Annotated in this window: 49 protein-coding genes, 8 tRNA genes and 1 riboswitch (2 of these 58 running past the window's edge); of the genes, 43 read left to right on the top strand and 14 right to left on the bottom strand. The window is 61.2% G+C overall.

Going from position 1 to position 57,671, the window contains the following annotated elements; translation table 11 throughout:
* On the bottom strand, positions 1-519 hold the 5' portion of the coding sequence (locus tag C4J83_RS20495; RefSeq protein ID WP_119742591.1) for a FecCD family ABC transporter permease. Its footprint begins 486 nt before the window's first position; only the first 519 of its 1,005 coding nucleotides appear in the window; the start codon lies at positions 517-519; the stop codon falls past the left edge of the window.
* The gene (locus tag C4J83_RS20490; RefSeq protein ID WP_119742593.1) at positions 516-1,526 is read right to left on the bottom strand and encodes an ABC transporter substrate-binding protein; all 1,011 of its coding nucleotides are present in this window, start codon (positions 1,524-1,526) and stop codon (positions 516-518) included. Before C4J83_RS20490 ends, C4J83_RS20495 begins: the two co-directional genes overlap by 4 nt.
* A 116-nt stretch (positions 1,527-1,642) precedes the next feature.
* Positions 1,643-1,835, bottom strand: a riboswitch (cobalamin riboswitch).
* A gap of 111 nt (positions 1,836-1,946) precedes the next feature.
* Between C4J83_RS20490 and C4J83_RS20485 the strand changes: the two genes are divergently transcribed.
* The 4 genes from C4J83_RS20485 to C4J83_RS20470 all read left to right on the top strand — a co-directional run bounded on the left by C4J83_RS20485 (position 1,947) and on the right by C4J83_RS20470 (position 5,401).
* Entirely contained in the window at positions 1,947-2,381 is a 435-nt protein-coding gene (locus C4J83_RS20485) for a hypothetical protein (protein WP_218911082.1), read from the top strand.
* Entirely contained in the window at positions 2,378-3,844 is a 1,467-nt protein-coding gene (locus C4J83_RS20480; RefSeq protein WP_106576661.1) for an ATPase domain-containing protein, read from the top strand. Before C4J83_RS20485 ends, C4J83_RS20480 begins: the two co-directional genes overlap by 4 nt.
* Positions 3,845-3,853: 9 nt before the next feature.
* A complete protein-coding gene (locus tag C4J83_RS20475; RefSeq protein ID WP_106576662.1) occupies positions 3,854-4,873 on the top strand; it encodes a sensor histidine kinase in 1,020 nt (339 codons plus the stop codon).
* A gap of 87 nt (positions 4,874-4,960) precedes the next feature.
* Positions 4,961-5,401 (top strand): YciI family protein, encoded by a 441-nt coding sequence (locus C4J83_RS20470; RefSeq protein WP_256660612.1) that lies wholly within the window; start codon positions 4,961-4,963, stop codon positions 5,399-5,401.
* Between the two features lie 1,224 nt (positions 5,402-6,625).
* Here the strand turns inward: C4J83_RS20470 and C4J83_RS20465 are convergent.
* Positions 6,626-8,017 (bottom strand): aldehyde dehydrogenase family protein, encoded by a 1,392-nt coding sequence (locus tag C4J83_RS20465; protein ID WP_124418048.1) that lies wholly within the window; start codon positions 8,015-8,017, stop codon positions 6,626-6,628.
* Between the two features lie 102 nt (positions 8,018-8,119).
* Here C4J83_RS20465 and ptrR point away from each other — a divergent pair, with 102 nt between their 5' ends.
* Positions 8,120-8,992, top strand: a complete 873-nt coding sequence (gene ptrR, locus C4J83_RS20460) for a putrescine utilization regulator PtrR (protein ID WP_106576666.1) — start codon at positions 8,120-8,122, stop codon at positions 8,990-8,992.
* A gap of 109 nt (positions 8,993-9,101) precedes the next feature.
* Here the strand turns inward: ptrR and C4J83_RS20455 are convergent, their stop codons facing one another.
* Entirely contained in the window at positions 9,102-9,311 is a 210-nt protein-coding gene (locus C4J83_RS20455) for a hypothetical protein (RefSeq protein ID WP_078738148.1), read from the bottom strand.
* A 295-nt stretch (positions 9,312-9,606) separates the two neighbouring features.
* Complete coding sequence (locus tag C4J83_RS20450; protein WP_106576668.1) at positions 9,607-10,803, bottom strand: amino acid aminotransferase; 1,197 nt, start codon at positions 10,801-10,803, stop codon at positions 9,607-9,609.
* Between the two features lie 343 nt (positions 10,804-11,146).
* Here C4J83_RS20450 and uvrB point away from each other — a divergent pair, with 343 nt between their 5' ends.
* The 6 genes from uvrB (at position 11,147) to C4J83_RS20420 (ending at position 15,436) form a co-directional block, all read left to right on the top strand.
* Positions 11,147-13,162, top strand: a complete 2,016-nt coding sequence (gene uvrB, locus C4J83_RS20445; RefSeq protein WP_124418047.1) for an excinuclease ABC subunit UvrB — start codon at positions 11,147-11,149, stop codon at positions 13,160-13,162.
* Positions 13,163-13,296: 134 nt separating this feature from the next.
* On the top strand, positions 13,297-14,778 hold the full coding sequence (gltX, locus tag C4J83_RS20440; protein ID WP_124418046.1) for a glutamate--tRNA ligase: 1,482 nt from the start codon (positions 13,297-13,299) through the stop codon (positions 14,776-14,778).
* Between the two features lie 147 nt (positions 14,779-14,925).
* Positions 14,926-15,001 (top strand) — tRNA-Ala (locus C4J83_RS20435).
* Between the two features lie 78 nt (positions 15,002-15,079).
* A tRNA-Glu gene (locus C4J83_RS20430) sits at positions 15,080-15,155 on the top strand.
* Between the two features lie 50 nt (positions 15,156-15,205).
* Positions 15,206-15,281 (top strand) — tRNA-Ala (locus C4J83_RS20425).
* 79 nt (positions 15,282-15,360) lie between these two features.
* Positions 15,361-15,436, top strand: a tRNA-Glu gene (locus C4J83_RS20420).
* A gap of 90 nt (positions 15,437-15,526) precedes the next feature.
* On the opposite strand, the gene C4J83_RS20415 is transcribed toward C4J83_RS20420, so the two are convergent.
* Positions 15,527-16,087, bottom strand: coding sequence for a hypothetical protein (locus C4J83_RS20415; RefSeq protein ID WP_124418045.1), 561 nt, complete (start codon positions 16,085-16,087; stop codon positions 15,527-15,529).
* Between the two features lie 160 nt (positions 16,088-16,247).
* On the opposite strand from C4J83_RS20415, the gene C4J83_RS20410 reads away from it, so the two are divergent.
* The 7 genes from C4J83_RS20410 (at position 16,248) to C4J83_RS20380 (ending at position 22,905) form a co-directional block, all read left to right on the top strand.
* Complete coding sequence (locus C4J83_RS20410) at positions 16,248-16,787, top strand: TetR/AcrR family transcriptional regulator (protein WP_083357717.1); 540 nt, start codon at positions 16,248-16,250, stop codon at positions 16,785-16,787.
* Positions 16,788-16,802: 15 nt separating this feature from the next.
* Positions 16,803-17,636: an alpha/beta hydrolase gene (locus C4J83_RS20405; RefSeq protein WP_119742615.1), complete on the top strand. Its 834-nt coding sequence runs from the start codon at positions 16,803-16,805 to the stop codon at positions 17,634-17,636.
* A 38-nt stretch (positions 17,637-17,674) separates the two neighbouring features.
* On the top strand, positions 17,675-18,109 hold the full coding sequence (locus C4J83_RS20400) for an acyl-CoA thioesterase (protein ID WP_106576673.1): 435 nt from the start codon (positions 17,675-17,677) through the stop codon (positions 18,107-18,109).
* A 55-nt stretch (positions 18,110-18,164) separates the two neighbouring features.
* On the top strand, positions 18,165-19,124 hold the full coding sequence (locus tag C4J83_RS20395; RefSeq protein WP_119742617.1) for a tRNA dihydrouridine synthase: 960 nt from the start codon (positions 18,165-18,167) through the stop codon (positions 19,122-19,124).
* Between the two features lie 364 nt (positions 19,125-19,488).
* A complete protein-coding gene (locus C4J83_RS20390; RefSeq protein WP_124418044.1) occupies positions 19,489-20,484 on the top strand; it encodes a hypothetical protein in 996 nt (331 codons plus the stop codon).
* A 315-nt stretch (positions 20,485-20,799) separates the two neighbouring features.
* Positions 20,800-21,522: a CsgG/HfaB family protein gene (locus C4J83_RS20385; protein WP_256660695.1), complete on the top strand. Its 723-nt coding sequence runs from the start codon at positions 20,800-20,802 to the stop codon at positions 21,520-21,522.
* Between the two features lie 99 nt (positions 21,523-21,621).
* Positions 21,622-22,905 (top strand): hypothetical protein, encoded by a 1,284-nt coding sequence (locus C4J83_RS20380; RefSeq protein WP_124418043.1) that lies wholly within the window; start codon positions 21,622-21,624, stop codon positions 22,903-22,905.
* 3 nt (positions 22,906-22,908) lie between these two features.
* Here C4J83_RS20380 and C4J83_RS20375 read toward each other — a convergent pair whose 3' ends face one another.
* Entirely contained in the window at positions 22,909-26,187 is a 3,279-nt protein-coding gene (locus C4J83_RS20375) for an EAL domain-containing protein (RefSeq protein ID WP_106576677.1), read from the bottom strand.
* Between the two features lie 65 nt (positions 26,188-26,252).
* Positions 26,253-27,143: a LysR family transcriptional regulator gene (locus C4J83_RS20370; protein ID WP_106576678.1), complete on the bottom strand. Its 891-nt coding sequence runs from the start codon at positions 27,141-27,143 to the stop codon at positions 26,253-26,255.
* A gap of 148 nt (positions 27,144-27,291) precedes the next feature.
* Between C4J83_RS20370 and leuC the strand changes: the two genes are divergently transcribed.
* The 19 genes from leuC to C4J83_RS20275 all read left to right on the top strand — a co-directional run bounded on the left by leuC (position 27,292) and on the right by C4J83_RS20275 (position 46,390).
* Positions 27,292-28,710 (top strand): 3-isopropylmalate dehydratase large subunit, encoded by a 1,419-nt coding sequence (gene leuC, locus C4J83_RS20365; protein WP_106576679.1) that lies wholly within the window; start codon positions 27,292-27,294, stop codon positions 28,708-28,710.
* Between the two features lie 10 nt (positions 28,711-28,720).
* Entirely contained in the window at positions 28,721-29,365 is a 645-nt protein-coding gene (gene leuD / locus C4J83_RS20360) for a 3-isopropylmalate dehydratase small subunit (protein ID WP_106576680.1), read from the top strand.
* 136 nt (positions 29,366-29,501) lie between these two features.
* Complete coding sequence (locus C4J83_RS20355) at positions 29,502-30,266, top strand: class I SAM-dependent methyltransferase (RefSeq protein ID WP_124418042.1); 765 nt, start codon at positions 29,502-29,504, stop codon at positions 30,264-30,266.
* A gap of 52 nt (positions 30,267-30,318) precedes the next feature.
* The gene (leuB, locus tag C4J83_RS20350) at positions 30,319-31,401 is read left to right on the top strand and encodes a 3-isopropylmalate dehydrogenase (RefSeq protein ID WP_124418041.1); all 1,083 of its coding nucleotides are present in this window, start codon (positions 30,319-30,321) and stop codon (positions 31,399-31,401) included.
* Positions 31,402-31,465: 64 nt separating this feature from the next.
* The gene (gene asd / locus C4J83_RS20345; RefSeq protein WP_058412147.1) at positions 31,466-32,578 is read left to right on the top strand and encodes an aspartate-semialdehyde dehydrogenase; all 1,113 of its coding nucleotides are present in this window, start codon (positions 31,466-31,468) and stop codon (positions 32,576-32,578) included.
* Positions 32,579-32,826: 248 nt separating this feature from the next.
* Positions 32,827-33,837 (top strand): aspartate-semialdehyde dehydrogenase, encoded by a 1,011-nt coding sequence (locus C4J83_RS20340; RefSeq protein ID WP_106576683.1) that lies wholly within the window; start codon positions 32,827-32,829, stop codon positions 33,835-33,837.
* A gap of 161 nt (positions 33,838-33,998) precedes the next feature.
* Entirely contained in the window at positions 33,999-36,602 is a 2,604-nt protein-coding gene (locus C4J83_RS20335; protein ID WP_124418040.1) for a FimV/HubP family polar landmark protein, read from the top strand.
* 234 nt (positions 36,603-36,836) lie between these two features.
* Entirely contained in the window at positions 36,837-37,661 is an 825-nt protein-coding gene (gene truA / locus C4J83_RS20330) for a tRNA pseudouridine(38-40) synthase TruA (RefSeq protein ID WP_106576685.1), read from the top strand.
* Positions 37,662-37,725: 64 nt separating this feature from the next.
* Positions 37,726-38,358, top strand: a complete 633-nt coding sequence (locus C4J83_RS20325; RefSeq protein WP_106576686.1) for a phosphoribosylanthranilate isomerase — start codon at positions 37,726-37,728, stop codon at positions 38,356-38,358.
* 243 nt (positions 38,359-38,601) lie between these two features.
* Positions 38,602-39,522, top strand: a complete 921-nt coding sequence (gene accD / locus C4J83_RS20320; protein WP_106576687.1) for an acetyl-CoA carboxylase, carboxyltransferase subunit beta — start codon at positions 38,602-38,604, stop codon at positions 39,520-39,522.
* Complete coding sequence (folC, locus tag C4J83_RS20315; RefSeq protein ID WP_124418039.1) at positions 39,519-40,826, top strand: bifunctional tetrahydrofolate synthase/dihydrofolate synthase; 1,308 nt, start codon at positions 39,519-39,521, stop codon at positions 40,824-40,826. The genes accD and folC overlap by 4 nt, the downstream gene beginning before the upstream one ends.
* Positions 40,810-41,481: an SPOR domain-containing protein gene (locus tag C4J83_RS20310; RefSeq protein WP_124418038.1), complete on the top strand. Its 672-nt coding sequence runs from the start codon at positions 40,810-40,812 to the stop codon at positions 41,479-41,481. The genes folC and C4J83_RS20310 overlap by 17 nt, the downstream gene beginning before the upstream one ends.
* 254 nt (positions 41,482-41,735) lie before the next feature.
* The gene (locus C4J83_RS20305) at positions 41,736-42,293 is read left to right on the top strand and encodes a CvpA family protein (RefSeq protein ID WP_003192538.1); all 558 of its coding nucleotides are present in this window, start codon (positions 41,736-41,738) and stop codon (positions 42,291-42,293) included.
* 41 nt (positions 42,294-42,334) lie between these two features.
* Positions 42,335-43,840: an amidophosphoribosyltransferase gene (gene purF / locus C4J83_RS20300; protein WP_058426877.1), complete on the top strand. Its 1,506-nt coding sequence runs from the start codon at positions 42,335-42,337 to the stop codon at positions 43,838-43,840.
* A 65-nt stretch (positions 43,841-43,905) separates the two neighbouring features.
* Entirely contained in the window at positions 43,906-45,117 is a 1,212-nt protein-coding gene (locus C4J83_RS20295; protein WP_099583998.1) for an O-succinylhomoserine sulfhydrylase, read from the top strand.
* An 11-nt stretch (positions 45,118-45,128) separates the two neighbouring features.
* Positions 45,129-45,893 carry an SDR family oxidoreductase gene (locus C4J83_RS20290; RefSeq protein WP_106576690.1) on the top strand — a complete coding sequence of 255 codons (765 nt, stop codon included), beginning with the start codon at positions 45,129-45,131 and terminating at the stop codon, positions 45,891-45,893.
* Between the two features lie 107 nt (positions 45,894-46,000).
* Positions 46,001-46,076 (top strand) — tRNA-Val (locus tag C4J83_RS20285).
* A 55-nt stretch (positions 46,077-46,131) separates the two neighbouring features.
* Positions 46,132-46,208: transfer RNA gene (locus tag C4J83_RS20280), tRNA-Asp, on the top strand.
* Positions 46,209-46,313: 105 nt separating this feature from the next.
* Positions 46,314-46,390: transfer RNA gene (locus C4J83_RS20275), tRNA-Asp, on the top strand.
* Between the two features lie 158 nt (positions 46,391-46,548).
* Here C4J83_RS20275 and C4J83_RS20270 read toward each other — a convergent pair.
* Positions 46,549-47,832, bottom strand: coding sequence for an NAD(P)/FAD-dependent oxidoreductase (locus C4J83_RS20270; protein ID WP_106576691.1), 1,284 nt, complete (start codon positions 47,830-47,832; stop codon positions 46,549-46,551).
* 184 nt (positions 47,833-48,016) lie between these two features.
* On the opposite strand from C4J83_RS20270, the gene C4J83_RS20265 reads away from it, so the two are divergent.
* A tRNA-Val gene (locus tag C4J83_RS20265) sits at positions 48,017-48,093 on the top strand.
* Positions 48,094-48,387: 294 nt separating this feature from the next.
* Complete coding sequence (locus C4J83_RS20260) at positions 48,388-49,413, top strand: acyltransferase (RefSeq protein ID WP_164487953.1); 1,026 nt, start codon at positions 48,388-48,390, stop codon at positions 49,411-49,413.
* 68 nt (positions 49,414-49,481) lie between these two features.
* On the opposite strand, the gene C4J83_RS20255 is transcribed toward C4J83_RS20260, so the two are convergent.
* The 5 genes from C4J83_RS20255 to C4J83_RS20235 all read right to left on the bottom strand — a co-directional run bounded on the left by C4J83_RS20255 (position 49,482) and on the right by C4J83_RS20235 (position 54,637).
* Entirely contained in the window at positions 49,482-49,679 is a 198-nt protein-coding gene (locus tag C4J83_RS20255) for a hypothetical protein (protein ID WP_124418036.1), read from the bottom strand.
* Entirely contained in the window at positions 49,676-51,031 is a 1,356-nt protein-coding gene (locus tag C4J83_RS20250) for an MFS transporter (protein WP_124418899.1), read from the bottom strand. Before C4J83_RS20250 ends, C4J83_RS20255 begins: the two co-directional genes overlap by 4 nt.
* 149 nt (positions 51,032-51,180) lie before the next feature.
* Entirely contained in the window at positions 51,181-52,215 is a 1,035-nt protein-coding gene (locus C4J83_RS20245) for an SIS domain-containing protein (protein ID WP_372239335.1), read from the bottom strand.
* Positions 52,215-53,225, bottom strand: coding sequence for an ROK family protein (locus tag C4J83_RS20240; RefSeq protein WP_124418035.1), 1,011 nt, complete (start codon positions 53,223-53,225; stop codon positions 52,215-52,217). Before C4J83_RS20240 ends, C4J83_RS20245 begins: the two co-directional genes overlap by 1 nt.
* Positions 53,226-53,233: 8 nt before the next feature.
* Positions 53,234-54,637: an APC family permease gene (locus C4J83_RS20235; RefSeq protein ID WP_124418034.1), complete on the bottom strand. Its 1,404-nt coding sequence runs from the start codon at positions 54,635-54,637 to the stop codon at positions 53,234-53,236.
* A 209-nt stretch (positions 54,638-54,846) separates the two neighbouring features.
* Between C4J83_RS20235 and C4J83_RS20230 the strand changes: the two genes are divergently transcribed.
* The 4 genes from C4J83_RS20230 to C4J83_RS20215 all read left to right on the top strand — a co-directional run.
* Positions 54,847-56,049, top strand: coding sequence for an ROK family transcriptional regulator (locus C4J83_RS20230; protein WP_124418033.1), 1,203 nt, complete (start codon positions 54,847-54,849; stop codon positions 56,047-56,049).
* Positions 56,050-56,094: 45 nt separating this feature from the next.
* Positions 56,095-56,520, top strand: coding sequence for a GNAT family N-acetyltransferase (locus C4J83_RS20225; protein ID WP_106580512.1), 426 nt, complete (start codon positions 56,095-56,097; stop codon positions 56,518-56,520).
* 241 nt (positions 56,521-56,761) lie between these two features.
* Positions 56,762-57,478, top strand: coding sequence for a DUF969 domain-containing protein (locus C4J83_RS20220; protein WP_106580513.1), 717 nt, complete (start codon positions 56,762-56,764; stop codon positions 57,476-57,478).
* A protein-coding gene (locus C4J83_RS20215) for a DUF979 domain-containing protein (RefSeq protein ID WP_106580514.1) crosses the window boundary here: on the top strand, positions 57,475-57,671 show its beginning. Its footprint extends 754 nt past the window's final position; only the first 197 of its 951 coding nucleotides appear in the window; its start codon is at positions 57,475-57,477; its stop codon lies off the right edge, out of view. Before C4J83_RS20220 ends, C4J83_RS20215 begins: the two co-directional genes overlap by 4 nt.

Below are 57,671 nucleotides of genomic sequence, written 5' to 3'. Positions count from 1 at the left end.
GCTGGCGGACTTGGTGATCAGGAACGCCGTGAGGGCGTTGAACAGCTGTGACCCGGCGATGCCGGCGAGGATGATCTGGCCGGTGCCGCTCGCCGAGCCGCTGGCGCGCGCCAGCAGAATCACCAGCGCAAAGGCCGCCATGGCGCCGACAAACGCGCCTGCCGACAGCGAAACCAGCCCGCCGCCGACGCCGATCAGTGCCACCAATACCGCGCCGGTCGAGGCGCCGGCGCTGATGCCCAGCAGATAAGGATCGGCCAACGGGTTACGCAACAACGACTGCAAGATCACCCCGCACGTGGCCAACCCGGCACCGCACGCGGCGGCGACCAGGGCGCGGGTCAGGCGGTAGTTCCACACCACGCCTTCGTCGATCGGGTCGAGCACGTAACCGGCTGCCCACAGTTTGTTGGCAAGCACCTGCAACACCACCTGCGGCGCGATGGCGGTTTCGCCGATGGCCACGCCGGCGAGCACGGCGAGCAACAGCAGCGCCAGGGCGAGAAGGGTACGCATCATTTGCGCAGGTCGTAGCCGTCGATGGCGCCGGCCAGCTGTTCCAGGCCATCGAACGTGCGCACGCTGGCCTGCAATGCCAGGGCGTCGAGGATGATGATGCGGTTGTTTTTCACCGCGTCCATGTTGCGCGTCACCGGGTCACTGCGCAGGAACGCGAGTTTCTTTTCATGGTCGTCGGCGGGGTAGCGGCGCCGGTCCATGCGCGCGATCACCAGGAAGGTCGGGTTGGCCTTGGCGATGGTCTCCCAGCCGACGGCGGGCCACTCTTCATCGGACTGCACCACGTTGTGCAGGCCCAGGGTTTGGAGCATGAATTCGGGCACGCCCTTGTGGCCGGCCACGTATGGGTCGCTGGCCATTTCCGAGCTGGAGAACCACACCAATGCGCTGGCCTGCTTGAGGCCTTTGCTGTGGGCGGTGGCGATGGATTTGGCCAAGCGCGCCTTGAGTTCGTCGTTCAATTGTTGGCCGCGCGCCTGTACGTCAAAAATCTCGGCCAGTTGGCTGATGCTCTTATAGACGGTCTCGACGCGAAACGGCTCCAGCCGCGTGCCGTCGGCGCCCACCAGGTTGTCCTTGGCTTCGCAGTCGGAGGGCAGCAGGTAGGTGGGGATTTTCAGCTCGTGAAACTGCTCGCGGGTGCCGACCACACCTTGCGGGCCCACCACCCATTCCAGCTCGGCGGCCACCAGCTGCGGGCGCTTGGCGATCACCGCTTCGAAGCTGGGTTCGTTGTTGGCCAGGCGCTCAATGGCGTCGTTCTGCGCCTTGTATTGTGGCAATACGTTGTTGAACCACAGCGAGGTGCCGACCACTTTGTCGCCGACGCCCAGGGCGTAGAGCATTTCGGTGGCGGCCTGGCCGATGGTCACCGTGCGCGCAGGCGCCTGCTCAAAGGTCAAGGTGCTGCCGCAGTTCTGCACCGTCAGCGGGTAGTGAGTGGGCGCCGCTTGGGCCAGGGCACAAAAGCCCAGGGCGGTGATCAGGGCAGTAACGCGTGGCAGCATCGGGCAATCTCCGGGTAAACCGTACGTGGAACTGGGGAGGTACGGCTCGGAAATACACCCTGTAGCGCTGCGGGCATCGCAGGGCGCGGAGGTACTTCCCGGACACCCCGCCGGTTAGTGATTTTGCTGGGCCGGCAGGTCTCCTGACTGATGCGTCGTCGCCACGCTCCGGCCTTCCCGGGCAATGTCCAGTGGCGATGTGGAGCAGGCTCAGCACCTACAGTTGCGGGGGCAGTTCCGATTGGCGCAATGAACGCGCTTCGGATTCCCTATTAGTCCCGTGTGGGAACCGGCGCGTTATGGTAGTCGATCATGCCCGCAAGGGGGAGCCTGTCCATGCGCAATTGGCAGGCCGCCGGGGTCTCTATCTCCGGATATAGGGTGTACCATCGGTCTCTGTTCATCAGATATTAGTCAGACATGCCCACGCTTAGCGAAGAGAGCCGCCGGATCGTAGCTTCTCTGGCGCACCGTGTTGGTCCGCAGGCTGACACTGCAAGCATCGCCGCGGCAGTTGTTTCGATTTTGCAGGATGTGGGCGCAGCACTGGCGCCCATCATCGGCCAGCAAGGCGTTGCCGCGCTGTACCGTCGCAGCTTCCATCTGTGCGTCTCGACCCATCCACGCCTGGCCGCCACCTATGACAGGGTGCCGGCCGCGATGGACTTGATTGCCCTCAAATCCGTACTCGTCGAGCAGAACGAAACCGATGCGCTGTTTTTCGGTGAGGTGTTGCTGACTACCCTCTACGAGCTTCTGACCACGCTGATCGGGCCTTCACTCACCGCACGTCTGCTGGTTGGCGTGTGGCAGCCTTCTTCGAGCGACACCTCTTCGCAGGAAATTTCGCCATGAGCACCAAAGTGACTATCAACCGTCTGGCCACGGGTGTGCCAGGACTGGACGAGGTCCTGGGCGGTGGCCTGCCGGAGTTTTCGTTCAACCTGATCGCCGGCCCGCCAGGCTGCGGCAAAACCACCCTCGCGCACCAGATGATGTTCGCCCTGGCCACGCCGGAGCGCCCGGCGCTGTTCTTTACCGTGCTCGGTGAGCCGCCGCTGAAGATGCTGCGCTACCAGCAGCAATTCGATTTTTTCGACGACGCTGCCATTAACCGGTCGATTCGTTATATCAACCTGGCCGACGACACCCTGGCGGGCGACCTGGACGAGGTACTGCGGCGCATTGTCAGCGAGGTCGAGGCGCATTCGCCGTCGCTGGTGTTTGTCGATTCGTTCCGCTCCGTGGTGCTGGCCAGCCAGACCCAGCACAACCCGAACAACAACCTGCCGCAGTTCATCCAGCAATTGGGCATGTTGATGACCACGTGGCAGGCGACCACCTTCCTGATCGGCGAATACTTCACCGAGACCGACACCAATCCGATTTTCACCGTGGCCGATGGCCTGATCTGGCTGCGCCAGAGCGTTGAGCGCAATTCGATGGTGCGCAAGATGGAAATCATGAAGATGCGCGGCCAACCGACGTTGCCGGGGTTGCACACCTTTCGTATTGCCACCTCGGGGGTCAAGGTGTTCCCGCCGGCCGCCGTCAACCGTCTGGTTGAAGCGCCGTCGACGTTCCCGATCACCCGTCTGAAAATGGGCGTGCCGGCGCTCGATGAGATGCTCGGCGGCGGCCTGCCTCGGGGTTATTCGCTATTGGTGGCCGGCCCGTCCGGCTCGGGCAAGAGCATCCTGGCGGCGACCTTCCTCGCTGAAGGCGCGCGCAACGGCGAAACCGGGGTGATTGCGGCGTTCGAGCAACGGCCCAACCATTCGCAGAACCCGCAATTGGCCGAGTTGATCAAGAGCGGGAAAGTGGGCCTGGTGGACAGCCGCGCGCCGGACCTGTCCATCGACGAAATCGTGCAGCTGCTGCTCGGTGAAATCAGCCGGTTGAACGCCACCCGTGTAGTGATTGACTCGCTGTCAGGCTTTGAACTGGCGTTGGCGCCTACCTTCCGTGCGGATTTTCGCGAGTCGCTGTCACGCATGGTGACGGCGCTGACTGCCGTTGGGGTCAGCGTGTTGATGACCTCGGAGCTCGAAGACCGTTACACCGACCTGCGCTTCAGCCCTTATGGCACGGCGTTTCTGACCGACGCGATCATCGTGCAGCGCTATATCGAGGTGCAGAGCCGGTTACTGCGCATCATGGCCGTGGTCAAGGTGCGCGCCAGCGCCCACTCCGACCAACTGCGCCAGTACCACATCGACGATAACGGCCTGCAGATTCGCGACATGCTGCCGGAGCAGGAAGGGTTGCTGGGTGGGCACCCGACCCGGCAGGTTTCGGCGAAAACCAAACATGTGTGAGCCCGACTCATGAGTGGCGGCGACGGCAAGCATGAAAGTGAGCTGACCACGGCGGCTCACGAGCTGTTCCTCATTGGCCAAAAAACCGTTGAGGCGCGTGCGGCGCTCGCGGCGCTGCAGCAGCAACTGACTGACGCCAGCAGCCGTCTGGTGGATACCCAGCACGTCGAGCAGGTGATTGAAGCTAACCAGCAGTTGGTGCTGGCGATCCTCCTTGCGCAGTCGGACGCCGCCAGCCCGCCGCCCATGGAGGAACAACGCCTGTACCAGGAGCTTCGCGAGGCGAATGCGCAGTTGGTGATCGCGGCCCTCAGTGCGCAAGACCTGCAGGCCACGGCCGAGCGCGCGTTGAGTCAGCAGAAAAGCATCCTGGCGATGGTGGCGCATGAGCTGCGCAACCCATTGACGCCGATCAGCATGATCGCCGAGCGCATGGTTCGCATGCCCAGCGACCAGCTGCCGCGCATGCGTGCGCTGATTGAAGGTCAGGTGCAGCATATTTCACAGTTGGTCGACGACTTGCTGGACGTGTCCCGCGTCAGCACCGGCAAGCTGCGCATCGATCGACGCGATGTGGACATGCTGCAGATCCTTAGAAGTGCCATTGATGCCTGCGGCCCGGTGATGCGGGCGAAAAGACAGCAATTTGATGCCCACCTGCCTGACGGCCAACTGATGGTGAGCGCAGACCCCGGGCGCCTTGCGCAGATTCTGCACAACCTGCTGGCCAACGCGGCCAAGTACACGCCGGTGGGTGGCTCGATTGTGCTGTCTGTGACCGCGACGGACGCGCTGAGGATCAGCATTTGTGACAACGGCATCGGCGTTTCAGCCAAGGCACTGCCGCTGATCTTTGACCCTTACGTGCAGGATGAACACGCCATCGGCTTCAACGGCTCGGGCTTGGGGATCGGGCTCACGGTGGTGCGCGAGCTGGTTGAAGCACATGGCGGCAAGGTCACCGCCAAAAGCGCGGGCAAGGGCAAGGGCAGTGAGTTTGTGGTGACGCTGCCGTTGTTGAACGGCTGACTCGTGTATTCCTGCCCGGCATAAGGTTTATGCCTGCGACCGGCCTACTGCTTGCCCTGGCTGATAGGGAATGCTCCACGACACGCGGTGCCAAAACGCCTGCGCTACTACGTCGATATTCCTACAGGTAAACCCATGCAAACAAACCGGGTAACGCGTCAGCAAGTGCTGGATGCGAGTAAGGGCATGCTGCAAAAGCAGTTCTATGTAGTGTTTTCAACGCCAACCGACGGGCTTGGCCCGGTGATGCAGAACCTGCCGATTCACCTCGAGCATCAATGCCAGATCGAGCGCGACGGTATCCTCGTCGCCGCCGGGCCGCATTGGAGTGAGGATGAGCAGTATTGGGACGGCGACGGCATGTTTGTGATTCGTGCAACGTCGCTTGAGCATGCCAAGGCCATCGCCGCGCAAGACCCGATGCATCAGTGCGGTGCGCGCAGGTTTTCGATTCGGCCGTGGTTGGTGAATGAAGGGAGGCTTAATTTGAAGGTCGAGTTTTCAACTGGAAAGGTCACTGTGGACTAATCCACAAACACCGCAGATCAAAGGTGGGAGCTGGCTTGAGTGGGAGCGGGCTTGCTCGCGAATGCAGTCTGTCGGTCGACAAATTTGCCAACTGAAGCACCGCCTTCGCGAGCAAGCCCGCTCCCACAGTTGAAGGGTGTTGCCTGTTTTATTTGCGATCCGGCCACACGGTCTGTGCGTTGCAGAATTCACGCACGGCCACACACTCCGCAAATCAAAGGTGGGAGCTGGCTTGCCTGCGATTGCAGTGTGTCAGCCAAAGAGTTGTCACTGATGCACCGCTATCGCAGGCAAGCCAGCTCCCACAGTTGAAGGGTGTTGCCTGTTTTAGTTGCGATCCAGCCACACGGTCTGCGCGTTGCAGAATTCACGCACGGCCACAAACACCGCAAATCAAAGGTGGGAGCGGGCTTGCTCGCGAATGCGGTCTGTCAGTCGACAAATTTGCCTACTGATGCACCGCTATCGCAGGCAAGCCAGCTCCCACAGTTGGAGGGCGTTGCCTGTTTTAGTTGCGATCCAGCCATAAGGTCTGCGCGTTGCAGAATTCACGCACGGCCACAAACACCGCAGATCAAAGGTGGGAGCTGGCTTGCCTGCGATTGCAGTGTGTCAGCCAAAGAGTTGTCACTGATCCACCGCCATCGCAGGCAAGCCAGCTCCCACCGTTGAAGGGTGTTGCCTGTTTTATTTGCGATCCAGCCACACGGTCTGTGCGTTGCAGAATTCACGCACGGCTACAAACACCGAAGATCAAAGGTGGGAGCTGGCTTGCCTGCGATTGCAGTGTGTCAGCCAAAGAGTTGTCACTGATCCACCGCTATTGCAGGCAAGCCAGCTCCCACAGTTGAAGGGTGTTGCCTGTTTATTTGCGATCCAGCCACACAGTCTGCGCGTTGCAGAATTCACGCGCGGCTACAAACACCGAAGATCAAAGGTGGGAGCTGGCTTGCCTGCGATTGCAGTGTGTCAGCCAAAGAGTTGTCACTGATCCACCGCTATCGCAGGCAAGCCAGCTCCCACAGTTGATGGGGGGTTGCCTGTTTTAGTTGCGATCCAGCCATACAGTCTGTGCGTTGCAGAATTACGCACGGCCACACACTCCGCAGATCAAAGGTGGGAGCTGGCTTGCCTGCGATTGCAGTGTGTCAGCCAAAGAGTTGTCACTGATGCACCGCTATCGCAGGCAAGCCAGCTCCCACAGTTGATGGGGTGTTGCCTGTTTTATTTGCGATCCAGCCATACGGTCTGTGCGTTGCAGAATTCACGTACGCCAAAGTGGGACAGTTCGCGCCCGAACCCACTCTTTTTCACTCCACCAAACGCTACGCGCGGGTCGGACACGCTGAACGAGTTGACGAATACTGCGCCAGTTTCCAGCTGGTTGGTGATATCCCGTGCCTTCACCGCGTCGGTGGTGAAGATGCTTGCTGTGAGGCCGAATTCGCTGTCGTTGGCCAGGGCCACGGCGTGGTCGGCATCGCGGGCGGTGATGATCGAGGCCACGGGGCCGAACAGTTCCTGTTTGAACGAGGTCATCTGGTCGGTGACGTCGGCCAGCACGGTCGGTTCGTAGTAGTTGCCGGCACCGGCGACTTTGTTGCCGCCCAGCAGCAGGGTTGCGCCTTCTTCCAACGTGGCCTGCACCTGGCCGTGCAGTTCGTCGCGCAGGTCGAAGCGGGCCATTGGGCCGACGTAGGTGCTGGTGTCGGTCGGGTCGCCCATCACCAGGGCGCGGCTGGCGGCGAGGAATTTGGCGGTAAAGGCTTGCACCACACCTTCTTCGATGATCAGGCGCTTGGCGGCAGCGCAGACTTGGCCGCTGTTCTGGAAACGCCCGATCACGGCGGCCTGGACGGCGGCGTCGAGGTCGGCGTCGTTGAGCACGATGAACGGGTCGGAGCCGCCCAGTTCCAGCACGCATTTCTTCAGCGCAGCGCCGGCCTGAGAGCCGATGGCGGCGCCGGCGCGCACGCTGCCGGTGAGGGTGACTGCGGCGATGCGTGGGTCGGCGATGGCCTTGGACACGCCTTCGTTGGTCACGTTGGCCACTTCAAACAGGCCATCGGCGAAGCCGGCTTTTTGAAACGCCGCCTTCATCAGGTAGGCACTGCCCATCACGTTGGGTGCATGTTTGAGCACGTAGGTGTTGCCGGCGAGCAGGGTCGGCACGGCGCCGCGCAGCACTTGCCACACCGGGAAGTTCCACGGCATGACGGCGAGGATCGGGCCCAGTGGGCGGTATTCGATCTGGGCGCTGCCGTTGTCCACCAGCGTCGGCTCCGGGGCGAGCATGGCCGGGCCGTGGGCGGCATACCATTCGCTGAGTTGCGCGCATTTTTCGATTTCGGCACGGGCCTGGGCGATGGGTTTGCCCATTTCCAGGGTGATCATCTGCGCCATGTCTTCGGCTTGCTCACGCAACGCAGCGGCCAGGGCCAGCAACAACTCGGCGCGCTGGCTTACTGGTTGGCGGCGCCAGGTGCGGAAGGCCTCAGTGGCGCGATTAAGCGCCGCGTCCAACTGCGCCTCGGTTTCGTAAGGGTAGCTGCCGACTGTTTCGCCAGTGGCGGGGTTGATCGACAAGGCGTGAGTCTGGTGAGTGATAGCGTTCATGGCACCGTCCGGCTGAATGAGTGGATGGGTTCAGCCTACGGGGCTGCATGTTTTCTGGAAACTGAATAATATTAAGCAATACATTCACGATTGGAGAATGACTTGGACCTGGTGCAGCTGGAAATCTTCAAGGCCGTTGCCGAGCAAGGCAGCATCAGCGCCGCCGCGCAGTTGATTCATCGCGTGCCGTCGAACCTGACCACGCGCATCAAGCAACTGGAGCAGGACCTGGGCGTTGAGTTGTTTATCCGTGAGAAGAGCCGCCTGCGCCTGTCGCCGGCCGGGTGGAATTTCCTCGGCTACACGCGGCGCATTCTTGATCTGGTGCAGGAAGCCCGCGCCACGGTGGCGGGGGAGGAGCCCCAGGGCGCGTTTGCGCTGGGTTCGCTGGAGAGCACGGCCGCGGTGCGCATTCCGGCGTTGCTCGCGGCGTATAACCAGAAGCACGCCAAGGTCGAGCTGGACCTGAGCACCGGGCCGTCCGGCACGATGATCGAGGGTGTGTTGTCGGGACGCCTGGCGGCCGCGTTTGTCGACGGGCCGGTGCTGCATGCCACGCTGGAAGGCGTGCCGGTGTTTGAGGAGGAGATGGTGGTCATTGCGCCGCTGCACCATGCGCCGATCACGCGCGGGCAGGATGTGGCGGGGGAGAGCATCTATACGTTTCGCTCGAACTGCTCGTATCGCCATCACTTCGAGCGCTGGTTCTCACAGGATGGCGCGGTGCCGGGCAAGATCTTTGAAATGGAGTCTTATCACGGCATGCTCGCCTGCGTCAGTGCCGGGGCCGGCCTGGCGCTGATGCCACGCAGCATGCTGGAGAGCATGCCAGGGTTTACGGCGGTGAGTGTGTGGCCGCTGAGTGACGCGTTCCGCATCCTCAATACCTGGCTGATCTGGCGCCGAGGCACGGTGTCGCAGAGCTTGAACAGTTTTGTGAAGCTGTTGGAGGAACGTGGTCTGGTAGCCACTTAGATCTAATGTGGGAGCTGGCTGGCCTGCGATGGCGGTGTATCAGCCAAGGCCGTGCAGGCTGGGCTGACGCCATCGCAGGCCAGCCAGCTCCCACCGGTTGATCGTGTTTTCAGCCGCCAAATTGCAGGGTGCCCATGGCGAGTTTTGCCATGATGGCCGTGGCGCCCAGTTGTACCAACCAAAGGGCCAGGCCACCGAGGAACACACCCAGTGCCACTTGCAGCACCAGGCTTTTCTGGCGCTTGGCTTGCGGCGCGCGCGGGGTGAAGTCATGCAGTTCGTCGCGGTCGGCACGCAGGTCCAGGTCGTCGTTTCTCATAAGGCTCTCACAGCAAAGGGGCAGTTGGGGTTCAGTCTAGGGCTGGTCGCGGCAAGCAGCGAGGTTTTCCTCTTGTGGCGAGCGGGCTTGTTCCGCGTCGGGCTGCGCAGCGGCCCCTTGTTCAGGCACCGGGTTCTTTCAGTAAGTTCACGGGGGGGCTTTATGGAGCTGCTTCGCAGCCCAACGCGGGGCAAGCCCGCTCGCCACAGGAAGCCTGTTTGCCACGGGAAGCCTGCTGGCGACAAAAAAGGGGAAGCCATTGAATGACTTCCCCTTTGTCACCACCGTTGCAGGCTTACAGCACCTGAACAATCGCTTTGGTCACTGCACCAATGTTCGACTGGTTCAGCGCCGCTACGCAGATGCGGCCGGTGTCGAGCGCGTAGATACCAAACTCGGTACGCAGGCGGGTGACTTGCTCCACGGTCAGGCCGGAGTAGGAGAACATCCCACGCTGGCGGCCAACGAAGCTGAAGTCGTGACCTGGGGCAGCCTTGGCCAGTTCAGCCACCATCTGCTCACGCATGCCACGGATGCGCAGGCGCATTTCGGCCAGTTCCGCTTCCCACTGGGCGCGCAGCTCAGGGTTGTTCAGCACCGCCGCCACAATCGCCGCGCCGTGGGTCGGCGGGTTGGAGTAGTTGGTGCGGATTACGCGCTTGACCTGGGACAGGATGCGCGCGCTTTCTTCCTTGGATTCGCTGACGATCGACAGCGCACCTACGCGTTCGCCGTACAGCGAGAACGACTTGGAGAACGAGCTGGACACAAAGAAGGTCAGGCCCGACTCAGCAAACAGGCGCACGGCTGCGGCGTCTTCGTGGATGCCATCGCCAAAGCCCTGGTAGGCCATGTCGAGGAACGGCACCAGGTTCCTGGCCTTGACCACGTCCAGCACGTTTTGCCAGTCGGCCGGGCTCAGGTCGACGCCGGTCGGGTTGTGGCAGCAGGCGTGCAGCACCACGATGGACTGTGGCGGCAGGGCGTTGAGGTCTTCGAGCAGGCCGGCACGGTTGACGTCGTGGGTGGCGGCGTCGTAGTAGCGGTAGGTTTGCACCGGGAAGCCGGCTTTTTCGAACAGCGCCTGGTGGTTTTCCCAGCTCGGGTCGCTGATGGCAACCACAGCGTTGGGCAGCAGTTGCTTGAGGAAGTCTGCGCCGATCTTCAGCGCGCCAGTGCCGCCGACGGCTTGCGCGGTGATCACACGGCCAGCGCTGAGCAGGGGCGAGTCGGCGCCGAACAGCAGCTTTTGCACCGCCTGGTCGTAGGCGACGATGCCGTCGATCGGCAAGTAGCCACGGGCGGCGTGTTGCGCCACGCGAATGGCTTCCGCTTCGGCAACGGCACGCAAGAGTGGAATCTTCCCCTCCTCGTTGCAGTAAACGCCCACGCCAAGGTTGACCTTGGTGGTTCGTGTGTCGGCGTTGAATGCTTCGTTGAGGCCCAGGATTGGATCGCGTGGTGCCATTTCGACAGCGGAGAACAGGCTCATTTTTGCGGCAGCTCTATGGGGGAATGGAGGGACGTGTCGCGCTCCAGCCGAATGCACTAGAGCGGTGCACAAACGGGGAGCTAGTATAGAGGCCATCCAGGCTCAGGGCGACAACCGAAACGGCTTTTCGGCCAAGTTTTTCGGTTTATTTGCCGACCGTTAGTCTTATTGCAACAGGGGGCGGCGACGGCAGGTAGGACGATTGCCTTGAAACCCGTCACATTCGCCTCCACTTCTACAGCTATCATGGTTTTTTCCTGCAACCTGCGTTGACTATTCGCGGGTTGCTGAGCTTTTTCGTCCCTGGCGGTTTCGAGTCTGGGGTGACTACACGAGGTACGTTATGTCGGATTTCCAGCTCGTCACCCGCTTTGAACCCGCCGGCGATCAACCCGAAGCCATTCGCCTGATGGTTGAAGGCATTGAAGCCGGCCTGGCGCACCAGACGCTGCTTGGGGTGACCGGTTCAGGCAAGACCTTCAGCATTGCCAATGTGATTGCGCAGACCAATCGCCCGACCCTGGTGCTGGCGCCGAACAAAACCCTGGCCGCCCAGCTGTATGGCGAGTTCAAGGCGTTTTTCCCGAACAACGCGGTGGAGTACTTCGTTTCCTACTACGACTACTACCAGCCCGAAGCCTATGTGCCATCCTCTGACACCTTCATCGAGAAGGACGCGTCGATCAACGACCACATCGAGCAGATGCGGTTGTCGGCGACCAAGGCGCTGCTGGAACGCAAGGACGCGATCATCGTCACCACGGTGTCGTGCATCTACGGCCTGGGCAGCCCGGAAACCTATTTGAAGATGGTGCTGCACGTCGATCGCGGCGACAAACTCGACCAGCGCGAGCTGCTTCGGCGCCTGACGAGCTTGCAGTACACCCGCAATGACATGGACTTTGCCCGCGCCACCTTCCGTGTGCGCGGCGATGTGATCGACATCTACCCGGCCGAATCCGACCTGGAAGCGATTCGCATCGAGCTGTTCGACGATGAAGTCGAAAGCCTGTCGGCCTTCGACCCGTTGACCGGTGAGGTGATTCGCAAGCTGCCGCGCTTCACCTTCTACCCCAAAAGCCACTACGTAACGCCGCGCGAAACACTGATGGGCGCCATCGAAGGCATCAAGGCCGAACTGGTGGAGCGCCTGGATTACCTGCGCGCCAACAACAAGCTGGTGGAAGCCCAGCGCCTGGAGCAGCGCACGCGGTTCGACCTGGAAATGATCCTGGAGCTGGGTTACTGCAACGGCATCGAAAACTACTCGCGCTACCTCTCGGGTCGCGAATCCGGGCAGGCGCCGCCCACCTTGTTCGATTACCTGCCGGATGACGCCTTGCTGGTGATCGACGAATCCCACGTCAGCGTGCCGCAGGTGGGCGCGATGTACAAAGGTGACCGCTCGCGTAAGGAAACCCTGGTGGAATACGGTTTCCGCCTGCCGTCGGCACTGGACAACCGGCCGATGCGTTTCGACGAGTTTGAAAGCATCAGCCCGCAGACGATCTTCGTCTCGGCCACGCCGGGTAACTACGAAGCTGAACACGCGGGCCGCGTGATTGAGCAACTGGTGCGCCCGACAGGCCTTGTGGACCCACAAATCGAAATCCGCCCGGCGCTGACCCAGGTCGATGACTTGCTGTCGGAAATCACCAAGCGCGTGGCCCTGGAAGAGCGGGTGCTGGTGACCACGCTGACCAAGCGCATGTCCGAAGATTTGACCGATTACCTGGCCGACCATGGCGTGCGCGTGCGCTATTTGCACTCGGACATCGACACCGTGGAGCGCGTCGAGATTATCCGCGACCTGCGCCTGGGCACCTTTGATGTGCTGGTGGGCATCAACCTGTTGCGTGAAGGGTTGGACATGCCGGAGGTGTCGCTGGTGGCGATTCTGGACGCCGACAAGGAAGGCTTCCTGCGCTCCGAGCGCTCGCTGATCCAGACCATCGGCCGGGCGGCGCGTAACCTCAATGGCCGGGCGATTCTGTACGCGGACCGTATCACCGGCTCCATGGAACGCGCGATTGGCGAGACCGAACGTCGCCGTGACAAGCAGATCGCGTTCAACCTGGAGAACGGCATCATCCCCAAAGGCGTGTTCAAGGACGTCGCCGACATCATGGAAGGCGCCACCGTGCCGGGCTCGCGCAGCAAGAAGCGCAAAGGCATGGCCAAGGCCGCTGAAGAAAGCGCCAAGTACGAGAACGAATTGCGCTCGCCGAGTGAGATCACCAAGCGTATCCGGCAGTTGGAAGAGAAGATGTACCAGCTGGCGCGTGACCTTGAGTTTGAAGCGGCGGCGCAGATGCGCGATGAGATCGGCAAATTGCGAGAGCGGTTGCTGGCTGTTTGATTTGCGGTGAATGGGCGGGCCTCATCGGGGGCTTGCCCCCGATGACCGCGCCTCGGTTTTCCAGAAATCCCCCAGGCTGTTACCATTCGCCCCTTGTTTCAATTTTCAGTTATATCGCCCATTCGAGACCTGCCATGACCACCGTCCGCACGCGCATTGCGCCATCGCCTACTGGGGATCCCCACGTCGGCACTGCTTACATCGCCCTGTTCAACTACTGCTTTGCCAAGCAGCACGGCGGTGAATTCATCCTGCGGATCGAAGACACCGATCAACTGCGTTCGACCCGTGAGTCGGAACAGCAGATTTTCGATGCCTTGCGCTGGCTGGGCATCACCTGGGCCGAAGGCCCGGACGTCGGCGGCCCGCACGGCCCGTATCGTCAGAGCGAGCGCAGCGACATCTACAAGCAGTACACCCAGCAATTGGTCGACATGGGCCATGCGTTCCCGTGCTTCTGCACCGCCGAAGAACTCGACCAGATGCGTGCCGAGCAACAGGCCCGTGGCGAAACCCCGCGTTACGACGGCCGCGCGCTGCTGTTGTCCAAGGAAGAAGTGGCCCAGCGCCTGGCTGCCGGTGAGCCTCACGTGATTCGCATGAAAGTGCCGAGCGAAGGCGTGTGCGTGGTGCCGGACATGCTGCGCGGTGACGTCGAAATTCCGTGGGACCGCATGGACATGCAGGTGCTGATGAAGACCGACGGCCTGCCGACGTACTTCCTGGCCAACGTGGTCGACGACCACCTGATGGGCATCACCCACGTGCTGCGCGGCGAAGAATGGCTGCCGTCGGCGCCGAAACTGATCCTGCTCTACGAATACTTCGGCTGGGAACAGCCGCAGCTGTGCTACATGCCGCTGCTGCGTAACCCGGACAAGAGCAAGCTGTCCAAGCGCAAGAACCCGACCTCGGTGACGTTCTACGAGCGCATGGGCTTTATGCCCGAGGCGATGCTCAACTACCTGGGCCGCATGGGCTGGTCGATGCCGGACGAGCGTGAGAAGTTCTCGCTGCAGGAAATGGTCGACAACTTCGACTTGTCCCGTGTGTCCCTGGGCGGGCCGATCTTCGACATCGAGAAGCTGTCGTGGCTCAACGGCCAGTGGCTGCGGGACCTGCCGGTAGAAGAATTCGCCAGCCGTGTGCAGCAGTGGGCGTTGAACCCCGAGTACATGATGAAGATCGCGCCGTTGGTGCAGGGCAGGGTGGAGACGTTCAGCCAGGTTGCTCCGTTGGCCAGCTTCTTCTTTGCCGGTGGCGTGAACCCGGATGCCACGTTGTTTGAGTCCAAGAAGCTCTCGGGCGATCAGGTTCGCCAACTGATGCAATTGATCCTGTGGAAGCTCGAAAGCCTGCGTCAGTGGGAGAAGGATGCAATCACTGCGACGATTCAGGCGGTGGTCGAGTCCCTTGAGCTGAAACTGCGCGATGCCATGCCACTGATGTTTGCAGCGATCACCGGGCAGGCCAGTTCGGTGTCGGTACTGGATGCGATGGAAATTCTCGGCCCGGACCTGACGCGTTTCCGTCTGCGCCAAGCCCTTGATTTGCTTGGTGGTGTGTCGAAGAAAGAAAACAAAGAGTGGGAAAAGCTGCTGGGCGCTATCGCTTAAGTCGGCTGTTGTTACGACGAAACCCCGGTTTTCCGGGGTTTCGTCGGTAAGTGATTGTTATCCCGGCAAAAAATTTTGGAAATAGTTGAAAATAAATTTGACACGTTTCCAAACCGCCATTAAGATTCGCCCCGTCCTCACCGATGAGGGGCTATAGCTCAGCTGGGAGAGCGCTTGCATGGCATGCAAGAGGTCAACGGTTCGATCCCGTTTAGCTCCACCAATTTACAGGTTCAAGGTCTGGCCACACCGTCCTTGAATTGATCAGCTCTCAGCGCTGATCAGATGTACAGAAGGTTTTGTCCCCTTCGTCTAGTGGCCTAGGACACCGCCCTTTCACGGCGGTAACAGGGGTTCGAGTCCCCTAGGGGACGCCAGTTTCAACAAGCAGCTCGAAAGGTCTGCTGCGTCGCGAGACGAAAAATCCGGGGCTATAGCTCAGCTGGGAGAGCGCTTGCATGGCATGCAAGAGGTCAACGGTTCGATCCCGTTTAGCTCCACCAATTTACAGGTTCAAGGTCTGGCCACACCGTCCTTGAATCGATCAGTTCTCAGCGCTGGTCAGTTGTATAGAAGGTTTGTGTCCCCTTCGTCTAGTGGCCTAGGACACCGCCCTTTCACGGCGGTAACAGGGGTTCGAGTCCCCTAGGGGACGCCACGATTACCCGCTCTGCGGGATTTTTAAGGGTCATTCAATTATTGAATGGCCCTTTTGTTTGTCTGGCGTTTGGGTTTTTCGCGCAGCCGTTTACGGCATCCTGCGTACCACGTTGGCGGTGCGCAGGGATTTATTGATGCGCGCCAGCTCTTTTTGCTCATCAACCTGTGGGCCTCTGTTCTGGGCATTCTCCAGCGCGACGTTCCACATTTCGACGCGAATGCCGGGCAAGCGTGAAATCGCACGCAGGCAGCCCTGGTCTATTTCGTCGTTGGGGTGGTAGATATTCGCGGTTTCAATCACCAGCCGGGTGTTTGGAAAGCGCAGCAGGATGTCTTCCATGAACTGCTTGAACAGCACGCAGCATTGCCGACACGGTGAGTTGTTGATGCTCACCACGATCTCCTGATACCCCGCATCGAATACCCAGTCATTGGCGCGCAGGGCCTCTAGGAAGTTGGCCTCGGCATGCCCGTCGGCGTCGTTGAAGAATTTGCCAAACGGCTGGTTGCCCACGCCTTCGCCTTCAACCTTGGCGATCAGCACCGTGCGAAAGCCGCTGATGAAGTTCGCGGTGTACTCGTTGGCGAACACGTAGGGGGCTTCTCCGGCTACCCACGCGCAGTTCTGGTTTTGCTGCCGCCAAGCCATGTCGTTCTCTCCGATGTGCAGTTCATTGCAATGAGAACGGCTGGGGCGAGCGGTTTATTCCCTTGATGTGATCTGTGCTGCTCGGACGAGCGGTCATGCGGGTGGCTTGCGAAATATTATTATGGTAATAATATTCAACCCATGAGAGACGGAGGCAACGATGAGCGATAAAAAAGCGCAAACCCGCGAACGCATTTTGCAGGCTGCCAGCGCGGCGTTGATCCAGCGCGGCCCGGCCGAACCGAGTGTCGGCGAAGTCATGGGCGCGGCGGGGCTTACGGTCGGCGGTTTCTACGCGCACTTTGAAAGCAAGGACGCGTTGATGCTGGAGGCCTTCACCCAGTTGCTCGCCCGGCGACGCGCGTCGATTGACGACATGGACGCGCAACTCACCGGTGAAGAGCGCAGAGGCCTGGTGGCGGCGTTTTATCTGTCGCGCAAGCACCGTGACTCCACGGACCAGGCCTGCCCGATACCAGCCACCGTGGGCGAGATGAGCCGCTTGCCGGATGAGTTTCGCCAGGCGCTCAACGAGCACACGGAGCTGATGGCCGCGCAGTTGGCCGCCAGCCCGGAGGACACCGACAAAGCCCTGGCGGATATGGCCTTGATGATTGGCGGCCTGGCCTTGGCTCGCGCGCTCGGGCCGGGCGAGTTGTCGGACCGCGTGTTGCGCGCGGCCAAATCGGCGGTGCGCTGAAAGAGGAGTCGCTTGATGGGCGCATTGACCTGGATTCGAGGCTTTAATGGCACCGTCGGCCGCGTGGCGCCGCACCTGGTGGCCAGCAAGTTGCGCCGTACCTTCATGACGCCACGCACTCTGCCGCCGCGCGACTGGGAGTTGCCGCTGTTGGCGCAATCGGAGCGCATCACCTTGCGTTTCGGCTTGTCGGCGTTGCGTTGGGGCCAGGGCCCCGCCGTGTTGCTGATGCACGGCTGGGAAGGGCGCCCCACGCAGTTCGCCAGCCTGATCACGGCGCTGGTGGATGACGGCTATTCGGTGATTGCCCTGGACGGCCCGGCCCATGGCCGTTCACCGGGGCGCGAGGCGCATGTGCTGCTGTTCGCCCGCGCCATGCTCGACGCCGCCGCTGAGTTGCCGCCGTTGCACGCGGTGGTGGGGCATTCCATGGGCGGTGCCAGCGCGATGCTGGCGGTGCAACTGGGCCTGCGCACCGAGGCGCTGGTGAGCATTGCGGCGCCTTCGCGCTTTCTCGATGTGCTGCGCGGTTTCGCCGGCATGGTCGGGTTGCCGCCACGGGCGCGCTCGGCGTTTATCCAGGAAGTCGAATTGGCCTTCGGCATGCCGCTCAAACACCTGGACGTGGCTCACTACCAGATGAATATCCCCGGTTTGATCGTGCACGCCGAAGACGACACCTTTGTGCCGGTCAGAGCCTCGCAAGCCATTCACGAGGCCTGGTTCGACAGCCGCCTGCTGCGACTGGAACAAGGCGGGCACCAGAAAGTGCTGGCCGACCCGCGGGTGATCGAGGGTGTGCTTGCCCTGTTGGCCGGCCGTCGTCTACAGGCGCGGCAAACTGCCTGATACACTGCCCCGCCGACATCAATCGACTGGAGCAAGGCATGGGCTGGGATTTGGCAACGCCATTCATCATCGATCTGCAGGTTGGCGCTGAAGACATCGACGGCCTCGGGCACGCCAACAATGCGGTGTACGTATCCTGGCTAGAGCGCTGCGCCTGGCGCCATTCCCAGCGCCTGGGGCTGGACCTTACCGAATACCGCCGACTCGACCGCGCCATGGCCGTGGTGCGCCATGAGATCGACTACCTGGCGGCCGGCTACGAAGGCGATGAGCTGCAGCTGGCGACCTGGATCGTCGACTGGGACCAGCGCCTGAAAATGACTCGCCGTTTCCAGTTGGTCCGTCCTCGCGACGGCGCGACCTTGCTGCGCGCCCACACCACGTTTGTCTGCATCGAACTCTCCACGGGCAAGCCCAAGCGTATGCCGGCCGAATTTCTCGACGGCTACGGTCCCGCGCTGACAGGGGGTTAACGTTTCTTGCAGGAAACCCAGTAAACTGCGCCACGATTTTTGTTGAGTGTTTTCCATGCAAATTGCTTTGGCGCCCATGGAAGGGTTGGTCGACAACATCCTGCGCGATGTGCTGACCCGCGTGGGCGGTATTGACTGGTGCGTGACCGAGTTCATCCGCGTCAACGACCGCCTGCTGACTCCCGCCTATTTCCACAAGCTCGCCCCGGAACTGCTGCACGGTGCCCACACCGCAGCGGGCGTGCCGCTGCGTGTGCAGTTGCTGGGTTCGGACCCGGTGTGCCTGGCCGAAAACGCCGCGCTGGCGTGCGAGCTGGGCTCCCAGGTGATTGACCTTAACTTCGGCTGCCCGGCCAAGACGGTCAACAAGTCGCGCGGCGGCGCCGTGCTGCTCAAGGAGCCGGAGCTGCTTAACCAGATTGTTGAACATGTGCGCCGTGCCGTGCCCGCGCATATCCCCGTGACCGCCAAGATGCGCCTTGGCTTCGACAGCCCGGACGGTGCGCTGGTGTGCGCCACGGCGCTGGCTGAAGGCGGCGCGGCGCATATCGTGGTGCATGCGCGTACCAAGACCGACGGCTACAAGCCGCCGGCCCACTGGGAGTGGATCCCGCGGGTGCAGGACGTGGTCAACGTGCCGGTGTTCGCCAATGGGGATATCTGGAGCGTCGAAGACTGGAAGCGTTGCCGTGAAATCAGCGGCGCCGAAGACATCATGCTCGGCCGTGGCCTGGTGGCACGGCCTGACCTGGCGCGCCAAATTGTGGCAGCCAAGGCGGGCGAAGAGGTGGTGGAAATGACCTGGGCGCAGATGCAGCCGATGCTTCAGGCGTTCTGGAGCCAATCAGTGGCGCAACTGACTGAAAAGCAGGCGCCGGGCCGGTTGAAGCAATGGCTGGCGATGCTGACGCGCAATTATCCCGAGGCGGTGGCGCTGTTTACCGCATTGCGGCGCGAGACGGATCTGAAACACGTCAGCCACCTGCTGGGCATGCAGCACCCCGTTGCAGCCTGATTGTTCACGTTCACTAAAAAAGGGTGCCATTGGCGCCCTTTTTTCGTTTGTGGGCTAGCACAAAAGAGTGGCGAACAGGCGGTTTAATCTTGTCGGTGAGTTGCATGCCCGCAGTGTATTAACGGGTGTGACGATTCATTAGCGTCACGAGGGGCTTGCGCCAAGGCCCTGTCGCGATAGTTCATGCGGCAAAGTCTGATAACGCGCATTGGTTTCCTTATATGAGCTGCGATTAGCGGAACTCGATAGCCTAACTTCCCACGTAAGTAAGGACTGTGAAGCAACGTTGTTGTTCTCAGCTGTTGACACGCTCACTTCTCTGGCCCGCTGATCGGCCAGGCACTGTTAAATAAGGAATTGCTAAATGTCGCTGTCGGTTAATAATCCATCGTTCATGAAAGTTAATGCGTCTGTGCTGGATCGCAACAGTATTTCATCCGCTAAGTTGGCGGAAACAACAGACGTGCAGGTTTCCGGAGTGCGTGTTGCCACCACGCCGCTGAGCACTGACAACGTCCGGTTCTCGCCCAACGAACTGATGATTCCGGGTGCCGCGCTCACGCGGTTATTTGACATGCTCGAACAGGTTTTCAAGGCTATACGTGAAATGGTCTCCGGAAAGGATTTGACGCCCGCGCTGCTGTCCGGCCCAGGCGTTGTGCCAGACGCCAAGCCTGAGGCGCGCACATTGCCGGTGAGTTTCGATGTCGCCAAGCAGCCGAGTACTCCGGAGGTGGGCAACTTGCCGGCCGAACCGCAGGCGCCGCAGCCGCAAGCAAAGCGGCAGCTGATGGACGCTGCGGTGCTAGTGCCCTCGGCACTCAAGGCGCCAGTGGCGCTGCCACATCAGCCCGCGTCCGAGCCGGCGATTACCGTGACGAATGACGGCAAGACCAACGTACACGTCAATGTGAATGCCGGTCATTGCCATTGCACGGATGCGCAGGCGGTTGTGAACAACGTGCCACAACTAAAGCGTGTGCTGGATCTGTCGCCATTGCCTGAAACCGCCCCGCAGCCGGGGATCAAGCCAGGTGTGACACCGGACGTGAAGGCTGACATCACGCCAGAACCTGCCCCTGAGGTGCCCGGCACGGTCACGCCTGAGGTCGAGTCGGGTATCAAGCCTGGCGTGCCGCCAGCGCCAAAGACCGAGATCAAGCCAGACCACACACCGGCGGTGCCAGGCAGCGTCACGCCGGTGGTCACGCCAGAGCCAGCGCCCTCGGTGATGCCGGACATCACTCCAAAGCCCTTGCCTGATACGCCGGTTCCGGACTTAACCAGCCCAGGCCCGGTTGAAGATCGTTTTGATCCAAGAAACTGGCGGTTAAATACCAGGCCCGTGTTCAAGGCCTGATCGTCCCAATCCCGGTTTAACTTCTTGAAGCAAGCAGGCACCTCTTTGGCTGTAAGTTGCAAAGAGGTGCCTGCCCATGGGGGGCATATGTCTAACTGTTTAATTAATAATATTGCGCGTGTCATCGATGTCAGGCAGGCGATCAATAGTGATTTAAGAAGTGCCAATCATCCAGTGGATATTCACTTGAACCTGATTGAACAAAAAACTGCGGCGACTATTTGTCGTCCCTCTGTCAGTCATTCAGAGCGCCGGGTGCGCGCCGATAATGAGCGCGATGCTGTTCAGTCGTTTGCTGCGCTGTTGAGTTCTTTATTGGCTCAGATACTGAGGGTGTTGTCGGCCGACAAAGATAAGTCCGTCCCCGTTATACCCACGCCACCGGTCAATCCGTCGGTGGTGCATGAGCCGATCACCCCCAGGCCCAATTCCGAAGCCGCGATCCCGTGCCTCTCAAACAAGCGCGGCGGTGCGAAGCCGGACAACATCTGGGGTGGGTTTCGCCAAGGCCCCGATGGCAATTGCGTAACGGTGTCGGCGATCAAGGCGGCGATGCACCGATTTGGCCAGAGCCCCACGGATATCTACCAGCACGTCACCCGCCTCAGCGGCGGTTATCGAGTGGTGATGCGCGATGATTTTCAGCTCACCCTGACTGACCGTGAATTGGCCGAAGGTGCGCGAGGCGCGAAGTTCAGAGGGCAGGACAAGGGCATGCTCAAGGATGCGCAATTTCTGTTTGCGGTCAGTGCCAAGCGCGCACAGATGGAAAACAACGATTACACGGCGGGCAGAAGTTATCAGGCTGCGATTCGCAGCCTGAACAACGGTGAGGATGAGCATGGGCCGGGGGAGGGGTTCATGCGCCTGGGGCTGCGCAAGCACATGAAAACGGTCTCTGTGCGCGAGCTCGCCCGTGGGCAATTGGGCATGTGCAATCGCACCGGGCATTCGGTGGCGGTGATCAACGGCCGCGAAGAGTTGTGGGGACGCAGGGGCGCCACGCCTGCCCGCGGTCAGGCGATAGCACTTTTCTAGAGGGCGACCACAGGCGATGCGGGCGGCTCACCCCATCGCAACGCCGCCCCGATTGTGTTTTGCAGGTTATTGCTTCGGTAAGTCTCAGGAAATCAGTGAATGAATATCACAGCAAGTAATGGCCCAGGCTCGCCGGCCAACGGGTACGACGACGCGGCTTCGGTGTTTTCGTCAAAACGTGCGGGGGAAAAACCTGCGCAGATCATCCGTGCATTCAATGCGGCGCACGGCCAGTTTGGCGAGCACTTTGACACCAGCACCCACGCAGCCGTCATCAAACTGATGATGACAACCTTCGGGCAACACCCGGCTGGCATGTTCAATGCGCTGACTGCCACGGGCGATGGGTACCACATCACCATGAAGGACGAGTTCAAGGTTCAGTTGTCTCGCCAGGAGTTGGCGCAGGCGACGCAGGCCTCAAGGTTCAGCGGCGACGATAGCGGGGCAGTCAAGGATGCCAATTTTGTGTTCGCGGCGTTCGTAAAGCGCAAGCAACTGACCGGGAATTACCCGACGTTTGAAGCTGCGCTGGCAAAAACACTGGAGGGCGAGACCGTCCAGCGGTGTTTGCAGGGCATGGGCCTGTTCGGCCTGTGCCAGTACGTGCCGTCAAGTGCCATGCAGGCAAAGGGCGCGGTGGGGGTCATGGGGACGCACAACTTTGGCTCGGCGCTGGTGATGGAGGGCGTAAGCCATCATTACCACGAGCGGCGCACGGTCAAGCAGGGTTACGGGTACGTGTTGTTCGACGACAAACCGGCGGCCCCCGACAACGCCAGGCAGGTGTCCGATGTGGTGTCCGGCATGACGCCCGAACAGATCTGGGGTGGTTTTTATCAGGGCGTGGAAGGCAATTGCGTCACGGTGTCGGCGATCAAGGCGGCGATCATCCGGTTCTGGCAGGACCCTCAGGGGATCTATAAGCGCATCCAAGTTACCGCCGACGGTTTTGAGGTGGTCATGAGGGACTCCTTCACGCTGACGGTGACCCATGATGAACTGCGCCAGGCCATCGTCGCGTCAAATTTCCATGGCAGTCATACGCAGCTGATCAATTACGCCAACTTCTTGTACGCGGTCAGTGCCAAGCGCGCGCACATGGAGAATAACGACATGCGCGCCGGGCAGAGCTATGCAACGGCCCTGCACACCCTCAACGACGGCGAGTACCCGGGGGAGGCGCTGCGGCGGCTTGGGTTGTACGCCTATATGCGTGAAAGCACGGTTGAAGAACTGGCCCGGGGCGCGGTCGGCACGCTGGCGGACACGGGCCACTCGGTCGCGGTCATCAATGGCGCGCTGGACTTTTATGGGCAAAAGCAGGACCTGGCGTCATCGCGATGGATGAACACCGGGTTTCGCGCATTGAAGCTCGTGTAAGGGTCAGCCCAGTAGCTTCCTGAACGCCTCGATGGGCAGAGGCCGGCTGTGTAAATACCCCTGGAACAAATGGCAGCCCAGCTTTTGCAGGAATGCCAGTTGTTCCGGGGTTTCCACGCCCTCGGCGATCACGTCCAGGTTCAAGCTGCGCGCCATGGCGACGATGGCGCGGATGATTTCGGCATCGTTGGGGTCGTGGGTGGCGTCGCGCACAAAGGACTGATCGATCTTCAACGCATCCACCGGCAAGCGCTTGAGGTAGGTCAGCGACGAATAGCCGGTGCCGAAGTCGTCCATGGCAAAGCTCACGCCGAGTTTTTTCAGGCGGCGCATCTTGGCCACTGTGTCATCCAGGTTCTGGATCACGATGCCTTCGGTAATTTCCAGTTTCAGCAGGCTATACGGCAGGTGATGCTGCTTGAGGCTGCGCTCCACCCGCTCCACGAAGTCGTTCTGGCGGAACTGGCGCGGGCTTATATTCACGCACAGGCTGAAATTCAACGGGTCTACCAAGCCATCGGCGATCAATTGGGCAAATGCGCCGCAGGCTTCATCAAGAATCCAGGTGCCGACTTCCAGGATCAGGCCGCTGTCTTCCAGCACTTTGATAAATTCGGTGGGTGACTGCGCCCCCAGTTGCGGGTGCTGCCAGCGCACCAGCGCTTCGGCACCGATGATGCGATTGCCGCGCGCATCCACTTGAGGCTGGTAATGCACGCTGAACTCACCGCGTGACAGCGCCAGACGCAGGTCGGTCTCCATGCGCAGGCGTTCACTGGCGGTTTTCTGCATGCTGTTATGAAACATCTGCGTGGTGTTGCGTCCTGAATCCTTGGCCCGATACAGCGCAATGTCGGCACGCTTGAGCAGGTCTGCGGGTGTCGAGCCATGGTCGGGGATCAGCGCCACGCCAATGCTCGGCGTGACCTGCAGGCGATGGCCATCGAGGAACATCGGTTCCGAGAGCAATTCGCGCAGGGTGTCCGCCAGTTCCTGTACCTGGGCGCTGACTTCCACGCGTGTACCTTCCAGGCCGCTGAGCAGCACCACGAACTCATCGCCGCCCAGGCGCGCCACCGTATCTTCCATGCGCACGCTGGCTTCGAGGCGTGCGGTGACGATTTTCAGCACGGTGTCGCCCACCGGGTGGCCGAGGGAATCGTTGATGTGCTTGAAATGGTCGAGGTCGAGAAACAGCAGGGCGCCCCGCAGGTTATGGCGTTTGAGCAGGGCGATCTGCTGGCTCAGGCGGTCCATCAGCAGCGCACGATTGGGCAGGTTGGTCAGCGGGTCGTGATAGGCCAGGTGACGGATCTGCGCCTGGGCGTTTTTCAGCAGGCTCACGTCCCGCGCCGTCAGCAGCAGGCACGGCGTTTCATTGAGGGTGATCGGTTCGACCGATACCTCCACGGCCAACAATTCGCCACGTTTGTTGTGCCACAGCATTTCCAGGTGATGAATACGGCCCTTGATCTGCAGTTCGGCCAGCAGCGCCGCGCGCTGATTCTCATCGGCCCAGATGCCGATCTGATACAGCGTCAGCCCGATGGCCTCCTCGGCGCGGTAACCGGTGAGGCGGCAGAAGCCGTCATTGACCTCCACATAACGGCCGGTGTCGCGTTCGGTAATGGAGATGGCATCGGGGCTTGAATGGAAGGCCTTGGCGAATTTTTCCTCGCTGGCCTTAAGGGCGGCCTCGGAGCGTTGTTGCTGGGTGATATCGCGCAGGGTGGTGACAATGCAGGGTTGGTCGCCGACCTTGATCAGGCGGCTGGAAATCACGCAGGTCAGGCTTTGGCCGTTTTTGTGATGCACCACAATGGCGACATTGTTTAACGACTGCTCGCGAATGACCCGTTCGATACGTTGCAGGCGCTTGCTCGAGTCATCCCACAGCCCGATCTGGTCGGCGCTTTTGTCGATCACCTCGGCGGCGGTCCAGCCAAAGGTCTGAGTGAACGCGGGGTTGATTTCGATAAAGGCGCCGCTGTCCAGGTAGGTCACGCAGATTGGGTCGGGGCTGGCCTGGAACAGGCTGGCGAACTTTTCTTCGGAGGCGGTGATGCGCTGCTCGCGTTCCACCTGGTCGGTGATATCCAGCAAGGTGCCGGCCATGCGCAACGGTTTGCCCGATTCGTCGCGATACAGCCGCGCGCGGCTTTCCAGGTAACGAGCGCTGCCGTCCTCCATCTGTACGCGGTAGGTCAGCTGGTAATTGCCATCCGGGCCTTCACGCAGGCTGCGATAGGCGTTGCGCATGCCCTCGCGTTCTTCATCGGACATGCCTTCAAAAAACGCATCGAAAGGTTCGTGAAACGGCAACGCCTCCAGGCCGTGCAGTTGCGCCGCGCGGGCCGAGCCATACAGCATGCCGCTGGGGATATGCCAGTCCCAGGTGCCCAGCTGTGCCGAATCCAGGGCCAGGTCGAGGCGCTCCTGGCTGTCCTTGAGCGCCTGTTCGGCGTTTTTGCGCTCGGTGGTGTCGACAAACGTGCTGATCAGGTAGGCCTCGCCCTCCAGCTCGACTTTTTGTGCGCTCAAGGTGCCGTCGTGGATCTGGCCGTTGCTGGCGCAGAACTGCACTTCCATGCTGATGGGTTCGCCCTTGCGTTGGGTGGCCCTGACCAGCAGGGCGCGCTGTTGCGGGTCACGCCACAGGCCCAGGTCCAGCGTGGTGCGGCCGATGGCCTGGGCCACGGGCCAGCCGAAAAGCATCTCGAAATACTGGTTGGCTTCGCTGATCAGGCCGTCGGCCTGGCGGGTCAGCAGGACCATATTCGGGCACAGATGAAACAGTGTGGCGAAGCGTTTTTCCGAGTGGATAAGGGCGTGTTCGCGCTCGCGCTGGCGAGTGGTTTCGCGAATCACGCCGATCATGCGGCGCCGGCCGGTCTTGTCCGGTGCCAGGCTGCCGTTGATTTCCAGCCAGTGATGGCTGCCATCGGGCCACTGGATGTGGTGGTGCATGGCCTGTTCAAACGGCTCGCCCGCCAGCACGGCGTGAAAGGCCCGCACCACGCGCGCGCGATCCGACGGCGCGAGCAGATCCAGGTAATCCAGGTCTTTGGGTAGCGGCTGGCGCGGATCGTAGCCGAACAGCGCCTGGGTGCCGCGTGACCAGCTGATCCTGCCGGTGTCGATTTCCCAGCACCACGCGCCCAGGCGGGCAGCGTTGAGGGCTGCCAGCAACTGCGGGGCGCTGTCCCAGCTTTGTTCCGCCTCTTGAGGGTCCAGGGCGTAAATGCGGGGCAGGGGTGGCACGGAATCGACGGGGTTGCGCATTATCAAAGGGCCTTGGCTCAATGGGCGTTCGGCGCGGTTTATTCAGACCTTGAGGCCGCACAGCTTCATGCCGGTGTCCCTGGCAGATCGACCTGTGCATCCAATAGGCTCATGAAAGCCCGCGCAGCGTTCGACAGCGTCCTTTCGGTGTGCACGATATAGCCTAGCTGGCGACTGAGCTGTATGCCCGGCAAAGCGATACTTGCCACCTGTTCATCGAGCATGGTGCGCGGCAACACGCTCCAGGCCAGGCCGATGGACACCATCATCTTGATGGTTTCCAGGTAGTTGGTGCTCATGGCGATGTTCGGTGTCAGGCCCTGGGCTTCAAACAAGCGGCTGACAATATGGTGGGTAAAGGTGTTGCCACCGGGGAATACCGCCGGGTGTTTGGCGATATCGGCCAGGTTGACCGTGCCATTGGCGGTCAGGCTGTGCTCGGGCGCCACCACGAAATCCAGCGGGTCGTCCCACACCGGGGTGGCGCGTACCAGGTTGTGCGGATCGGGCGCCAGGGTGATAACGGCCACTTCAGCGCGACCATGGAGGATTTCCTCGTAGGCCACTTCCGAATCGAGGAACTGAATATCCAGCGCCACGTTCGGGTACTCGCGGGTAAAGGTGCGCAAAATCGGTGGCAGGCGGTGCAGGCCGATGTGGTGGCTGGTGGCCAATGTCAGGCGGCCGCTGACTTCGCCGGTCAGGTTGGTGAGCGCGCGGCGGGTGTCGTCCAGCACATTGAGAATCTGGTAAGCACGCGGCAGCAGAGCGCGCCCGGCCTCGGTCAGGCCGACTTCACGGCCCAGGCGGTCGAATAAACGTACCTTTAATTGTTGTTCCAGACCGGCAATGCGCTTGCTGATGGCCGGTTGGGTCAGGTGCAGGCGTTCGCCGGCGCCGGAGAAGCTGCCGGTCTCGGCGATGGCAATAAAGGCATTAAGGTTGGCCAGGTCCATTGTGGTATTCCAGTTGGTAATCCAAAGCATAAAAAATATGAATTTGAGTTATTTAATGTAGCGCCATACCATCAGCCTCACAAGCCAAAGGGTTATTGAATGTCTCAAAAGCCCGGGGCATAGAAAGACCGATGATGAGGACCGACTGATGGCCGGCAAAACGCTTTACGACAAGCTTTGGGATTCCCATGAAGTGAAACGGCGCGACGATGGCTCGTCGCTGATCTATATCGACCGTCACATCATCCATGAAGTGACCTCGCCCCAAGCGTTTGAAGGCCTGCGGCTGGCCGGGCGCAAGCCCTGGCGCGTCGACTCGATCATCGCCACCCCGGACCACAACGTACCGACCACCCCGGAGCGCAAAGGCGGCATCGAGGCCATTGCCGACCAGGTGTCGCGTTTGCAGGTGCAAACCCTCGACGACTATTGCGATGAATATGGCATTACCGAATTCAAGATGAATGACGTGCGTCAGGGCATCGTGCACGTGATCGGCCCGGAGCAGGGCGCCACCTTGCCGGGCATGACCGTGGTCTGCGGTGACTCTCACACCTCCACCCACGGCGCATTCGGCGCCCTGGCCCATGGCATCGGCACCTCGGAGGTGGAACATGTGTTCGCCACCCAGTGCCTGGTCGCCAAAAAGATGAAGAACATGTTGGTCAAAGTCGAAGGCACATTGCCATTTGGCGTGACCGCCAAGGACATCGTGCTTGCCGTGATTGGCAAGATCGGCACGGCCGGCGGTAACGGCCATGCCATCGAGTTCGCCGGCAGCGCCATCCGCGACCTGTCCATCGAAGGCCGCATGACCATCTGCAACATGTCCATCGAAGCCGGTGCCCGTGTCGGCATGGTCGCGGCGGATGAAAAAACCGTTGAATACGTCAAAGGCCGTCCTTTCGCTCCGCAAGGCGCCGATTGGGAGGCTGCCGTAGAGGCCTGGAAAGACCTGGTGTCCGACGCCGACGCTGTCTTCGACACCGTGGTTGAGCTCGACGCCGCGCAGATCAAGCCGCAAGTCAGCTGGGGCACCTCGCCGGAAATGGTCCTGGCCGTCGATCAGAACGTGCCGGACCCGGCCAAGGAAACCGACCTGGTCAAGCGTGGCTCCATCGAGCGCGCCTTGAAGTACATGGGCTTGAAGGCCAATCAGGCGATCACCGACATCCAGTTGGATCGCGTGTTTATCGGTTCCTGCACCAACTCGCGGATCGAAGACCTGCGCGCCGCGGCGGTGATCGCCAAGGGCCGCAAAGTGGCCTCGACCATCAAGCAAGCCATCGTGGTGCCAGGTTCGGGCCTGGTCAAAGCGCAAGCCGAAGCCGAGGGCCTGGACAAGATCTTCCTTGAGGCCGGTTTTGAATGGCGCGAACCGGGCTGCTCCATGTGCCTGGCGATGAACCCGGACCGTTTGGAGTCGGGCGAGCATTGCGCGTCCACCTCCAACCGTAACTTCGAGGGGCGTCAGGGCGCCGGTGGGCGTACCCACCTGGTCAGCCCGGCCATGGCCGCCGCCGCTGCCGTCAACGGTCGTTTCATCGACGTTCGCGAATTGATCTGAGGAATACCCGATGCGTGCTTTTACTCAACACACTGGCCTTGTCGCCCCTTTGGATCGAGCCAACGTCGACACCGACCAGATCATCCCCAAGCAGTTCTTGAAGTCGATCAAGCGCACCGGCTTTGGCCCGAACCTGTTCGATGAGTGGCGCTACCTGGACGTGGGCTACGCCTACCAGGACAACTCCAAGCGCCCGTTGAACAAGGACTTCGTGCTCAACGCCGAGCGTTACCAAGGCGCCAGCGTATTGCTGGCCCGCGAGAACTTCGGCTGCGGCTCCAGCCGTGAACACGCGCCGTGGGCCCTGGAAGAATATGGCTTTCGCAGCATCATCGCGCCGAGCTACGCCGACATCTTCTTCAACAACAGCTTCAAGAACGGCTTGCTGCCGATCATCTTGAGCGACGCCGAAGTGGACGAGCTGTTCAAGCAGGTCGAAGCCAACGTCGGCTACCAACTGACCGTTGACCTGGCGGCGCAGACCGTGACCCGCCCGGACGGCAAGGTGTATCACTTTGAAGTCGATGCGTTCCGTAAGCACTGCCTGATCAATGGCCTGGACGATATCGGCCTGACCTTGCAGGACGGCGACGCGATTGCAGCGTTTGAAACCAAGCACCGGGCGAGCCAGCCCTGGTTGTTTCGCGACGCTTGATTTGAGGTAGGCCGTGCGGGCCCCATCGCGGGCAAGCCCGCTCCCACATGCTGACCTGTGAACACGGTCGAGTGTGGGAGCTGGCTTGCCTGCGATAGCGCCCGTACCAACACCACAAAACCCAAGGAAAACCATTATGACCAGCACCGCCCACACCCAAGTCGTGCAAAAACAATTTGGCGAACAGGCCTCGGCCTACCTGAGCAGCGCAGTTCACGCTCAAGGCACCGAATTCGCGCTACTCCAGGCCGAACTGGCCGGGCAGGGCGCTGCGCGACTGCTGGACCTGGGTTGCGGTGCCGGGCATGTGAGCTTCCACGTTGCGCCGCTGGTTAAAGAAGTGGTGGCCTACGACCTGTCCCAGCAGATGCTCGACGTGGTGGCAGCCGCCGCAAAAGAGCGTGGCCTGAACAACATCCACACCGTGCACGGCGCCGCTGAGCGCCTGCCATTCGCCGATGGCGAGTTCGACTTCGTGTTCAGCCGCTATTCGGCTCACCATTGGAGCGACCTCGGCCTGGCCCTGCGTGAAGTGCGTCGGGTGCTCAAGCCCGGCGGCGTGGCCGCGTTCGTGGATGTCTTGTCACCGGGCAGCCCGCTGTTGGACACTTACCTGCAAACCGTCGAAGTGCTGCGCGATACCAGCCACGTGCGCGATTACTCCGCCGCCGAATGGATGCGCCAGCTCAGCGAGGCCGGCCTGCACGTACGCAAAAGCAGCCGTCAGCGCCTGCGGCTGGAATACACCTCGTGGGTGGAGCGCATGCGCACCCCAGAGGTATTGCGCGCCGCGATCCTTGAGTTGCAGCAGGCGATGGGCCAGGAAGTACGCGATTACTACGAGATTCAAGCCGACGGCACCTTCAGCACCGACGTGCTGGTGGTCTTTGCCGAACGCTGATTAATTTTCCCGACCTGCCCACGGGCGGGTCGCTTGATGAAATGAGGAACGCATGAGCAAGCAGATTCTGATTCTTCCTGGCGACGGTATTGGTCCGGAAATCATGGCCGAAGCGGTCAAAGTCCTGGAATTGGCCAACAGCAAGTACAGCCTGGGCTTCGAATTGAGCCACGACGTGATCGGCGGCGCCGCCATCGACAAGCACGGCGTGCCCCTGGCCGACGAAACCCTGGACCGCGCCCGTGCAGCCGACGCCGTACTGCTCGGCGCCGTGGGCGGCCCGAAGTGGGACAAGATCGAGCGTGACATCCGCCCGGAGCGCGGCCTGCTGAAAATTCGCGCGCAACTGGGCCTGTTCGGCAATCTGCGTCCGGCGATTCTCTACCCGCAACTGGCCGACGCGTCGAGCCTCAAGCCGGAAGTGGTGGCGGGCCTGGATATCCTGATCGTGCGTGAGCTGACCGGCGGTATTTACTTCGGCTCGCCACGCGGCGTGCGCACCCTTGAAAATGGCGAGCGTCAGGCCTACGACACGCTGCCGTACAGCGAGAGCGAGATCCGCCGTATCGCCCGTGTCGGTTTCGACATGGCCCGCGTGCGTGGCAAGAAGGTCTGCTCGGTCGACAAGGCCAACGTACTGGCCTCCAGCCAACTGTGGCGCGAAATCGTCGAAGAAGTGGCCAAGGACTACCCGGACGTCGAACTGAGCCACATGTACGTCGACAACGCCGCCATGCAGCTGGTGCGTGCACCCAAGCAGTTCGACGTGATCGTCACCGACAACCTGTTCGGCGACATCCTGTCCGACCAGGCGTCGATGCTGACCGGTTCCATCGGCATGCTGCCGTCGGCGTCGCTGGACACCCACAACAAGGGCATGTACGAGCCGTGCCACGGTTCGGCACCGGACATTGCAGGCCAAGGCATTGCCAACCCGTTGGCGACCATCTTGTCGGTGTCGATGATGCTGCGTTACAGCTTCAACCTGAGTGAAGCGGCGGATGCAATCGAGAAGGCTGTGAGCCTGGTACTGGACCAGGGTTTGCGCACCGGCGACATCTGGTCGCAGGGTTGCACCAAGGTTGGGACGCAAGAAATGGGCGACGCAGTAGTCGCCGCGCTGCGGAATCTGTAATCTCTCGGGCCCGCTTGCAGTTGTTGCTGCAAGGCGGCCCACTTTTTAACAAGGTGTAGTTGCGATGAAACGTGTAGGTCTGATCGGTTGGCGCGGTATGGTCGGTTCCGTGCTCATGCAGCGGATGCTGGAAGAGCAGGATTTCGATCTTATTGAGCCGGTGTTTTTCACCACGTCGAACGTGGGTGGCCAAGGGCCGTCCGTGGGCAAGGATATTGCTCCGCTCAAAGACGCCTACAGCATTGAAGAGCTCAAAACCCTCGACGTGATTTTGACCTGCCAGGGTGGCGACTACACCAGCGAAGTCTTCCCCAAGCTGCGCGAAGCCGGCTGGCAAGGTTACTGGATCGACGCCGCCTCGAGCCTGCGCATGCAGGACGACGCCGTGATCATCCTCGACCCGGTGAACCGCAAGGTTATTGACCAGCAGCTGGATGCTGGCACCAAGAACTATGTGGGCGGCAACTGCACCGTCAGCCTGATGCTGATGGGCCTGGGTGGCCTGTTCGAAGCTGGCCTGGTCGAGTGGATGAGCGCCATGACCTATCAGGCGGCCTCCGGCGCCGGCGCGCAGAACATGCGCGAGCTGATCAAGCAAATGGGTGCCACCCACGCGGCCGTTGCCGATCAACTGGCTGACCCTGCCAGCGCGATCCTCGACATCGACCGTCGTGTGGCCGAAGCCATGCGCAGCGATGCCTACCCGACCGAAAACTTCGGCGTGCCTTTGGCCGGTAGCCTGATCCCGTGGATCGACAAGGAATTGCCGAACGGCCAGAGCCGCGAAGAGTGGAAGGCCCAGGCTGAGACCAACAAGATCCTCGGTCGCTTCAAGAACCCGATCCCGGTGGACGGCATCTGCGTGCGCATCGGCGCCATGCGCTGCCACAGCCAGGCGCTGACCATCAAGCTGAACAAAGACGTGCCGATCGCCGATATCGAAGGGCTGATCAGCCAGCACAACCCGTGGGTCAAGCTGGTGCCGAACAACCGCGACATCAGCATGCAGGAGCTGAGCCCGACCAAGGTTACCGGCACCCTGAATGTGCCGGTTGGCCGTCTGCGCAAGCTGAACATGGGTACTCAGTACCTGGGCGCGTTCACCGTCGGCGACCAACTGCTGTGGGGCGCGGCTGAACCGCTGCGTCGCATGCTGCGGATTTTGCTGGAGCGTTGATCGCTGCTGGTGAGTAAGAAACCCGCGTTCTGGTGACAGGCGCGGGTTTTTTATTGCCCTTCAGGGCCTCTTTGCGGGCAAGTCCACTCTCACATTCGATCGCATTTCAACGTTGGGAGGCGTTTGAATGTGGGAGCTGGCTTGCCGGCGATGAGGCCATCAGCCACGCCAACAACCCCAGGTCAATTGCCTCACTCCCCACCACCCGGTAAAGTGCCGCTCCCCCCGCAATGCCCGAGGCAGCCACCATGACCCAGACCTTTGAAATCGCCGTGATCGGTGCAACCGGCACCGTGGGTGAAACCCTGGTGCAGATTCTCGAAGAGCTGGATTTTCCGGTAGGCACCCTGTATCTGCTGGCGGGCAGCAACTCGGCCGGCGCCTCGGTGCCGTTTCGCGGCAAGAACGTGCGGGTCAAGGAAGTTGATGAGTTCGACTTCAAAAAAGCCCAGTTGGCCTTCTTCGCGGCAGGCCCGGCGGTGACCCTGAGTTTCGCGCCACGCGCCACGGCGGCCGGTTGCTCGGTGATCGACCTCTCCGGCGCCTTGCCGGCCGATCAGGCACCTCAGGTCGTGCCGGAAGCCAACGCGCATATTCTCAAGGGCCTGAAAAAGCCCTTCCAGCTCGGCAGCCCGAGTCCGTCGGCCACCAACCTGGCGGTGGTTCTGGCGCCGTTGCGCGGCCTGCTGGAGATCCAGCGCGTCAGCGTCACTGCCAACCTGGCCGTTTCGGCCCAGGGCCGCGAGGCCGTCAGCGAGCTGGCCCGGCAGACCGCCGAGTTGCTGAACGTGCGCCCGCTGGAGCCGAAGTTCTTTGATCGGCAGATGGCCTTCAACCTGTTGGCGCAAGTCGGCACGCCTGACGCCCAGGGTCATACAGCCCTGGAGAAACGCCTCGTACACGAGTTGCGTGCGGTGCTGGAAACACCTCTGCTAAAGATTTCCGCAACCTGCGTTCAAGCCCCGGTGTTTTTTGGCGATAGCCTGACAGTGTCATTGCAGTTGGGCGCGCCGGTCGACCTGGCCGCTGTCAACCGTGCACTGGAGGCAGCGCCGGGGATCGAGCTGGTGGAAGAGGGCGACTACCCCACGGCCGTTGGGGATGCGGTCGGCCAGGATGTGGTCTACGTTGGCCGAGTGCGTGCGGGCGTGGACGACCCGGCGGAACTAAATCTGTGGCTGACGTCAGATAACGTACGCAAAGGCGCGGCATTGAACGCCGTGCAGCTGGCGCAGTTGTTGATAAAAGGCCTTGTGTAAAAGATACTTGGCGGCAATTTGTAGATTGATTCTAGCCAAGCGCTATGCTTGGCCCCAAGCGAAACAGAAGCGCGTCGGTAACCTATCGGCTCGCCATGCCTTATGGCAGCGGTTACCAACCTTCTCGCAGGCCGGGGAGTGTTCAAACAAAGGATGAGGCTATGGTTCAAGTTCGCAAACTGGTGTTAGCAATAGCGGCCGCCTCGGCGCTGTCTTCCGGTATGGCGCAGGCGCTGCAGCTTGGGGAGATGACCCTCAAGTCGAAGTTGAACCAGCCGTTGGCGGTGGAAATCGAATTGCTCGATGTCGGCGGCCTCACTGCCTCCGAGATCACCCCGAGCCTGGCGTCTGACCAGGCGTTTGTGGACGCCGGCGTGGATCGCCAGGCGTTTCTGAATGACCTGACGTTTACCCCGGTGATCAACCCCAATGGCCGCAGTGTGGTGCGCGTCACCTCCAGCAAGCCGCTGCCTGATTCCTACGTACGGTTTCTGCTTCAAGTGCAATGGCCCAACGGCCGCCTGATGCGCGACTACAGTGTGCTGCTCGACCCGGCCAAGTTCGAGCAGCCGGCACCGACCGCCAGCGCACCTGCACCGCGCTTGAGTGCGCCGACCCAGTCGGCACCTGCCAGCACGGCGCCCACGGTCAGCAAAGCTGCGCAGCACACCACGACGTCTCGCGATACCTTGTGGGAAATTGCCGCGAAGAACCGCAACGGCGCGTCGGTCCAGCAGACGATGCTGGCGATCCAGGCGCTCAACCCTGATGCCTTTATCGACGGTAATATCAACCGCCTGAAAACCGGCCAGGTGCTGCGTCTTCCGGATCGCCAGCAAGCCACCAGCCTGCCGCAGCCGGAGGCGATTGCCGAAGTCACTGCGCAAAATGCCGCCTGGCGCGAGGGCCGTCGCACGGCCAATAATCAGGCCGCCGGCAAGCAGCAACTGGACGCCACTCGGCGCACCCAGGCAGGCGATGCGCCCTCGAGCACCAATGCCAAGGACAACTTAAGCCTGGTGTCGGCCGAGTCCGCCAAGAAAGGTGCCAAGGGCAGGGCCGCTGACGGGCGTGCATTGAGCGACAAGCTGGCGATGACCCAGGAAGAACTGGACACCACGCGCCGCGACAATGCCGAGCTGAAAAGCCGCGCGGCCGACCTGCAAAGCCAGTTGGACAAGCTGCAAAAGCTGATTCAACTGAAAAACGATCAACTGGCCAAGTTGCAGGCTCAGGGCGGTAACCCGGCAGTGCCGGGCACTGCGCCGACGACGGCAGCCATCCCGGCGCAGCTGCCAGGTGAGCCTGCGGCGACTGCAGCGACTGCAGCGACTGCGCCGGCGCCCGATGCGACGCCGGCTGCCGTGGTAGCTACGCCCGAGCCGATCAAGCCGGATGCCGCGCCTGCCAGCAGCACCGAAGGTAAATTCAACGATCTGCTGACCAACCCGATTGTTCTCGGGGTCATCGGCGGTGCTGCCGGCTTGCTGGTGTTGTTGCTCCTGCTGCTGTGGGCCCGTCACCGCAATGCCCGCCTCGAAGAGGAAAAGCACCTGCGTATGGCGCGGGCGCTGGCTGAAGAACCACAGTTTTCGCCGAATGTGGATCACGACCTGCCACCGGACAGCTTCGAAGGCCTGGAAGTGCCGCCGCCGAACGTCAAGCTGGCGGCAGCGCCTGCGCCTGCCCCGGTGGTCGAGCCTGTCGTGGTGCCGAGCGTGGCTTCCGTGCTGGCGCCGTTGGCCGTCGCCGTGGCCCCGGAAAATTCCAGCGATGCGCTCGCACAAGCCCAATCCCATATCGACCGTGGTCACCTGAATCAAGCCGCCGATGTGTTGGAGCAGGCGATCAAGCGCGAGCCCAAGCGCAGTGACCTGCGCTTGAAGCTGATGGAAGTCTACGGTCTGCAAAGCGATAAGGACGGCTTCGTCACGCAAGAGCGTCAACTGGTGGCCACGGGCGAAAACCACGCCCAGGTCGAGCAGCTCAAGAGTCGCTTCCCGGCCATGGCCGTGTTGGCCGCGGGCGTCAGTGCTGCGGTGGCCGCGGCGGCGCTGGACGCTCAATACGTGAAGAACTTGCTCGAAGACAAACCGGCAGCGCCGGCGCCGGAACCCGACGCGTTCGATACGGATTTCGACTTGAGCCTGGACGATCTGGAAGCCGCTTCGCCGGCCGTGGTCAGCCCCAAGGATGAGTCGAGTTTCGAGTCTGTCCTGCAGCGCCAGACGCAAGCCAAGCCCGCGCCGGATGATGTGTCGGACTTCGATCTGGACCTGCAGCTGGACGCGCCGTCGTCCACGCAATCGGACGATGACTTCCTCTCGGGCCTTGAAGACCAGATGAAGGATGTGCCGGCCGTTGAGCCGCCGACCCTTACCCCTGCCGCACTGGATGATTTCGACCTGCCGGAAGACTTTGACCTGTCCCTGGCTGACGAACCGCAAGCGCCGCCGGCCGCCAAGCCGGATGCCTTCACATCCGAGCTGGACGACGTCAACGCTGAGCTCGATCGCCTGTCCCAGAGCCTCGAGCATCCGCCGATCGAGCCTTCCTTTACCGCCGAAGATGCGGCGTTGGGCGCTGATGAGCCGGAGTTTGATTTCCTCTCTGGCACCGATGAGGTGGCCACCAAGCTCGACCTGGCCCAGGCCTACATCGACATGGGCGATGCCGACGGCGCGCGCGACATTCTGTCCGAAGTGCTGACTGAGGGCGATGAAGCCCAGCGCGGTGAAGCCAAGGAAATGCTCGGCAAAATCTGAACAGGGGTGTAACGCCAATGTGGGAGCGGGCTAGCTCGCGAGCGTGACGTGTCGGTTAGCGGATTGAGCGCCTGGCACGTTGCATTCGCGAACAGGCCCGCTCCCACAGTTGCTTTGGTGCGTGGCCTCGCAACAAAAGCGCCCCTCATGCGTGCTCCGCCTTTATAATGGCCGCCTTTGCGCAATTCATCGGGCTCTCAGTTCTTGGCAAATCTAGATAACGCGGCCGCCGAAATGGCGGCCGCAGGCTTTAACCGCATCGCCCTGGGCGTGGAATACAAAGGCTCGCGCTATCGCGGCTGGCAGCGCCAGGCCTCGGGTGTGCTGACGGTGCAGGAAACCCTCGAAAACGCCTTGTCGAAGGTCGCCGACTCGCCGGTGTCGCTGATGTGCGCCGGGCGAACCGACGCCGGTGTGCACGCCTGTGGCCAGGTGGTGCACTTTGACACCCAGGCCGAGCGCACGATGAAAGCGTGGGTGATGGGCGCCAATATCAACTTGCCTCATGACGTCAGCGTCACTTGGGCCAAGGTCATGCCTGCGCATTTTCATGCGCGCTTCAAGGCCATTGCCCGGCGATATCGCTACGTGATCTATAACGACCAGATCCGTCCGGCGCACCTCAACCAGGAAATCACCTGGAACCATCGCCCGCTGGATGCCGAGCGCATGGCCGAAGCCGCGCAGCATTTGGTCGGTGTGCATGATTTCAGCGCGTTCCGTGCCGGCCAGTGCCAGGCCAAGTCGCCAATCAAGGAAGTCCATCACTTGCGCGTGACCCGTCACGGCAAGATGATCGTGCTGGATATCCGCGCCGGCGCCTTCCTGCACCATATGGTGCGCAATATTGCAGGCGTGTTGATGACCATCGGCACCGGCGAGCGCCCGGTGGAGTGGGCCAAAGAGGTGTTGGAAAGTCGCATCCGCCGCACAGGTGGGGTGACGGCGCATCCCTTTGGCCTGTATCTGGTGGACGTGGAGTACCGCGACGAGTTCGAATTGCCGGATCGCTTCATCGGGCCACACTTCCTCACAGGTTTCAGCGAACTTGGCGGCTGACGCCCGGAATAGCTTTTGTTACCATCCGGGACTTTCTCGGTTCAACCCCTGAGGTTTCTACGACATGTCAGCCGTTCGCAGCAAGATTTGCGGGATCACCCGCATAGAAGACGCGCTGGCGGCAGTCGAGGCGGGGGCGGATGCCATCGGTTTTGTGTTTTATGCCAAGAGCCCACGGGCGGTGAATGTGCTGCAGGCGCGTGCAATCATCGCCGCGTTACCGCCGTTCGTGACCACCGTCGGCTTGTTCGTCAACGCCAGCCGCTGCGAGCTCAACGAAACCCTGGATGCCGTGCAGCTGGACATGCTGCAGTTTCACGGCGATGAAAGCCCCGACGAGTGTGAAAGCTACCAACGCCCGTATATCAAGGCGCTGCGCGTCAAGGCCGGGGATGACATCGCCGCCGCGTGTGCTGCCTATACTGGCGCTCGTGGCATTCTGTTGGACACCTATGTCGAAGGCGTGCCGGGCGGTACGGGCGAAGCATTCGACTGGACGCTGATTCCCGAGGGGCTGAGCAAGCCGATTATCCTCGCCGGCGGGCTCAACCCCGCGAATGTCGGAGCCGCCATCGAGCAGGTTCGGCCGTACGCCGTGGACGTCAGCGGTGGGGTGGAACAGGGCAAGGGCATCAAGGATCACCACAAGATTCGCGCATTCATGCAAGCGGTGCGCAACAGCAATGGTGTGATGTGACGGCTCGCAGTCTGCCGCCGTCCATAACTACCACTGTGTAAAACAGCATCGGCGCCGCCTGCGGGAGGCCCGGAAACGTAGTGGCAACCCGCGCTGCGGGTTGTCTGGACGGCTGAGGATACAGGCAGGAAATGGCTGGTCGAACGTCTGACCCCGTCCCGCCTGTGTCATCGCCACATATGAATTTAGCTCAAGGGCATACGCGGGGCTGTGTTCAAGCCACCGGTACTGGAGAAAGAAAGCATGAGCAACTGGTTAGTAGACAAACTGATCCCTTCGATCATGCGTTCCGAGGTGAAGAAAAGCTCGGTTCCTGAAGGTCTGTGGCACAAGTGCCCATCCTGCGACGCGGTGCTGTATCGCCCGGAGCTGGAAAAGACCCTGGACGTTTGCCCCAAGTGCAACCACCACATGCGTATCGGCGCCCGCGCCCGCATCGACATTTTCCTCGACGCCGATGGCCGTGCCGAGCTGGGCGCTGACCTGGAGCCGGTTGACCGTCTCAAGTTCCGCGATGGCAAAAAGTACAAGGATCGCCTCACCGCCGCGCAAAAGCAGACCGGTGAAAAGGACGCGCTGATTTCCGTCAGCGGCAAGTTGCTGGGCATGCCCGTGGTGGTGTCGGCGTTTGAGTTTTCCTTCATGGGCGGTTCCATGGGTGCCATCGTCGGTGAGCGTTTCGTACGTGCCGCCAACTACGCGCTGGAAAACCGTTGCCCGATGATCTGCTTCGCCGCCTCCGGTGGCGCGCGCATGCAGGAAGCGCTGATTTCCCTGATGCAAATGGCCAAGACCTCTGCGGTATTGGCGCGTCTGCGTGAAGAAGGCATTCCGTTCATCTCCGTGCTGACTGACCCGGTCTATGGCGGCGTTTCCGCCAGCCTGGCGATGCTGGGTGACGTGATTGTCGGCGAACCCAAGGCCCTGATCGGCTTTGCCGGCCCGCGCGTGATCGAGCAGACCGTTCGTGAAAAACTGCCGGAAGGTTTCCAGCGCAGCGAGTTCCTGCTGGAGCACGGCGCGATTGACATGATCATCGCCCGTGGCGAGCTGCGTCCACGCCTGGGTAACCTGCTGGCGCAAATGATGGGCCTGCCGACGCCTGTGTACGTCGCGCCTAAAGTCGAACCGATCGTTGTACCGCCGGTGCCTGCAAACCTATGACCCAACGTACCCTTGGCGAATGGCTCGCCTACCTTGAGCAGTTGCATCCGTCAGCCATCGACATGGGCCTGGAGCGCTCGCAACAGGTAGCGGCCCGCCTCGGGTTGGGCCGGCCGGCACCGCGCGTGATCACGGTGACCGGCACCAACGGCAAAGGCTCAACCTGTGCCTTTGTCGCGGCGCTGCTGCAAGCCCAAGGGCTGAAAGTTGGCGTCTACAATTCTCCGCACCTGCTGCGTTACAACGAGCGGGTGCAGCTCAATGGCGTCGAAGCCACTGATGAGCAGCTCTGTGAAGCCTTTGCCGCACTGGATACCGGGCGCGGCGAAATTTCCCTGACCTACTTCGAAATGGGCACCCTGGCGGCGTTCTGGCTGTTTGAGCGTGCGCAATTGGATGTGGTTGTTCTCGAAGTCGGCCTGGGTGGGCGTCTGGATACCGTCAACGTGGTGGATGCCGACATGGCGCTGGTCACCAGCATTGGCGTGGACCATGCCGACTACCTGGGCAATACCCGCGAGTCGGTGGCCTATGAAAAGGCCGGGATCTTCCGCCAGGGCAAGCCTGCGCTGTGTGGTGATCTGGACCCGCCGCAACCCTTGCTCGACAAGGTGCGCGAGTTGGATTGTCCGTTTTACCTGCGCGGCCGCGAATTCAATCTCGACATCGGTGCTCAACATTGGCAATGGCGTGGGCGTGATGCGCGCGGGCAGGCGGTAGAGCTGCATGATCTGCCGCTGCTGAACCTGCCGATGGAAAACGCTGCGCTGGCGCTGCAGGCATACTTGCTGCTGGATCTGCCGTGGCATGCCGAGCAAATTGCCGCGACATTGCTGGCCACTCGGGTGGTCGGGCGCCTGGATCGTCGCACCTTCGAGTGGGAGGGCAAGCGCCTGAACCTGCTGCTGGATGTGGGGCATAACCCGCATGCCGCCGAGTACCTGGCGCAACGCCTGTCGCGTACGCCACCGGTGGGTCGCCGCCTGGCGGTATTCGGGCTGTTGGCTGACAAAGACCTGGGCGGCGTGGTTGCGCCGTTGCTGGGCGATGTGCAGGCTTGGGCGGTGGCGCCGCTGGATACGCCGCGCAGTCGGCCGGCCGCCGAATTGGAAACGGCCTTGCAGAACCTTGGTGCGCCAGTGGCGTCGTATGCAAGCGTCACCGCCGCGCTTGAAGCGCAGTGTGCGGTGGCAACGGCCGAGGACGAGATTCTGTTGTTCGGATCATTTTATTGTGTTGCCGAGGCGCTAGAGTGGTTGGCCCGGCGCTCCACGGAGGAAGCTGCACATGGCATTACTGGATAGCGCATACAAGCAGCGAATGGTTGGAGCCCTGGTGTTGGTGGCGTTGGCGGTGATTTTTCTGCCGATGCTGTTTTCGCGTCAGGATGAGCAGCGCCAGGTAGTCGTTGAGGCGCCGGCTGCGCCCCAGGCGCCGACGGTGCCGCAAGTTCAGGTCGAGCCGGTGGTGGTGCCCGAGCCGCAGGCGTTGCCTGAGGAGCCTGTGCCGAGTGATGCGGATGTGGCTGCGCAGCAGGCGCCGAGCATGCCGGTGCAGCCGAGTGTGCCGGTGGTCAAGCCCGCACCTGCACCTGCGCCGGCAGCGCCTGTGGTTGCCGCCAAACCGGCCGCGCCGGCACCAGCGCCCAAGCCGGTTGCGCCGCAACCTGCCGCGCCGGGCAAGCCGGACGTCGGTCAAAGCCGTATCGATCCCAATGGCCTGCCGATCACTTGGTCGATCCAGCTCGCCAGCCTGGCCAATCGCGAGAGCGCCGAAGCCTTGCAGAAAAAGCTGCGCGCTCAGGGCTACAACGCTTATATCCGCAGTGCCGATGGCAAGAATCGCGTGTTTATCGGGCCGCTGATCGAGCGCGCTGAGGCCGATCGTCTGCGCGACTTGCTGGGTCGCCAGCAGAACCTGAATGGTTTTGTGGTGCGTTTTCAGCCTGAGCGCGGCTGATTTCACCCCTGTTTCAGCTTGGAATGCACTCAATGTGGGAGGGGGCTTGCCCTCGATGGCGGTAGGTCAGTCAGCCTCTCTGATAATGACCCATCGTTATCGGGGGCAAGCCCCCTCCCACATTGTATTGGGTGGTCCTGAGGGGGGCTTCGCCCTACTCAACCCATTGATTTGCAAAGCACCCGCAATCACAGCTTACCGACAGCCCGGCGCTCTGCTAAAATGCGCCGCCTTATCCGTACGTAGGCTGCACTGTGCCATTTACCTGGGTTGATTGGGCGATCGTTGCAATCGTCGCCATCTCCGCTTTGATCAGTCTAAGCCGCGGCTTCGTAAAAGAAGCACTGTCGTTGCTGACCTGGATCATCGCAGGAGTCGTAGCCTGGATGTTCGGTGGTTCATTGTCGGTTTATCTGGCCGGTTACATCGAGACACCTTCGGCTCGCGTCATCGCGGGCTGCGCCATCATGTTCATCGCCACGCTGCTGGTGGGGGCAATGGTCAATTATCTTATTGGCGAGTTGATACGTGTCACCGGCCTCTCCGGGACCGATCGATTTCTCGGCATGGCCTTCGGTGCTGCGCGTGGCGCGTTGCTGGTGGTCGTGGCGGTCGGGCTGTTGAGCCTGGGGCCGGTACAGCAGGATTCGTGGTGGCAGGAGTCGGTACTCGTGCCAAAATTTCTATTGGTTGCAGATTGGTCCAAGAACCTCATTCTGGGGTGGAGCAGTCAGTGGCTGGCCAGCGGAATCAGCGTACCCGCTGATCTTCCGTTCAAGGAACACCTCTTGCCGGCCAAAACGCCTCAGTAAGCAGTGTTCAGTCAAGATTCATTAAGTAGGGGTTGCGTCGCATGTGTGGCATCGTCGGTATCGTCGGTAAGTCGAACGTGAATCAGGCGCTGTATGACGCGCTAACCGTCCTCCAGCACCGCGGCCAGGACGCTGCCGGTATTGTGACCAGCCACGACGGCCGGTTATTCCTGCGCAAGGACAATGGCCTGGTGCGTGACGTGTTCCATCAACGTCACATGCAGCGCCTCGTCGGGCACATGGGCATTGGCCATGTGCGTTACCCGACTGCGGGCAGCTCGACCTCGGCCGAAGCTCAACCGTTTTACGTCAACTCGCCTTACGGCATTACCCTGGCGCACAACGGTAACCTGACCAACGTTGAACAACTGGCCAAGGAGATTTACGAATCTGACCTGCGCCACGTCAACACCAGTTCCGATTCGGAAGTGCTGCTCAACGTGTTCGCCCACGAGCTGGCCCAGCGCGGCAAGCTGCAGCCAACCGAAGAAGACGTGTTCGCCGCCGTGACTGACGTGCACAACCGTTGCGTCGGTGGTTACGCGGTCGTGGCCATGGTCACCGGTTACGGCATCGTCGGTTTCCGCGACCCGCACGGCATCCGCCCGATCGTGTTCGGCCAGCGCCACACCGACGAAGGCGTCGAGTACATGATCGCCTCCGAAAGCGTGTCCCTGGACGTGCTCGGCTTTACCCTGATCCGCGACCTGGCCCCGGGCGAAGCGGTGTACATCACCGAAGACGGCAAGCTGCACACCCGTCAGTGCGCCGTGGCGCCGAAACTCACCCCGTGCATCTTCGAACACGTCTACCTGGCGCGTCCGGATTCGATCATCGACGGCGTTTCGGTGTACAAGGCGCGTCTGCGCATGGGCGAGAAGCTGGCCGAGAAAATCCTGCGCGAGCGTCCTGAGCACGACATCGACGTGGTAATCCCGATTCCGGACACCAGCCGTACCGCTGCGCTGGAGCTGGCCAACCATTTGGGCGTCAAGTTCCGCGAAGGCTTCGTCAAGAACCGCTACATCGGCCGTACCTTCATCATGCCGGGCCAGGCGGCGCGCAAGAAGTCGGTCCGCCAGAAGCTCAACGCCATCGAGCTGGAGTTTCGCGGCAAGAACGTGATGCTGGTGGACGACTCCATCGTACGTGGCACCACCTGCAAGCAGATTATTCAGATGGCCCGTGAAGCGGGCGCCAAGAACGTGTACTTCTGCTCCGCTGCGCCTGCTGTGCGGTACCCGAACGTGTACGGTATCGACATGCCGAGCGCCCACGAGCTGATTGCCCACAACCGTTCTACCCAGGACGTGGCCGACCTGATCGGCGCCGACTGGCTGATCTACCAGGACCTGCCGGACCTGATCGAAGCGGTTGGCGGCGGCAAGATCAAGATCGAGCAGTTCGATTGCGCCGTGTTCGACGGCAAGTACGTGACCGGCGATGTCGACGAGGCCTACCTGAACAAGATCGAGCAGGCGCGCAACGACTCGTCGAAGATCAAGACCCAGGCGGTCAGCGCGATCATCGATCTGTACAACAACTGAGTAGACACCGGCCCTGAGGGGTCGGTTTTGTATCTTAAATAAAGAATTGAGTAAGGAGTCGCAGCATGAGTCAGGAATGGGATGCCGGTCGGTTGGACAGCGACCTCGATGGCGTAGCTTTCGATACCCTGGCTGTGCGCGCCGGCCAGCACCGCACCCCGGAAGGTGAGCACGGTGACCCGATGTTCTTCACCTCCAGCTATGTGTTCCGCACTGCCGCCGACGCTGCCGCGCGTTTCGCCGGTGAAGTGCCGGGCAACGTTTACTCGCGCTACACCAACCCGACCGTCCGGGCGTTCGAGGAGCGTATTGCGGCTCTCGAAGGCGCTGAGCAGGCGGTGGCCACGGCGACCGGCATGGCGGCCATCCTCGCCGTGGTGATGAGCTTGTGCAGCGCTGGCGACCATGTATTGGTATCACGCAGTGTGTTCGGTTCGACCATCAGCCTGTTCGAGAAGTACTTCAAGCGCTTCGGTATTGAAGTGGACTACGTACCGCTGGCAGACCTGTCCGGTTGGGACGCGGCGATCAAGGCCAACACCAAATTGCTGTTCGTCGAGTCGCCGTCCAACCCGCTGGCCGAGTTGGTCGACATCGCCGCATTGTCCGAAGTGGCGCACGCCAAAGGCGCGATGCTGGTGGTCGACAACTGCTTCTGCACGCCTGCATTGCAGCAGCCGTTGAAGCTGGGCGCAGACATCGTCGTGCATTCGGCCACTAAGTTCATCGACGGCCAGGGCCGTTGCATGGGCGGCGTGGTGGCTGGGCGTGGCGAGCAGATGAAAGAAGTGGTGGGTTTCTTGCGCACCGCCGGCCCGACCCTGAGCCCGTTCAACGCCTGGATCTTCCTCAAGGGCCTGGAGACCCTCAGTTTGCGCATGAAGGCCCATTGCGCCAATGCCCAGGCCCTGGCCGAGTGGCTGGAGCAGCAGGATGGCATCGAGAAAGTGCATTACGCTGGCCTCAAGAGCCACCCGCAACACGAATTGGCTCAACGCCAGCAGCGTGGTTTCGGCGCCGTCGTCAGCTTCGAAGTGAAGGGCGGCAAAGAGGGCGCCTGGCGCTTTATCGACGCCACTCGCTTGATTTCCATCACCGCCAACCTGGGCGACAGCAAGACCACGATCACGCACCCGAGCACCACCTCCCATGGTCGCCTGGCGCCGCAAGAGCGCGAAGCGGCCGGCATCCGCGACAGCCTGATCCGCATCGCGGTGGGCCTGGAAGATGTGGCCGACTTGCAGGCTGACCTGGCCCGCGGGCTGGCGGCCTTGTGATCGAGTGGTCCATGGATGCTGCGGCGGTCGGTAACGGCCGCGTCGCACTGGTGACCGGCGCGGCGCGGGGCATTGGTCTCGGGATCGCGGCGTGGCTGATCAGCGAAGGCTGGCAAGTGGTGTTGACCGACCTGGACCGCGAGCGTGGCTCCAAGGTGTCCAAGGTGCTGGGCGACAATGCCTGGTTTATTACCATGGACGTCGCCGACGAAAAACAAGTGGCCCAAGGTGTCGCAGAAGTACTGGGGCAGTTCGGGCGGCTGGACGCGTTGGTGTGTAACGCGGCGGTGGCCGACCCGCGCAATATCACCCTGGAAAGCCTCGACCTGGCGTATTGGAACCGCGTGCTTGCGGTGAACCTCAGTGGGCCGATGCTGTTGGCCAAGCACTGCGCGCCGTATCTGCGTGCCCATGGCGGTGCCATCGTCAACCTGGCATCGACCCGGGCGCGTCAGTCGGAGCCGGACACCGAGGCCTATGCGGCGAGCAAAGGCGGCCTGCTGGCCCTGACGCATGCCTTGGCCATGAGCCTGGGGCCGGAGGTGCGGGTCAATGCCGTCAGCCCCGGCTGGATCGATGCGCGTGATCCGGCGGCCCGGCGTGCCGAGCCGTTGACGGATGCCGACCATGCCCAGCATCCGGCGGGCAGGGTGGGTACGGTGGAAGACGTGGCGGCGATGGTGGCGTGGTTACTGTCGCGCCAGGCGGGGTTTGTCACCGGGCAAGAGTTTGTGGTGGACGGTGGCATGAGCAAGAAGATGATTTACAGCGAGTAGGGCAGATAGCCGTCTTGAAGCAATTTTGTCTTTTTCAGAAAAACTTCAAGCAGGCTATTGACTTAGGTCCGCTACCTGCGTAAATTTCGCGGCCTCAACGAAGCAAAGGGTGATTAGCTCAGCTGGGAGAGCATCTGCCTTACAAGCAGAGGGTCGGCGGTTCGATCCCGTCATCACCCACCACTTCTTGAGAGTTTTGCCTTAGGGCAAGACGCAACGTTAAAGGTTGCACCGACGCGCAGCGGTAGTTCAGTCGGTTAGAATACCGGCCTGTCACGCCGGGGGTCGCGGGTTCGAGTCCCGTCCGCTGCGCCATATTTTCCAGGTTCGACATGTCGAGCTTGAGATTGAACAGCCCAGGCTGATCGATCAGATGTTTAAAGACGGTTGAGGGTTTACGCTCAGCCGGTCAAGCGATACGCAGCGGTAGTTCAGTCGGTTAGAATACCGGCCTGTCACGCCGGGGGTCGCGGGTTCGAGTCCCGTCCGCTGCGCCATATCTGCCTCAAGGCCCACTGAACGCCTTGAAGCACAAAGAAAGCCCTTGGCTGACTTTGATCCGATAGCAAAGACCCTGGTCGAGAGACCGGGGTTTTTTGTTTCTGCGATTTGGCTTTCGGCTGCAAGAGCCGGCAAGCCGGCTCCCACTGTGTGGTCAGAACCCCAGTTTGTCCCGCAACCCGTAATACCAGGCGCCCAGCGCCGCAAATGGCGTGCGCAGCAGTTGCCCGCCCGGGAACGGGTAGTGCGGCAGGTCGGCAAACGCATCAAAACGCTCCGCCTGACCTCTGAGTGCCTCCGCCAGCACCTTGCCTGCCAGGTGCGTGTACGTCACGCCATGGCCGCTGCAGCCTTGTGAGTAATAGATGTTGTCGCCCAGGCGACCCACCTGCGGCAAGCGCGACAAGGTCAGCAGGAAATTGCCGGTCCAGGCGTAATCGATTTTCACGTCCTTGAGCTGCGGGAAGGCCTTGAGCATCTTCGGGCGGATGATCGCTTCGATGTTGGCCGGGTCACGTGCGCCATACACCACGCCGCCGCCGAAGATCAGGCGCTTGTCGCGGGTGAGACGGTAGTAGTCGAGCAGGTAGTTGCAGTCTTCGACGCAATAATCCTGCGGCAGCAGCGTCTTGGCCAGTTCATCACCCAGTGGGGCTGTGGTGATGACCTGTGTGCCGCAAGGCATCGATTTGGCCGCCAGCTCCGGCACCAGGTTCCCCAGGTAGGCGTTGCCCGCGACGATGATGAACTTGGCCCTGACCTTGCCTTCGGCGGTGTGCACCACCGGGTTCGCGCCGCGCTCGATGCGCACCGCAGCCGATTGCTCGTAGATCGTGCCGCCCAGGGATTCAACAGCCGCCGCTTCGCCCAGCGCGAGGTTGAGTGGGTGAATGTGCCCGCCGCTCATGTCGAGCAGGCCGCCGACGTAGTTGTCACAGGCCACTACTTCGCGGATACGGCGTTCGTCCAGCAACTCAAGTTGCGTATGCCCGTAGCGTTCCCACAAGCGTTTCTGCGATTCCAGGTGGCCCATGTGCTTGCTGTTGAGGGCGGCGAACACGCCGCCATCCTTCAGGTCGCACTGGATCTGATATTTGGCCACGCGCTCGCGAATGATCCTGCCGCCCTCAAACGCCATCTGCCCCAGCAGCTGCGCTTGCTTGGGGCCGACGCTGCGCTCGATCACATCGATGTCGCGGCTGTAGCTGTTGACGATTTGCCCGCCGTTACGGCCCGACGCACCAAACCCCACCTTGGCGGCTTCCAGCACGGTGACGCGAAAACCGTTTTCCAGCAGAAACAGCGCGCTGGAAAGGCCGGTGTAGCCGGCGCCAATCACACACACATCGGTTTCGACGTCACCTTGCAGTACCGGGCGAGGCGGAACCGCATTCGCGGACGCGGCGTAATACGACTGGGGGTAAGGGGTGTTCGCCATCCTGGAACCTCTGTTTTATATTTTTTACGAGTGCGCCGATCCTACCTGAGTTGAAAATTGCCTGCCAGCCACCCGAAAATCACCGGTGCACCCGGCGCAAATAAATAATTCGCATATTCATAGGGTTAGCTGCAAAAAAGATGTTGACACCCCTCCGGAATTACGTAGAATGCCGCCTCACAGCAGGCACGTAGCTCAGTTGGTTAGAGCACCACCTTGACATGGTGGGGGTCGTTGGTTCGAGTCCAATCGCGCCTACCAAACAAAATCCGCTCTGCTGGGCGGTCTAGAAGGGCTCACCGAAAGGTGGGCCCTTTTTTGTTGCCTGCGATTTACCAATGCCCCGTCCGGTGCCCGCCTTCTTGTTCAAATTGCCCTGAGTGCATCGGTACTGATCACATGCTGCGTCGACGTGGTTGAGGTTTACTCAAAATAGCCTATACCGGTGTGGGCGCGTTCGAGTGAGCGGCGTCGTGCTATTCTCGCGCGCACAAAAACAGACGGATTTGATCACGCTGCCAGCGAATGTGGCGTGACAGGGGCGCGAAAAGAACAATGAGAAAAGAACTGAGTGCTGGACTGGATTTCACCCGCATCATCGCTTGCTTCATGGTCGTTGTTCTTCATGTTTCCGCCACCGGGGTTGCAGCGTTCGGTCATGACTGGGCTTATTTCAATACGTATGACTCCCTCGTCCGGTCGTGTGTGCCGCTCTTCTTGATGTTGTCGGGTGCGCTGTTGCTTGGCAGAGAGGAAGGGGTAAAGGCGTTTTATACAAAGCGCTTTATCAGGATCTTCCCGCCGCTGATCTTCTGGTCGGTATTCTATGTGCTGTGGAAGACGCGGTTGACGGGTGATTACAGCGGGTTAAGTGCCTCGATGGTTTCGGTGTTCAAGGGCCCTGCTTATTTTCACCTGTGGTACTTATATGCGCTGGTCGGGATCTATCTGTTTATTCCGTTCATGGCCAAGATCTACCGACATTCCACCGACGCGGAAAAACTCATCTATTTATCCATCTGGTTTGTTGTTGCCAGCGTTATTCCGTTGGTGACTTATTTTTATCCGGGTGTTGGCGATCTGGCCTCTGTATACGGGCTGTCGTCGTTTGCAGGGTTAAGCGGATTCGTGTTTCTCGGGGCTTACGTGTTTGATCGAATACAGACGCAGCAAGCGCCCACCGTGTTTGTGGATGCCGCAGGATTTCTGATTTGTGCGGTGTGCACAGCGTTGGCCACGTATGGGTTGTCGTTGCGCGACGGCGCGCCCAATCAACTGTTTTTCTCTTACCTTTCGCCTTTTGTCGTGGTCGGCTCTATTTTCGGCTTTCGCCTGTTTGTTGAACTAGGCGCGCGCCTGGCCCGACATGCCAAGGTCTTGAATGTTCTGGCGGGCTCAACCCTGGGTGTGTACTGCTTGCATATCTTTGTGATGAATAGACTGAGCATCGTCTATGGGCCTTTGATCGAAGGGCATTCGATGCTCTGGATAATTCCCGCGCTGGTCTTCTCTGTCTTCCTTATTACACTTGTGCCGATATTCATTGCGCGGCTGTTCACGCCCTTGAGGCATATTATTTAAGATTTTCAGCGCGAATGCGGCCCCCGCGCGGTTATGCGCAGCGGAGGTTGAAAGGCATTACTGATGGGTCAGCAGAACAGCGTGGCAACCGACAACAGGCAGATGATTTGAACAACCATCTGGCAGCGTATTTCACCATTTGTTGTCGTCATATTCATTTGTCCGGCATACATAGCGGCTACCTCTTGGTCGGCAATACTGCCGTGAGCGGTGCGCAAAACGCGCCACCGCTCAATGGAGTATAGGTCTGGAACAGGATTCTTCACGGTCCCGTCGTTTTGGCGCGATTCAGCACGCTTTCCCCGGCGCCCACCGGTAAACGATACACGTCAATCAATCCCACGAGCCCAAGCAGCGCCACGCCCACGAAGGCCACCCGAAAGTCCCCGACGGCCGCGTGCACGGCGTGCCCTTGCACGGCCATCGACGCCCGTAGCAACAGCGCCGCCATGGAAACCCCCAGACCCATCGCCAGCTGGAACGCCATGCTGAACAGCGCCGACGCCTCGCTCATCCGCGCCTTGGGGACGTCGGCGAAGCCGATTGAGTTGTAGCAAGTAAATTGCATCGACCGTGACAGCCCACCCACGAACAGCACGGCCGCCATCAGCGGCAACGGCGTTTGCACCGTGAACAAGGCGCAGGCGGCAACCAATGCGACGCCAATGGCGCCATTGACCAGCAGCACCGGGCGAAACCCGAAGCGTTGCATGATTGGCGTCGTGAAGGGTTTCATTGCCAGGTTGCCGGCAAACACCGCCAGCACCAGCAAGCCGGCATCCACCGGAGAAAGGCCGAAACCCACTTGAAACAACAAGGGCAGCAGAAAGGGCAGGGCGCTGATGGCGAGACGGAACAGCGACCCGCCAAGAATACTCACGCGAAAGGTGCCGATGGACAGGGTCTGAAGCGGTAATAACGGTTCAGCATGCTGGCGGCAATGACGCACGGCCCATGCCGCGAGCAACGTGCCCGTGGCCACCAGTACAAAACCCGGGATCAGCGTTTCGCTGGTCTGGTTGCCCAGCCATTCCAGCCCGCCAAGCACTGCCACGCACGCACCGGCCAGCAGCACAAAGCCTTTGGCGTCAAATCGCCGTACGCTGGCCTCGCGCCCCTTGGGCACCAGCCACAAAGCGGCAACCAGGGCCAGTATCCCCAGAGGCAGATTCACGTAAAAAATCCACGGCCACGTTGCGTGGGTCACGATCAAACCACCCACCACCGGCCCTAGAATCGGCGCGACCAGCCCAGGCCAGGTGATCACCGCAATCATGTTCACCAAGTCTTTTTTGTCGGTATTGCGCAGCACCGCCAGGCGCCCCACCGGCACCATCAGCGCACCGCCCACGCCTTGCAGCACGCGGGCGATCACGAACATCTCAAGGCTCTGGCTCAACCCGCAAAGCAGCGAAGCCAGGGTGAAGATGATGATCGCAGCGGCGAACACCCGACGTGCGCCAAAACGGTCGGCGATCCAACTGGACAACGGGATGAAGATCGCCACGGCAAGAATGTACGCGGTGATGCCGATATTCATGTCGACCGCCGTGACCCCGAACGCCGACGCCATGGTGGGCAAGGCGGTGGCGATGACGGTGGCATCGAGGTTCTCCATGAAAAAGGTCACGGCGACCACCAGGGCGATCAAACGGGTCTGCACGCTTGAAACAGGTGTAACGGATGAAGTCACCGGCGTTGGCCTTTTTCAGTGAAGGTCGATCGCACTCGACAATACCGGGTCAGCCCTGGGCCCGCACGCTCGAATTACCGCGTCTGCGTCACCTTCTTCAAATACCGCGGCTGATCCGGATTGCGCCCGCGCGCCACAGCCAGCTGCGCTGCGCTCAGATAGAACCCTTGAATCATCGTGAAGGGCTCCAGTAGCGCATGTGCGGTCGGCACGCTGGGCAACAGGCCTTCGCAAACCGTACCGCGCGGAGCCACCACCAGCACGCGGGCACCGCGGGCGCGCATTTCCGCGGCAAAAGCCAGAGTGCCCGGTTGCTCCGGGCCGCTGGGCGCGAAGACCAGCACCGGGTAGCCCTCTTCGATGATCTCCATCGGGCCATGGCGCACTTCCGCGCTGGAAAAAGCTTCAGCCTGGATGCCGGAAGTTTCCTTGAGTTTCAGCGCGGCCTCCTGGGCTATCGGCAACGCCGCGCCGCGACCGATCACAATCATTTTGTCGGCGTTTGTGAGCATGCCAAGCAGTGGCGACCAGTCCTCGGCAGCAGCGTTATGCAGGTGGCCCGGCAAGTGTTGCAGAGCCTCGCTCAGTCCGGTGTCGATGGCCAGCGCATCTGCCAGGCTGGCGACCGCCTGGGCGCCGGCCATTAACATCGCCACGTAGCTTTTGGTGGCGGCCACACTCTGTTCCAGGCCGGCAGGCAGCAGGATTTCATGCTCGCTCATGGCTGCCAGCGGTGAGCCGGCGGTGTTGACCAGCGCCACCGAATGCGCGCCGCGCTGATGCAGGTAATGCACGCTGTCAATCAGGTCGGGGCTTTTGCCGGACTGGGAAAATGCCGCGACCCAGCTGTTCTTCAAACGCAGCGGCGGTTGTTGCAAGCTGACCAGTGACAGGGGAATCGACACGCTGGGGATGCCGACCTGACTCATCAGTGCATAGCTGAAATACGCGGCGGCATGGTCGGAGCTGCCGCGCGCGACGGTGATCATCAACTCGGGCAGCGTTTGCGCCCATTGCCGGGTCAGCGCATGGATCGCGCTGTCATCCTCGAGCATGCGTTGCACGATCGCCGGGATGGACAAGGTCTCACTCAACATCAATGACATGATTAAACTCCTGGCGCGTCGAGGGTCTTGCCGGCCGCGATCAGTTGCTGCGCAAGGGCGTTCAGCCCGGCCGCGTCCATCGCCATGCTCAAGGCGCCCCACAGGGGCGCATCGTGGGTGAAGTGCGCAGCGGCGAGGGTGGGTGGGAAGGGCACCGCGCGCTGGATCAGCGTTTCGATCAACGGCGCCAACAGCGCCGCCTGGCGGTAGAGGCCGCCGCCAATCACGATACGCTCGACGTCCAGCGCCACGGCGAGGTTGGCGATGTGCACCGTACAAGCGGCGATGCGCAGCGCCAAGGCCTTGCGCACGGCGGGGTCAGCGCTGGTAAACAGGTCCTGGGCGTGATGCCCGTGTCCCAGCATTTCACCCGCCAGCTGGCTGAGGGCATTGCCGGAGAACAGCTCCTCCAGCGGTGCGTTGCCGCTCTGATAGGTCGCCCATTGATCAGGGTGCTCCGGGTTCAGAAACGGCGACAACAGGTAGCCGATTTCCATGGCTGCGCCGTTATGCCCACGGATCAACCTGCCATTGGCGATGGCTGCAGCGGAAAGCCCGGTACCGAGGTTCAGGTAGATCGCGTTATCAATACCCGCCAGCGACCCCCAGCGCACTTCGGCCAGGGCGCCGGCCTTGACGTCGTTATCGAGGCTCACGGGGACGTTGCCGAATGCTTGGGCAATCGACGAGTGCAGGTCGAGCCCTTCGAACCCCGGTGTGTTGGGCGCCATCAGCAACGTCGGGCCGCGCACCACACCGGGGAATACCGCCGCCACGCTCAACACCGGGGCGTTGCCCCATTCGGTCACACAATCGCGCGCGGCCGCGAGGATGCGATGCAGGGCGGGCGTGCCGGACAAACCGTCGGCATGGGTGGCGAGAATCCGCGTGTTCATGCGCTGGCGGGCGGTGTCGTAGCAGGCGACCTGAGTCTTGGTGCCGCCCACGTCAATCGCCAGCAGCAAGCCTTGCCGGGGCGCCGTAGCGCCCGTTGATCTGACTGATTCATGCATTGCGTTAATCACTTGTTAAAGGGCCATAGTCGCTGAACACGCGCCCAGAACAGATAAGCCACGCTGCCGGCCAGCACCCAGACCAGCGACCATTGGATGGGGTAGGCGCCGGGCGCGTTGTGGTTGGACGCCATGTAGATATACACCCAGCCCAGCAGCGCGATGAGCGCAGGCACCGGGTAGAGCCACATTTTGTAAGGCCGGGCCAGGTGCGGTTTGGTTTTGCGCAGCACCAGCAACGAGACGATCTGCGCCACTGACTGCACCAGGATCATCACCGTGGTCAGCAGTTGAATCAGGGTATTCAAATCGGTCAGTCGCCCGATCATGAAGCCCACGGAAGTCAGCGCGCCCATGCTCAAGATGCCCCAGGTAGGGAACTCATGCTTGGGATGGGTCTTGCTGAAGGCGTTGAAGAACACGTTGTCCTTGGCGGCTTCGAAGGGCACGCGGGAGCCGCCGAGCAAGCCGGCAAATACCGAGGCGACTGCGGTGATCAGTATCAGCACGGTGACGATCCCGGCGGCCGTACTGCCCCAGGTTTCGCTGAGTACCACCGAGGCTACCGACTTGTAGGCGGCGGATTCGGGGTCGAGCATGCGGTGCCAGTCGACCACGCCCAATACGCCGACTTGCATCACCAGGTAGATGACCAGGATGCCGACGATCGACAGAATGATCGACTTGGGAATCACCCGGCCCGGTTGTTCGACTTCACCGGCCAGGTACGCCGAGGTGTTGTAACCCAGGTAGTCATAGATGCCGATGGTCAACCCGCCGGCCATGCCAAACCAGAAACCGCTGTCGGCCAGGTTGAACGCGCCTTCGGGGAAGGTGAACGCCAGGTCGGCGTGGAAATTGGACAGTGCGGCGGCAATCAGCGCGCCGATGCTGATCAGCATGATCACCCACAACACGATGCTCAACTTGGCAATGGACTCGATCTTGCGCCACAGCATCACGATGATCAGCCAGATCACCACCAGGCCGATCAGGTTGCCGACGGTCTGGCTCATGTCGGGCCAAAACCAGGTCAGGTATTGCACAAATCCGATGATGCCGGTGGACATGATCAGCGGAATGAACAGCATCGCCGTCCAGACGAACAGAAACGGCAGCAGCTTGCCGGTTCGTTTGCCGAACGCCTCACGCAGATAAACATAAGTGCCGCCGGCACCTGGCAATGACGCACCGAGTTCGGCCCAGACCAGCCCGTCACACAGGGCCAGCAGGGCGCCAAGGATCCAGCCCAGGTAGGCCTGGGGGCCACCCATGATTACGATCATTGCCGGGATGGTGATAAAGGGGCCCACGCCGCACATCTGGCTCATGTTCAGGGTGATGGCGGGGAATAGACCGATTTTGCGTTTGCTGTTGGGTAAATCCGGGTCAACGGGTGTCAGCGTGCTCATGGGGACGACCTCTTGTTCGAGTGACAGGCGCGTGAGGGCAGAGTGCAAAGGGGGCTGCTTGCCATCGAGGGTGCTGTCGACCCGTCATTATTGTTATGGGGCGTAACCGGCATTCGCAGTGGGTGCGAGAGACCGAGGCGCTTAGAAAACCACAGCAAGAGTATTAATTCAACTTGATTTAATTAATCGGCTGCGCGGATTATCCGCCCATGAAAACGCCTCAGAACAAACGCACGCTCACCACTGGCACGAATGCCGAACACGCCCGGTTGCACAACCGTCGGGTGATTCTCGAGGCCATCCGCCAGAACGGCCGGCTGACCCGCGCCGACCTCACGCGGCTCACCTCGCTGACCGCGCAGACCATTTCCAATATCGTCACCGAGTTGCACGAAGAAGGCGTCCTGCTCGCTCATGCGGCCGAGAAGGGTGGGCGAGGCCAACCGCCGGTGCCGTTGTCGCTGAACCCCGACGGTGGTTATTCCATCGGCTTTCATATCGAACAGCACCGCATCATCGGCGTGCTGCTTGATCTGCTTGGGCAGACGGTGGCTCAAGTCACGCTGACCGTCAGCTACCCAACGTTCGAGCAGGCATTACCGTTGGTGCTGGACGCGGTGAAAGGTTTTCGGCAGCAGAGGCCGGCCGGGCGCTTTCTGGGTGTGGGCATTGCCCTGCCGGGCCCTTTCAGTGTCGAAGGCATGACGGCGGTCGGGCCGACGGCGATGTCCGGCTGGGACGAGCCGGATATCGCTGAGCGCTTGCAGGGGGAAACCGGCCTGGCGGTACTGATAGAAAACGATGCCACGGCGGCGACCATGGGTGAGCGCCTGTATGGCATCGCCAGCGAGCTGACGAATTTTGTGCACCTGTTTATCGGCAGCGGTCTTGGTGCCGGTTTGTACCTGGATAACCGCCTGTATTCCGGCCACTGGCACAATGCTGGTGAGATCGGGCACATGACGGTGATTCCGGGTGGCAAGGCGTGTTCCTGCGGTAACCAAGGGTGCCTGGAGCGCTACATCTCCATTGCCGCACTGTTGGAGCACCTGGGCCTGCCGGCCGAGCATGACTTCTGCGCGTGGGACGCCAACGATCAGGCGCTGGACGCAAACGTAGAGGTTTGGCTGGCGGAAGCGGCGCCGGCGTTGCGCCAGGCGATCAACATCCTGGAGTCAGTGCTTGACCCGCAGACCATCCTGATCAGCGGCTTTTTGCCTGAGGCCATCCTTGCCCGCCTGATAACCCGCCTTGAGCCATTGAGCCGTTCCGTCAGTAGCCGTGCCGAACGCCAGTACCCGCGCATTCAAATGGGGGCCGCAGGGCAGGACGCAGTGGCATTGGGGGCGGCAGCCTTGATGATCCTGGCGGAGATCAGCCCGGATTACGAGGCGCTGCTCAAGCCGCAGTAAGGCTGCATACTGGCCGCCGACTCAATTCATACCAGGGAGCACGTTATGGAAGTGGCAATGGAAGTGTCGTTCGACGTAACGGCGCAGGAGCGTGAGGCCATCCTCAAACCGCTGAGGGCTTACAACCTTGGTCACACGGGCAACATGGCGTTCGAAACCGTCGGGATTTTGTTGCGAGACCCCGCCACGCAAGACGTTGTCGGTGGCCTTTATGGAAAAATTTCCTACGGGTGGTTGTTCATTGAGCTGTTGAGCATCCCGGATCAGATGCGTACCCAAGGTACCGGCACGCGTTTGATGCGCGCCGCCGAAGACCTGGCCCGTGAACGGCAATGTGTTGGCATTTGGCTGGACACCTTCAGCTTTCAGGCGCCGGGGTTTTATCGAAAGCTGGGCTTCAGTGAATTTGGCCATATTGCTGATTACCCGGCGGGTCACCAGCGGCATTTTTTCCAGAAACGCCTCGGCTGAATCTTCGTACGGCGCCGACTCACCCGGCGCCAATCACCCACAAAATTTATTGGTTTGCAGCAACAATTTTTCTTGTTGGACACCTCCCGCCCCCAGGCAGCAAAGTTGCCGCCACTGACGCTCGACCTATCGGGTCAACAATAAAAACCGCGCCGGGCTGCATGCCACTTTCATGCTGTGAACCCTTGGTTCACATCCTGCTGTAATGGCGCCGCAGCGCGCATTCAAGGACCTCTCCGTCATGCAAACTGTTGTGAACCTATGGCCGTTGATCGGCGTACTTGTCATCGTGGTTGGCTTCGTCTTGCGCTTCAATCCGCTGTTGGTGGTTACCGCCGCTGCCATCGCCACCGGGCTGGCAGCCCACTTCCCGCTGGAAAAAATCCTCGCCAGCATGGGCGAAGGTTTCCTTCAGACCCGCGCGCTGCAACTGATCCTGTTATTGCCCCTGGCTGTCATTGGCCTGCTGGAGCGCCATGGCCTGCGCTTGCATGCGCAAAACTGGATCGCGCGTTTCGAGCGAGCCACAGTGGGGCGCCTGTTGATCATCTACCTGTTTGTGCGCGAGTCCACCGCCGCCATGGGCCTGACCAGCCTGGGCGGCCATCCGCAAATGGTGCGGCCGCTGCTGGCGCCCATGGCCGAAGGGGCGGCGGAGAAACGCTACGGCAAGCTGCCGGACAGGTTGCGCCACAAAGTGCTGGCCATGTGTGCGGCAACCGATAACGTCGGGCTGTTTTTCGGTGAGGACATCTTTGTCGCCTTTGGTGCGATCGCGCTGATGCACACCTTCCTGTTGGGTTCGGGGATTGATGTGGAGCCACTGCACATTGCCGTGTGGGGCATCCCGACGGCGATTTGCGCCTTTATCATCCATGCCATTCGCCTGCACCGGTTTGATCGCAGGCTTACGCGCGACATGACGCCCGCCGCCACGCCGGTGGAGGCTGCACAATGATCATCTCCATTGAGTACCTGTACTGGCTTGCCGGTGTGCTATTGCTGATAACTGCGGGAATGATCCTGCTGGATCGCACCCATCCCAAACGCTGGTCGACTGCGCTGTTCTGGCTCTTGTTTGCTGTGCCGTTCCTGGTGGGGGAGCGCCTGCCGTCGGTGGTCATTGGTGTTGGCGTGGTGGTGATGGCGCT

Source organism: Pseudomonas sp. LBUM920 (assembly GCF_003852315.1).
Lineage (GTDB): Bacteria > Pseudomonadota > Gammaproteobacteria > Pseudomonadales > Pseudomonadaceae > Aquipseudomonas.
Note: the sequence above shows the minus strand (reverse complement) of the source record. Positions and strands in the feature narration are given on the sequence as shown.

Coding starts and splice junctions, on each gene's coding strand:
- C4J83_RS20490 (WP_119742593.1), bottom strand. CDS start 1,526: ATGCTGCCACGCGTTACTGCCCTGATCACCGCCCTGGGCTTTTGTGCC.
- C4J83_RS20485 (WP_218911082.1), top strand. CDS start 1,947: ATGCCCACGCTTAGCGAAGAGAGCCGCCGGATCGTAGCTTCTCTGGCG.
- C4J83_RS20480 (WP_106576661.1), top strand. CDS start 2,378: ATGAGCACCAAAGTGACTATCAACCGTCTGGCCACGGGTGTGCCAGGA.
- C4J83_RS20475 (WP_106576662.1), top strand. CDS start 3,854: ATGAGTGGCGGCGACGGCAAGCATGAAAGTGAGCTGACCACGGCGGCT.
- C4J83_RS20465 (WP_124418048.1), bottom strand. CDS start 8,017: ATGAACGCTATCACTCACCAGACTCACGCCTTGTCGATCAACCCCGCC.
- C4J83_RS20455 (WP_078738148.1), bottom strand. CDS start 9,311: ATGAGAAACGACGACCTGGACCTGCGTGCCGACCGCGACGAACTGCAT.
- C4J83_RS20450 (WP_106576668.1), bottom strand. CDS start 10,803: ATGAGCCTGTTCTCCGCTGTCGAAATGGCACCACGCGATCCAATCCTG.
- uvrB (WP_124418047.1), top strand. CDS start 11,147: ATGTCGGATTTCCAGCTCGTCACCCGCTTTGAACCCGCCGGCGATCAA.
- gltX (WP_124418046.1), top strand. CDS start 13,297: ATGACCACCGTCCGCACGCGCATTGCGCCATCGCCTACTGGGGATCCC.
- C4J83_RS20415 (WP_124418045.1), bottom strand. CDS start 16,087: ATGGCTTGGCGGCAGCAAAACCAGAACTGCGCGTGGGTAGCCGGAGAA.
- C4J83_RS20410 (WP_083357717.1), top strand. CDS start 16,248: ATGAGCGATAAAAAAGCGCAAACCCGCGAACGCATTTTGCAGGCTGCC.
- C4J83_RS20405 (WP_119742615.1), top strand. CDS start 16,803: ATGGGCGCATTGACCTGGATTCGAGGCTTTAATGGCACCGTCGGCCGC.
- C4J83_RS20400 (WP_106576673.1), top strand. CDS start 17,675: ATGGGCTGGGATTTGGCAACGCCATTCATCATCGATCTGCAGGTTGGC.
- C4J83_RS20395 (WP_119742617.1), top strand. CDS start 18,165: ATGCAAATTGCTTTGGCGCCCATGGAAGGGTTGGTCGACAACATCCTG.
- C4J83_RS20390 (WP_124418044.1), top strand. CDS start 19,489: ATGTCGCTGTCGGTTAATAATCCATCGTTCATGAAAGTTAATGCGTCT.
- C4J83_RS20380 (WP_124418043.1), top strand. CDS start 21,622: ATGAATATCACAGCAAGTAATGGCCCAGGCTCGCCGGCCAACGGGTAC.
- C4J83_RS20375 (WP_106576677.1), bottom strand. CDS start 26,187: ATGCGCAACCCCGTCGATTCCGTGCCACCCCTGCCCCGCATTTACGCC.
- C4J83_RS20370 (WP_106576678.1), bottom strand. CDS start 27,143: ATGGACCTGGCCAACCTTAATGCCTTTATTGCCATCGCCGAGACCGGC.
- leuC (WP_106576679.1), top strand. CDS start 27,292: ATGGCCGGCAAAACGCTTTACGACAAGCTTTGGGATTCCCATGAAGTG.
- leuD (WP_106576680.1), top strand. CDS start 28,721: ATGCGTGCTTTTACTCAACACACTGGCCTTGTCGCCCCTTTGGATCGA.
- C4J83_RS20355 (WP_124418042.1), top strand. CDS start 29,502: ATGACCAGCACCGCCCACACCCAAGTCGTGCAAAAACAATTTGGCGAA.
- leuB (WP_124418041.1), top strand. CDS start 30,319: ATGAGCAAGCAGATTCTGATTCTTCCTGGCGACGGTATTGGTCCGGAA.
- asd (WP_058412147.1), top strand. CDS start 31,466: ATGAAACGTGTAGGTCTGATCGGTTGGCGCGGTATGGTCGGTTCCGTG.
- C4J83_RS20340 (WP_106576683.1), top strand. CDS start 32,827: ATGACCCAGACCTTTGAAATCGCCGTGATCGGTGCAACCGGCACCGTG.
- C4J83_RS20335 (WP_124418040.1), top strand. CDS start 33,999: ATGGTTCAAGTTCGCAAACTGGTGTTAGCAATAGCGGCCGCCTCGGCG.
- truA (WP_106576685.1), top strand. CDS start 36,837: ATGGCGGCCGCAGGCTTTAACCGCATCGCCCTGGGCGTGGAATACAAA.
- C4J83_RS20325 (WP_106576686.1), top strand. CDS start 37,726: ATGTCAGCCGTTCGCAGCAAGATTTGCGGGATCACCCGCATAGAAGAC.
- accD (WP_106576687.1), top strand. CDS start 38,602: ATGAGCAACTGGTTAGTAGACAAACTGATCCCTTCGATCATGCGTTCC.
- folC (WP_124418039.1), top strand. CDS start 39,519: ATGACCCAACGTACCCTTGGCGAATGGCTCGCCTACCTTGAGCAGTTG.
- C4J83_RS20310 (WP_124418038.1), top strand. CDS start 40,810: ATGGCATTACTGGATAGCGCATACAAGCAGCGAATGGTTGGAGCCCTG.
- purF (WP_058426877.1), top strand. CDS start 42,335: ATGTGTGGCATCGTCGGTATCGTCGGTAAGTCGAACGTGAATCAGGCG.
- C4J83_RS20295 (WP_099583998.1), top strand. CDS start 43,906: ATGAGTCAGGAATGGGATGCCGGTCGGTTGGACAGCGACCTCGATGGC.
- C4J83_RS20290 (WP_106576690.1), top strand. CDS start 45,129: ATGGATGCTGCGGCGGTCGGTAACGGCCGCGTCGCACTGGTGACCGGC.
- C4J83_RS20270 (WP_106576691.1), bottom strand. CDS start 47,832: ATGGCGAACACCCCTTACCCCCAGTCGTATTACGCCGCGTCCGCGAAT.
- C4J83_RS20260 (WP_164487953.1), top strand. CDS start 48,388: ATGAGAAAAGAACTGAGTGCTGGACTGGATTTCACCCGCATCATCGCT.
- C4J83_RS20250 (WP_124418899.1), bottom strand. CDS start 51,031: ATGGAGAACCTCGATGCCACCGTCATCGCCACCGCCTTGCCCACCATG.
- C4J83_RS20240 (WP_124418035.1), bottom strand. CDS start 53,225: ATGCATGAATCAGTCAGATCAACGGGCGCTACGGCGCCCCGGCAAGGC.
- C4J83_RS20235 (WP_124418034.1), bottom strand. CDS start 54,637: ATGAGCACGCTGACACCCGTTGACCCGGATTTACCCAACAGCAAACGC.
- C4J83_RS20230 (WP_124418033.1), top strand. CDS start 54,847: ATGAAAACGCCTCAGAACAAACGCACGCTCACCACTGGCACGAATGCC.
- C4J83_RS20225 (WP_106580512.1), top strand. CDS start 56,095: ATGGAAGTGGCAATGGAAGTGTCGTTCGACGTAACGGCGCAGGAGCGT.
- C4J83_RS20220 (WP_106580513.1), top strand. CDS start 56,762: ATGCAAACTGTTGTGAACCTATGGCCGTTGATCGGCGTACTTGTCATC.